This window comes from Hymenobacter sp. J193 (genome assembly GCF_024700075.1).
Lineage (GTDB): Bacteria > Bacteroidota > Bacteroidia > Cytophagales > Hymenobacteraceae > Hymenobacter.
Genome location: NZ_JAJONE010000007.1, coordinates 114,894 through 156,065 on the forward strand (window position 1 = coordinate 114,894; position 41,172 = coordinate 156,065).

Sequence of the window (41,172 nt, forward strand, 5' to 3'; positions counted from 1 at the left end):
TGCACACGCCCGCCGATGAGTTTAGCTCCGCCGCCTCGGTCCGCCAGATCAACAACCTCATCGACCAGAACCAGGCGTACCTGAACCGCGCTCCGCGTACAGCCACCCCGCATTATAACGGCGTAACGGTATGAGCCCGCACACCCTCCAGGTACGCTTGCAGCAGCTGGCTGCCTACCAGCAGGAAGCCGAAGCTGAGCTGGCGCGCCTCACGGATTTCTGGCTGACCAAGGCGGTAAACCCCGCCGGGAACTTCATTGGCCGCATGCACAGCAATGGTGAAGTAGATGCCACAGCTGGTCGGGGGGTATTCTGCAGGCCCGCATCCTGTGGTCGTTTTCGGCCGTGTACCGGCATACCGGGCAGGAACAGCACCGCGCCGCGGCCGCCCGGGCCCTAGATTACCTGTTGGCCCATTTCCTCGACCACGAGTACGGCGGCATCTACTGGTTGCTCGATGCCCAGGGCCAGCCCCTGGACACGCGCAAGCAGATCTACGCCCTGGCCTTTGCCATCTACGGGCTCAGCGAATACCACCGCGCCACGCAGTGCCCGCTGGCCCTGCAGGTAAGCCAGGAGCTGTTTCGCTGGATTGAGCAGCACAGCTTCGACCCCGGGCACGGCGGCTACTTCGAGGCCTTTGGCCGCCGGGGCGAGCCGCTGGCCGATATGCGCCTAAGTGAGAAGGACCTGCAAGCGCCCAAAACCATGAATACCCACCTACATGTGCTGGAAGCCTACGCCAACCTGTACCGCGTTTGGCCGGACGCCGGGCTGGGCGCGCAGCTGCGCGGCCTGCTTTCCACGTTTCTGCGCCACATCGTAGACATGGAAACCGGGCACCTGCGCCTGTTTTTCACCGCCGACTGGCACCCCGTAGCCGAGCTGGAATCCTACGGGCACGACATTGAGGCCGCCTGGCTGCTGCGCGAGGCCGCCGAGGTGCTGGGCGATGAGGACCTATTGACGCCGATAAACGCGGCGGGCCGGCTCCTGACCCAGGCCACGGCGGCGGCCCTGCTGCCCGACGGCAGCCTGCCCCACGAGCTGAACCGGCGCACCGGCCACCTAGATCTGCACCGCGAGTGGTGGGTGAGTGCCGAGGCGATGGTGGGATTTCTAAATGCCTATGAACTGAGCCAGGACGAGCTGATGCTGCGCCACTCGCGCCGGGCCTGGCTTTTTGCCCAGCAGCACCTGCTGGACTATGCCCAGGGGGAGTGGCACTGGGGCGTAGAGGCCGACTATCAGCCTATGACGCACCAGGACAAGGTCGGCTTCTGGAAGTGCCCTTACCACAATATGCGGGCCTGTCTGGAAGTCATTGAGCGCTGCAAAAAGGAAGCGGCCCGGCTGCACCTGCTAAAGGAATCAGTGCCCGCTTAGTGCAATCGTGTGCGGACTACCAGGAATCGATTGAGTGAATTTAAAATCGTCTTAGCTCGCTACTATAAGAGAAAAGTGGTTTATGAACGGCAATTATTTTATTGTGATAATTAATTGATAAAAAAGTATTATTTACTTGGTTAACAGGCTGATAAATTTGAGTATTATTTATAACCAAGGATTAGATAAGCCAATAAATAAAGTATCAGCTTTTGCCGCAGTTAATACTATACCCTAGATGATGATATTTTTTCTGCCTGAAGTAAATCCCACTCTTTTTAAAAACACCTGATCCTACGCATATGCGACAACACTACCCTTTCCCACACCGCAGCCCGCAACCGCGGCTGCAATGGATTTCTTGGCCAGCCGGCGCCGGGCTTGGGTGCCGCGCCTTGGCCGGCAAGCTGCTCTTGCTGCTGGTGCTGGCGTGTACCGCGACTGTTGGTACGGCCTACGCCCAGACTGGCTCGGTGAGCGGCCGCGTGCTGGACGAGAAGCAGGCGGGGATACCGGGTGCCACGGTCCTTGTGGAGGGCACCTCGCTCGGTAGCTCTACCAATGCCGATGGTACCTACACGGTGCAGAATGTGCCCGCCGGGAGCCACAACCTGGTGATTTCCTTTGTGGGGTTCAACACCCTGAAAATGGCCATAACGGTAGTAGCCGGCCAGAACCTGGCCGTGGCCGATGCGGCGCTGCTGGAAAACGCCAATCTGCTGAATGAGGCTGTGGTCATTGGCTACGGCACTGTAGCCAAGAGCGACGTAACCGGCTCGGTAGCTTCCCTGAAAGGCAGCGACCTGAACAAAACCCCGGCCTCGTCCGTGGACCAGCTGCTGCAGGGCAAGATTGCGGGCGTGCAGGTGGTGGTGCCGTCCGGGGAGCCCGGCGCAGGCGCTACGGTACGCATCCGCGGGGCCAGCTCCATCAACGGCTCCAATAGCCCGCTGCTGGTGGTGGACGGCTACCCATGGGGTGAGGCCGGCAACCTCAAGCAAATCAACCCCGATGACATCGAAAGCATTGAGGTGCTGAAAGATGCCTCGGCGGCGGCCATCTACGGCTCCCGCGGCGCCAACGGCGTGATTCTGGTGACCACCAGAAAAGGCAAGGCCGGCAAAACCCGCATCAACCTTAGCACCCTGAACACCATTTCCACCTTGCCCAGCAAGCTGGACGTGTGGTCGGACCCGGTGGACGTGGCCGTTATCGACAACGAAGCGCGGCAGAACGCGGGCCTCACGCCCCTGTTCACCGGCCAGGACTACCTGGGCACCTACTACCCCTCGGTGGCCGAGCTGCGCGGCGAGGACCCCAACAAGCCCAAGTGGCCGACCCGCACCTACTGGCCCGATGAGGTGTACCGCAACCCCTTCTCCCAGAGCTACACGCTCACGGGCAGCGGCGGCAACGAGCAAACCAAGTTCTCGGTGTCCGGCAACTACTACCGGGAAGAAGGCCTGGCCATCAAGAACTACTACGACCGGTACAACGGCCGCCTGAACCTGGAGCAGAAGCTGCTCGACAATGTGACGACCGGCGTGAACCTGATTCTGACCCACACCCAGCGCAACGGCGGGGGCTTGTCGGCTGACCGCTCCCCGGTATTCCCGATTTACAACGCCGACGGTACCTACTTTAAGATTGGCCCGCGGGATTTTGGCAACCCCATTGCCTACGCCAATGAGGTACTGAATAAAAGCAAAACCATTGATGTGCTCGGCACGCTGTTCGTGAGCTGGGATATTGCCAGCTGGCTGAATTTCCGCACCCAGGTAAGTGATAAATACGGCAACTCGGTGGGCGACGTGTACGAGCCCCGGGATATTACCGGCACCGGCTATTTATTTAATGGTTACGGCGTAATTGATAACTACAATGGCAATGAATTATTGAATGAGAATTATTTCACGTTCAATAAAAATATTGGCACCGTGCACAATTTAAATATTGTAGCCGGCTACACTACGCAAAACTTCACGGTGCGCACGTCCCGGCTTGAGGGCCGCGGGTTTATCAACGATGCCCTACGCAACGAGAGCCTGAACACGGCCAAAACCCAGTTTGCCACCAATGGCCAGACCAAATCCCTGCTGAACTCCTTTATCGGGCGGGTGAACTACTCCCTGCTCGACCGGTACCTGCTGACCTTCACCGGCCGGGCTGACGGCTCGTCCAAGTTCGGAGCCAACAACAAGTGGGCGTTTTTCCCGTCGGCGGCCCTGGGCTGGAAGCTGCACGAAGAAGGCTTCCTGCGCGACGTGTCCGCCGTGACGGAAGCCAAGCTGCGCCTGAGCTACGGCCTGACCGGCAACCAGGGCATCAGCCCCTACCAGACGCTGGACCGCCTGGGCTCGGGCCGCTACTTCACCGGCGGGGAGTTCCAGACCGGCTTCGGGCCCGGCACCTTCGGCTACGACGGCTACAACAAGATCTGGGAGGGCGTGCCCAACCCCGACCTGCGCTGGGAAACCACGTCTCAGCTGAACGCCGGCCTCGACCTGGCCTTGTTCAACCAGCGCCTGACGCTGAGCGCCGACTACTACTACAAGCGCACCAGCGACCTGCTGCGGCAAACTTACATCACCCCGTCCTCCGGCTACGACCGGCTGTGGATCAACGACGGGGAAATTGAAAACAAGGGGTTTGAGCTGGGCATGAGCACCAACATCCTGGAAGGGCCGGTGCAGTGGAGCGTGGGCGGCAACTTCACCCTCAACCGCAACAAGCTCCTGAGCATGGGCGAAGACAACTTTGTGTGGAACGGCAGCAGCATTGAGATGCTGCGCGCCCCGCTCAACGCCTTCATCGTGAACGAGCCCATCAACGTCTTCTACGGCTACAAAACCGACGGCATCATTCAGACGGTGGAGGAAGGCCAGGCCGCCGGCCTGACGGGCGACATGGCCAAGCCCGGCGAAATCAAGTACGTGGATTTGAACAGCGACGGCGTGGTGGACGACAAGGACCGCACCATCATCGGCGACCCCAACCCCAAGTTCCTCTACAGCCTCAACACCAGCGTGAGCAGCCACGGCTTCGACCTCTCGGCCCAGCTCTACGGCGTGCAGGGCAACGACGTGTTCGACTTCCGCAAGTTCTCACCCAGCGCCCAGCTCCAGCGCTGGACGCCCGACAACCCCACCAACGAGTACCCCAGCGTAAACGCCAACCGCGCCTACTACGGCTCCGACTGGTTTGTGACCAAAGGCTCGTTCCTGCGCGTGCAGAACGTGACGCTGGGCTACAACTTCAAGTCCAACTTCGTGAAGGGCATTGAAAGTCTGCGCATCTACTTCTCGGGCAACAACCTCTACAACTTCACCAAGTACCACACCGGCTTCGACCCGGAAGTGCCCGCCAACGGCCAGCAGTGGGGCTCTTACCCGCGCCCCCGCGCCTTCTCGCTGGGTGTAAACCTTGGTATCTAAGTTTCGCAACTGCCTTCCCCATGAAACTCCCCCAACAACTTTGCCTGGCCGGGGCGCTGGCTTTGCTCACGGCCTGCTCCCTGCAGGAAGAGCCCTACGGCTTCAACTCCACCGACAACTTCTACAAGACGGAGGCCGACGCCAACGCGGCGCTGATTTACGCCTACTCCATCCTGCCGGAAATTGAGTACTACTCCCGCAACTTCATCCTGGTCACGGAGCTGCCCACCGAAAACATCACCCTTAAGCCCGACGCCGGCGCCAGCAACTTCGAGTTCGACAAGCTGGCCGTGCGCGCCGACAACCCCGAGCTGACCACGGCCTGGCGCTACGCCTACATCGGGGCCAACCGCGCCAACGCCGTCATTGCCAACGTGCCCGGCATTGCGGCCATGAGCGAGGCCAACCGCAACCAGATCGTGGGCGAGGCTTACTTCCTGCGCGCCCTGCACTACTTCAACCTGGTGCGACTGTTCGGCGAGGTGCCCCTGAAAACGGAGCCCGTCACGTCCCTCGACCAGGCCAACTCCCCCAAAGCCAGCCTGCAGGACATCTACGCGCTGATTGAGGCCGACCTCAAGAAAGCCAGTGAGCTGATGGACGCCACCCGCCGCGACGGGCGGGCCAACAAAGTGGCTGCCTGGGGCTTGCTGGCCAAGGTGTACCTCACCCAGGCCTCGGGCAAAAGCACCAGCTCCCCCGGCTACGAGTTCGTGGGCAATGCCGACGCCCTGTACACCCAGGCCAAAACCTACGCCGGCAACGTGCTCAGCGGCGGGGCCGGCTACGGCCTCGACCCGGACCTGAAAGCCATTTTTGACGTGGACAAGAAGAACGGCCCCGAGCACATCTTCGCCGTGGCTACGGACCGCTCGGGCCTCTCGGAGGGCAACTTCTCCAAGCTGCCGCTGATGTTCATTCCCTACATCGACGGGGCCGTGTTCAAGCTCAACGACAGCACCAGCGTCCGCTCGGGCTACAACCATTTCGTGACGGAGCCGGCCATCTACAACAGCTTCGCCGACACCGACAAGCGCAAAACCGAGCTGATTCCCTCCAAAGTCTACATCGGCAAAAAGGAAACCACGCTCAGCATCACCGGCTACAGCCGCCCGTTCACCCGCAAATACCTTGACCCCAAGCAGGTGGGCGAGCAAACCAGCGCCAACACGCCGGTGCTGCGCTACTCCGACGTGGTGCTGCTCTTTGCCGAGGCCAGCGGCCCCACGGCCGAGGGCTACGCCGCCATCAACCAGATCCGCCAGCGGGCGGGCCTGCCCAACCTAACCGAGGGGCTGAGCCCGGCGGCCTTCCGCGCCGCCGTGCTGCAGGAGCGGGCCTGGGAGCTGGCCTTTGAGGGCAACCGCCTGTTCGACCTGCGCCGCACCCACCAGATGGAGCAGGTGCTGGTGCAGCAGTACGGCAAAACCATCCAGCCCGGCAACGCCTACTTCTACCCGATTCCGACCCGGGAAACGGACCTGAATCCCAACCTCTAATCACCCTCCACCATGCATATATCCGTAAATTTCCGGCTCTGGGCCGGTTTGCTGCCGGGCCTGCTGCTGCTGAACAGCTGCACCCAGGACCCCTTTGAAGGCGTGGAAAGCAACGAGCGCGCCATCACCAACTTCACCCTGGACAAAGGCCAGATCGGGGTGGCTGAAATTACCCGCACGCCCACCGAGGGCACCGTGACGGTGTACGTGGTGAAGGGCACCGACCTTTCCAGCGTGGTTCCCCGCATCGAAACCTCCTACAAAGCCAAAGTAGACCCTGCCTCCGGGGTGGCTACCAACTTTGCGGCCAGCAATGGCATCCGAACCTACTCCGTGACCTCCGAAACCGGCCAGGCCCGGGAGTGGAAGGTGCAGATCAAGGAGTACGAGTCGGACATGGACGGGACGTGGAAGGTGACTAACCTGCAGTTCCAGTACTTCATTGGCGAAGGGGAAAGCTGGGGCTGGAGCGGCACCAAGAAAGTGGCCGACAACATTGCCGATGCCAGCAAGGAAAACGACAACACCATCGAGTTCAAGGTAACCGGCGTGCAGCCCGACGGCAAGCTGGAAGGCACCTACGACCATAAGGCCGGCCCCGACAACGCGTACGCCGACTTCAACTTCAAGGGCACCGACTACAGCTACAAGTTCCGGCGCTTGCCCAAGGGCCAGGGCACCTGGGTGCGGGACTTCACCGACAACACCATCACCTTCAACCCCGGGCAGGCCGGCCAGACCAAAACGGCCACGCTGGAATTCAGTTTCGACAAGTCCGTGATGAAAATGCCCTTCAACGTGCAGCCCTACGACATCGACTGGAACGGCGAGGGCAACAAGATGGAGCTGGGCGGGGCCAAAACCACCTGGTACACCCTCCAGAAAATCTAGTTTTCGGTTGGGCGGGGCCGGGGGCCGCGCCCAACTTTTTTTCGACTTTCCCCGCCGGGTTCTGCTATTCTCCGGTCCTTTCTCATCTTTCAGTTCATGCATTCTGTTGTTCGCACTACGCTTCTTTTTCTGCATCTGACCCTACTGGCCAGCTGCGCGGCCCAGGCCCCGCGGGTGCTGCCCTACTTGCAGCAGATTTCCGGCCAGCAGACGCTTTCGGGCCAGCACAACAAGGAGCCCACCGCCGAGCCCACCAAGTGGACCGACTACGTGCACCGCGTGACGGGCAAGTACCCCGCGCTCTGGAGCGGGGACTTCCTGTTTGCCCAGAGCGACATCGACCACCGCTGGGACATGATCAAGGAAGCCGAGCGCCAGTACCAGCAGGGGGCCGTGGTGAACCTGATGTGGCACGCCTGCCCGCCCACCACCGGGGAGCCCTGCGGCTGGGACCCCGGCCTGCTCAACCAGCTGCTTACCGATGCCCAGTGGACGGAGCTCATTACCGACGGCACGCCTCTGAACAAGGCCTGGAAGCTGCGCATGGACGACGTGGCCCGCTACCTGCAGTACCTCAAGGACAAGAAGGTGGAGGTGCTCTTCCGCCCCCTGCACGAAATGAACCAGGGCAAGTTCTGGTGGGGCGGCCGCCCCGGCCCCAACGGCACGGCCCGCCTCTACCAGATTACCCACGACTACCTGCGCAACACCAAGGGCCTGACCAACCTCATCTGGGTCTGGGATATGCAGGACATGAGCCGGGACTTCGCCGCCTATAACCCCGGCCCCCAGTACTGGGACGTGTTTGCCTTCGACGTGTACGACCAGGGCTTCGACAAATCCTGGTACGACTACATCCTGCCCATCGTGGGCGACAAGCCCATGGCTATTGGGGAGTGCGCCAAGCTGCCCACCCCGGAAGTGCTGGCCCAGCAGCCCCGCTGGACGTTCTTTATGGCCTGGGCCGAGCTGGTGCAGGAAAACAACGCTGAGGACACCATCAAGCGCCTCTACAGCGACCCGCGCGTGCTCACTCGCGACGAACTGCCGAAACGATAGGGCTTCTAGTTGCTTGTTTCTGGTTGCTAGTTGATCAACCAGAAACAAGCAACTAGAAACCAGAAACATATTTTCATGAAAAACTGCGGTTTATTGCTGCTGACGCTGCTTGCGCTGCTGTCGGCCCGGCCGGGCTATGCCCAGGGCGTACTCCAAGGCGCGCGGCTGCTGACGGCCCCCGTGCGCCAGTACGAAAAGGCGGAGTGGGACATTACGGTGGCCGAGCAGTTTCGCAATGCCTATGACCAGCGCGAGGTGACGCTGGATCTGGTGCTGACCTCGCCCACCGGCCGGCCCGTGGTGCTGCCCTGCTACTTTGAGCGCAACGAAGGCACGGGCTCCACCTGGAAAGCGCGGTTTGCTCCCCAGGAAACCGGATCCTACGCCGGGATTTTTCGCCTGACGCGCAAGGCCGGCACCGTGGAATTGACCGTTAGCCCCTTTTCGGTCGGGGCGGGCCGCAAGCCGGGCTTTCTGCACCCCCACAACCTGTACACGTTCCGCTTCGACGACGGGACGCTGTTTCGGGGCGTGGGCGAGAACGTGGCCTGGGAGTCACGCTCGTTTGAAGACCAGAAGTTCACCTACGACTACCTGCTGCCCACCCTGGCCCAAAACGGCGCCAACTTTTTCCGCACCTGGATGTGCTACTGGAACCTGCCGCTGGAGTGGCCGAACGTCAGCTCCACCAGGCGCTACGCCAACAGCCCGGCCTACTTCCACCCCGGCGCCATCAAGCGCATGGATGAGCTGGTGAGTCTGACCGACTCGCTGAACTTGTACTTCATGCTCACCCTCGACTGGCACGGGCACCTGATGGAGCAGGGCGGCTGGAAAAACAGCCCCTACAACCAGCTGAACGGGGGCCCGGCCCGCACACCCACCGAGTTTTTCACCCTGCCCGCCGCGCGGGAGAAGTACAAGAACAAGCTGCGCTACGTGGTGGCCCGCTGGGGCTACAGCGCCAATATTGCCGCCTGGGAGTTCTTCAACGAAGTCGACAACGCTGCCTTCACCCAGCAGGACAGCGTGCTGATTCCGCACGAGGCCATTACGCTCTGGCACGGAGAGATGAGCCGCTACCTCAAGGACATTGACCCCTACCAGCACCTGGTGACCACCAGCATCTCGCACCGCGACATCCTGGGCCTGAACGCGGTGGCTTACTTCGACTTCCACCAGAAGCACATCTACAAGCACACGGAGAAGATTCCGGCCATCTACCCCAACTATATTCAGACCTACGGCAAGCCCTACGTGGTGGGCGAGTTTGGCTACCGCTGGGAAGACGCCGACCCCGCCTACAAGGACGGTTTCAACTACGACTATCGGCGCGGCCTCTGGTACGGCCTGTTCAGTGCCACGCCCATTCTGCCCATGACCTGGTGGTGGGAGCTGTTCGACGACCAGCAGATGACGCCCTACTTCCGGGGCGTGCGCGCCATCAGTGACCGGATGCTGGCCGCCGGCCAGGGCGAGTTTGAGCCCTTTACCGTGGCCGCGGGCGGCCTGCAAAGCTTCGGCATGCGCTGCGGAGACCAGTATTTCGTGTATTTGCTCAATGCCAGCCTGGCTCCCATTACCGCGGCGCCCACCCTGCCCGAGCCGGCCGGCCGGGGGCTTACGGCCCAATCCTTCGAGCCCACCAGCCGGCAGTACCAGCCCGTAAGCGGGTTGCGGCGGCAGGCGGGCACGCTCACGCTTCCCACCCTCACGCTGGCCCCCCGGCAGGAGCGCGTGCTCATCCTCACGGCCAAGCCCAGCGGCAAGACCCAGCGCCACACAGCCCGACGTCATTCTGCGCCCGTGCCACCAGCCGCCCCCGGCCCGTCGGGGCCCACTCCCAGCGGCTCAGCCGCCGTACGCTGATGGTAGCGAGTGTATCCAGGCGCTGCAACGCCTGGGAGCGAAGTGTCGGGCTGCTGGCGGGCTGGTTGCTGCTGGTGCCCGCCTACGCCCAGCAAGGCAAGCTCAACCACGGCCTGACCGCCCCCCAGGACCCGGCCACGCTGCCCCGCTCCCGCACGGCCGTGGTGATGCCCGTGCGCAAAGCCAAAGTGCCCGCGCGGGCGCTGCTGACGCCGTTAGCGGAAGATGGGTTTCAACTAAACGAGGGCTGGGAACTGGCTTCGGCCAACGATGTCAGTACCCCGGCGGCGCAGGTGAGCCGGCCGGGCCTGAATACGGGCAGCTGGTACAACGCCACTGTGCCCGGCATCGTGCTGACCACGCTGGTAGAGCAGGGCGTATACCCCGACCCGTTTTTTGGCCTGAATAACCTGGCCATTCCCGACACGCTCAGCCGCCAGGCGTGGTGGTACCGCCTGCGCTTCCGGGCGCCAAAAGGTCCGCGCGGCCGCCGGGCCTGGCTCGTATTCGAGGGCATCAACTACGCGGCCGATATCTGGCTGAACGGCCACCGGCTGGGTTCCATGAAGGGTGCTTTCCGCCGTGGCCGCTTCGACGCAACCAAGCTGCTCCGCGCCCACGGGGAAAACGTGCTGGCGGTGCGCGTGCAGCCCCCGCCGCACCCCGGCCGCCCGCACGAGGAGTCGGCCCGGAGCGGGCAGGGGCCCAACGGCGGGGTGCTGGCCCAGGATGGGCCCACGTTCATTGCCTCGGAAGGCTGGGACTGGATGCCTGGCATCCGGGACCGGAATACCGGCCTCTGGCAGCCCGTGCGCCTGCGCTTCACTGGTTCCGTTACACTGCTCGATCCGCAGGTCATTACCGACCTGCCCCTGCCCGACACGACCCGCGCCGAGCTGACCGTGCGCGCCACCCTGCACAACGTCAGCCGCCGCGCGCAGCGCGTTACGGTAACGGGCCAGCTGGAAGGCCGCTCATTCAGCCAGCACGTGACCGTGCCGGCCAGGGGTAGCCAGCAGGTAATTTTCCGCGCTGCCGACTTTGAGGCGCTACGCCTGACGAAGCCTCGGCTGTGGTGGCCCAACGGCTATGGTCGGCCCGCGATGTACATGCTGCCGCTTACAGTCACGGAGGCCAACGGTACTACGTCTGACGCGCAAGCGGTGCGCTTTGGGGTGCGGGAGCTGAGCTACGAAATGACCGTTGACATGCCCACCGAAATCGGCCAGCGGGTGGAGTTCAACCCGTTGCGGGCACAGGCCGGGCAGGTGCTGTTCGACAACGCAAGCCGCCGGCAAGTGGAGCCCGAAGTGTTCGTGGCCCGCCTGCGCCCGGGAGCCGACCAAACGGCTTTGCTGCCGGTGGCCCAACCAGCCGCCGCGCCCTACCTGGTGCTGAAGGTAAACGGGCAGCGCATTTTCTGCCGGGGCGGCAACTGGGGGATGGATGATGCGCTCAAGCGGGTGTCGCGCGACCGGCTGGAGCCGTACTTTCAGCTGCACCAGCAAGCCGGGCTGAACATGATCCGTAACTGGACCGGGGAAAGTACCGAGGAGGACTTCTACGCCCTGGCCGACGAGTACGGGCAGCTTATCTGGAACGACTTCTGGCTTTCCACCGAAGGCTATAACCTGGAGCCCACGGATAACGCCCTGTTCCTGGCCAACGCCCGCGACGTGGTGCGGCGCTTCCGCAACCACCCCAGCATTGCCCTCTGGTGCCCCCGCAACGAAGGCTACGCCCCCGCGGCCCTGGAAGACAGCCTGGCTCTGCTCGTGGCCAACGACGACGGCACCCGCTACTACCAGCCCAACTCCCGCAACCTCAACCTGCGCCCCAGCGGCCCCTGGCACTACTTCCACGACCCGGCCGACTACTTCCGCCACAACGCCCGGGGCTTCACCACCGAAATCGGCACCTTTTCCGTGCCTGGGGCAGCGGCCATCCGCCGGTTTCTGCCGCCCGAGGATGAGTGGCCCATCACCGATGCCTGGTACTACCACGACCTGCACGCCGAGCACCAGCAGCCCGCGTATCTAGCCGACGTAGCCCGGCGTTACGGCGCGCCCGCCAGCCTCGACGATTTTGCCCGGAAAGTGCAGCTGCTGAACTACGACAGTCACCGCGCCATCTTCGAGGCCTGGAACAGCCGCCTGTGGCGCAACACCAGCGGCGTGCTGCTGTGGATGAGCCACCCGGCCTGGCCCAGCATGATCTGGCAGCTGTATTCCAGCGACTACTCCACCCACGGGGCGTACTACGGGGCGCAGAAAGCCTGTGAGCCGGTGCATATCCAGCAAAACCTCGATGATGGGCAAGTAGTCATCGTCAACACGACGCTCAAGCCGCTGCAGCACGCCCGGGTGCAGTACGCCCGCTATGATGCCCAAGGCCGCCAACTGAGCACCGAAACCCGCGCAGTAGCGCTTGCCCCGGCCAACCAGCTGACGCCAGTTTTTACGCCCGCACCGCCCGCTACCTTGCCGCCGGTGTATTTGACGCGCCTGCGGCTGCTTAACGAGCAGGGGCAGGTGGTGTCGGAAAACGAGTACTGGCAGCACGTGGCCGGCGCCGACTTTCAGGTGTTTAACACCCTGCCCGCCGCGCGGCTGCAAACCCGCCTGCTGCCCGCTCCGGCCAATACGCACCCGCTGACCTACGAAGTCAGCAACCCCGGCACTGTACCCGCCGTGGCCGTAGCGCTTAGCCTGCAGACGACCCAAGGCCGACCCGTGCTGCCCGCCACTTACTCGGCCGGCTACTTTACCTTGCTGCCGGGGGAGCGGAAAACCGTGATCCTGCAAGTCAAGGATTTGCCGCCTTTACTTGGTCTGCAGCTACGCGCCGAAGCCTACAACCACTGATATGCTTTCTTCCCTGTTTCACCTTCCTTACCTACTAAGCCGCTTACTTATGGTACCCCTGCTTGGGCTTGCCGTAGCCGCACTGGCCGGCCCGGCGAAGCCCGCTGCCCCGGCGGCTAAAACCACGCAGGCGCTGACCTCGGGCTGGCGCTTTCGGCAGGTAGGCAAAGAGGCCTGGACCCCGGCCACCGTGCCGGGCTGCGTACACACCGATCTGCTGGCAGCCGGGCAGATTCCGGACCCGCTCTACCGCGACAACGAGCTGCAGCTGCAGTGGATTGGCAAGGTGGACTGGGAATACGAAACCACGTTTACCGTTACCCCCGAAACCCTGCAGCAAACCAACCTGGAGCTGGTTTTCCAGGGGCTGGACACATACGCCGACGTCACGCTCAACGAAGTAGCCGTTCTGCACACCGACAACATGTTCCGGGAGTGGCGGGCCAGCGTGAAGCCGCAGCTGCGCGTGGGCCCAAACCGCTTGCACGTCCGGTTCCGCTCCCCCCTCAACGAAGTAGCCGGCCTGCCGGCTAAGGCAGGCTTTTCGCTGTATGCCGGCAACGACGAGCAGTCTATGACGGTGGTGGGGGAAAAAGGCCCGCCGCTGAGCCCTTACACCCGCAAAGCCCCCTACCAATACGGCTGGGACTGGGGCCCGCGCCTGGTCACGTCCGGCATCTGGCAGCCCGTGCAGCTCGAAGCCTGGACGGAGGCCCGCCTCAAGAACCTGCACCTGGTGCAGCGCACCCTTACGCCCAAGCTGGCGGAGCTGACCACGGAAGTGGAATACGAAGCAGTGGCCGCTACCACCGCCACGCTGCAGCTTGAAGCCCGGGGCGCTGACGGCCAGCTCGCCCATCCCGCCATCACCCAAACCGTTTCGCTGACCCCCGGCCGCCACGTGCTGACGGTGCCGCTGCAAGTGGAAAAGCCGCAGCGCTGGTTTCCGGCCGGCTACGGGGCCCAGCCCTTGTACACGGTCACGGCGCAGCTGATCCTCAACGGACAGACCTTGGATAAGACCTCGCAGCGCATCGGGTTGCGCACCCTGGAAGTGCGCCGGCAGGCGGACCAATACGGCAAGTCGTTTGAGTTCGTGGTCAATGGCCTCCCCATCTTTGCCAAGGGTGCCAACTGGATTCCGGCTGATATTTTCCCGAACCGCGTGACGCCCGGCAAGTACCGCCAACTGCTGCAGGCCGCCAAGGACGCCAATATGAACATGGTGCGCGTGTGGGGCGGGGGCATCTACGAAAACGACGTTTTCTACGACCTCTGCGACGAGCTGGGCCTGCTGGTCTGGCAGGACTTCATGTTCGCCTGCACCTTTTACCCCGGCGACGACGCTTTCTTCAGCAACGTGCGCCAGGAAGCCACCGACCAGGTGCGCCGCCTGCGCCACCACCCGAGCCTGGCTATCTGGGTGGGCAACAACGAAAACGAGGTAGCCTGGCAGGACTGGAATATGCCCGCCATCATCGGGGCAGCGCACCAAAAGCAGGTCTGGGGCGACTACCTGCGTCTGTTCAACGACCTGCTGCCCACCGTGCTGCGCGAGCAGGACCCCAGCCGCCTGTACTGGCCCTCCAGTCCCTCGGCCAACTACGAAGATCTGGCCAGCCGCCAGCGCAACGGCGACATGCACTACTGGGCCGTTTGGGCCGGCACCGAGCCGCTTTCGGCCTACGAGCAGCAGGTGCCGCGCTTCATGAGCGAGTATGGCTTCCAGTCGTTTCCGGAGCTGAAATCCGTGCAGCAGTACGCCCAGCCCGCCGACTTCGACCTTGCCTCGCCTGTGATGCGCCAGCATCAGCGCAGCCAGGCCGGCAACCCGCGCCTGCTCGAATACCTGCGCCGCGACTTCCGGGAGCCCAGGGATTTTCCCGCGTTTCTGTACGTAAGCCAGGTGCTGCAGGCCCACGCCATCAAGCTGGCCGCCGAGCACCTGCGCCGCAACCGCCCCCGCGTCATGGGCTCACTGTACTGGCAGCTCAACGACTGCTGGGGCGGCGCCTCCTGGTCGTCCATCGACTACTACGGGCGCTGGAAAGCCCTGCAGTACTACGCCCGCCGCTTCTACGCCCCGGTGCTGGTCAGCCCCCACGAAGAAGGCGACACGGTGCGCTTCTACGTGGTATCCGACCGCACGGCCGCCGTGCCGGCCCGCCTGCAGGTGCGCCTGCTGGATTTCAACGGCAAGGTGCTGTACAAGCAAGCTCGGGCCCTGCAGATCGAGCCGTTGGCCAGCAGATCGTACCTCGATATCCCCCGCACCAAGCTCCTGCAGGGCCACGACCCTAAGCAAGTGGTGCTGAGCTGTGAGGTGCAGGGGGCGGATGGCACGATGCTCACTGCCAACACCCATTATTTCGCCCCGCCCAAGGATATGAACCTGCCGGCGGCCCGCATTGCCACCACCTGGAAGCAGCTTAGCGACAGCACCTTTCAGCTTACCCTGAAAAGTAAACAGCTGGTCCGCGACGTGAACCTGACGCTGGCGCAGGGTGACGGATTTTTTGAGGACAACTACTTCGACCTGCTGCCCGGCCAGGCCCGTCGGGTAATCTTACGCCCCGCCGCCAGCACCTCTGCGGCTGAGCTGCGGCAGCGCCTGCGCGTGCAGTCGTTGGCTGATGCATTCTAGCCTCCGGCCGCATTGTCTTCTCTTTGCCTTATGCACACGTTTTCTTTTGACAACCAAGGCTGTATGTCAAAACCTTGTTTCCTGCCAGTTGGATTTTTGTGCTCATCTAAGGTGTGGGGGTTGAGTGGCTTGTTGCTACTTGGCAGCCTGTGGCCCGGGAGATCCAACGCCCAGACATCCACGACGAACGACCTGCGTCAGCACCGGGTGCGGATAGCTTCCGGTCTGCTCGAAGGCGAAGCCGGGACGGCGGGCATCCACGTTTTTAAGGGCGTACCGTTTGCCGCCCCGCCCGTGGGCGAGTTGCGCTGGCGGGCACCACAGCCCGCCGCCAGCTGGACAGGGGTGCGACCAGCCCGTATATTTGGCTTCAAGCCCATGCAGCTGACCGTGTACGGCGACATGAATTCCCGCGCCGCCGGTATGGCTGAAGACTGCCTCTACCTGAACGTCTGGACGCCGGCGCGCAGCAGTAGGGAGCGGCTGCCGGTGCTGGTGTACTTCTACGGGGGGTGGGTACGTGGCCGGTGACGGCTCCGAGCCGCGCTACGACGGGGAGAGCATGGCCCGCCGCGGCATTGTCATGGTCACCGTCAACTACCGCCTCGGCGTGTTCGGCTTCCTGGCCCACCCCGAGCTGACACAGGAGCCCGGTGCGCAGGGCTCCGGCAACTATGGGCTGCTCGACCAGCAGGCGGCCCTGCGCTGGGTGCAGCAGAATATTGCCGCGTTTGGTGGCGACCCCGCCCGCGTGACCATCGGCGGGGAGTCGGCGGGGTCCGTGTCGGTTAGCGCTCAAATGGTGGCGCCTGGCTCGCGGGGCCTGTTTGTGCGGGCCATCGGGGAAAGCGGCTCCATGCTCAGCCAGGGCCGCAGCCCGGAGCCGCAGCCTGATGCCGAGCGCAAGGGAGCAGCCTTTGGCAGCAGCCTGGGCGCCGCCTCGCTGACGGCGCTGCGGGCCTTGCCCGCCCTGGAGTTACTGCAAGCGGCCGGACAGCCCGGTGCCCCGCGCTTCGGGCCGGTGCTCGACGGCAGTTTTCTCCCCCAAAGCCCGGCTGCCGTTTTCGCCGCCGGAAGTCAGGCCCGGGTGCCGCTGCTGGTGGGCTGGAACTCCCAGGAAGTCACCTACCATTCCCTGCTGGGTACCGATCCGCCCACGGTAGCCAGCTTTCAGCGGGCCGTGCAGCGCCTGTATGGCCCGCAGGCCGCCGAAATATTCCGCCTATACCCCGCCACCACCGATGCCGAAGCCGAGCAGGCGGCTACCGACCTGGCCTGTGACCGGTTCACCGTGTACAGCACCTGGAAGTGGGCCGACTTACACGGGCAGACCAGTAGCCAGCCGGTGTACCGCTACATCTTCGCCCGGCCCCGGCCGGCATTGGTGGCCGAGCTGAGCGACGTGACGCCTGGCCTAGCGGGTGGGCTGCTAAAAAATACGGTAGCCCCAAAGCCGGCCCTTTCACCCGCGCGTGGGGCCGTGCACGCGGCCGAAATTGAGTACGCCCTGGGCAATCTGGCGACAAATAAGGCATTTGCCTGGGAAAAAGCCGATTACCAGGTCTCAGAGCAGTTTCAGGCCTATTTAGTCAATTTCATCAAAACCGGTAACCCCAACGGCCCTCGCCTCCCGGCCTGGCCCGCCGCCAATTCTCCCAGGCAAGGTGGGCAGGTGCTGCGCCTGGACGTGCGTCCCCGCGCTGAGCCCGAGCCTCATCGGGAGCGGTACCTGTTCCTGGATCAGGTAAATCGATAAGCAAGCAACCTCGAGACATTCAACTACATGCAAGACCCATTAACCTCCAAAGAACAGCTTTTCTCTCAAGTTGAGCAGCAACTTAGCCAACAAGGGTTCATTATTGAGCGACAGGACTACACGCGGCCCTGGGGTGGCTTCTTTGTCATCGACGAAAGTCAGGCTCAGCAGTTCGCCGATACTTACTTTGATGGCCTGGCCGCGGACTCGCTGCGTATTGCCGGGAAGCTAAGCCCCAAAATTCTCGTCGTGGCACCGCACCAGCGCCTTTCGTGGCAGTATCACCACCGGCGGGCCGAAATCTGGCGCGTGGTGCAAGGGCCGGTAGGTGTGGTAACCAGCCCTACCGATGAGGAAGGCCCGCTGAACAGCTACTCAGTTGGGGAGCAGATTATTCTGAGCCAGGGCGAGCGGCACCGCCTCGTGGGACTCGCTACCTGGGGCATCCTGGCCGAAATTTGGCAGCACACCCACGCGCAGCACCCTTCCGACGAGGATGACATCGTGCGGGTACAGGATGACTTCGGGCGGTAAGCCGGCTTTGTCAGTAAAGCCATCAGGCAGCACTCAGTAGGATCATAAGACCAGTATTGTAGAACGCGACACATAACTTAGTACCGATAATCATTAATTGTCGGTACTAAGTTATTTTTGTTATTTTAGCACTAAAATCTTCTCATTACTCCTTATTTATATAGGTGCATGGAAAATTCGTCTTCACTGCCCGTCGTCGTGCCTACCCGCCACCACTCGTTGGTTGAGCTACCCCCTTCGGTCGCTCGCTACGTCGAGGCTGGCTTGCATGGGGCCGAGAATACCAAACGTGGCTATGCGGCCGACCTGCGCAGCTTCCAGGATTACTGCGAGCATCACCAGGTACCTCACTTACCGGCCGAAGTGACGACGGTGGCGGGCTACGTGTCGCAGATGGCAGACCGCGGCCTGAAGCTGGCGACCATCCGGCGGCACGTGGCGGCTATTGCCAAGCTGCACCAGTTGGCGGGTCAGCCTTCGCCCACCGGCCATGAGGCGTTGCAGGTGGTGCTCGATGGTATTGCCCGCGTCGTGGGCAAGCGGCAGCGGCAGGCGCCGGCCTTCACCGTGGCGGAGCTGAAGCAGGCTATCCGGGCAATGAATGTGACCACGCCGACCGGGCTGCGGGACCGCGCATTGCTGCTATTGGGCTTTGCGGGGGCTTTTCGCCGCTCGGAGCTGGTAGCGCTTAATGTTGAGGACGTGGAGTTGACCCGGCAGGCGTTGGTGATTCACCTGCGCCAGAGCAAGACCAACCAGTATGGCTTGGAGGAAGATAAAGCAGTATTTTACTCTCCTAGTGCGGATTTCTGCCCTGTACGGGCAGTGCAGGAATGGATTGAATACCTTGGTTGGAGTACCGGACCTTTGTTTACGCGCATGAGTCGGGGAAACAAAGACCGCCCCGCTCAACCCAGCAACCATCGGTTAACGGACCAAAGCGTAAATGATCTGGTCCAACGCCATCTTGGAGTAACGTATACTGCTCACTCTCTTCGCGCATCTTTTGTAACGATTGCCGTTGAGGCAGGCCAGTCAAACAAGGCCATCAAGAATCAGACAAAGCAAAAAACGGATGCAATGATTGAGCGGTATGCCCGCCTCGATGACGTGAAACGGTTTAATGCAGCACAACACCTGGGGTTATAGTTTACTGCTGCATTAATCTAAAAGCCTATTGGGTATTTGCCATACTTCATCTGACCTCCGCTTATCGAAGCATGACGGAAACGATATTTTTGTAATACCCCAAACGGGCTCTTAGAAGCTGTTTAAGTTAGCTTGGTGAGTCGTCGGATGTTGGCTAGGTAGAGCCAGGCGTTGGCATGCTGCGTTTTCCGTTCGTAGTCTTTGGCCAAGCGGCGGTTGTTGCCGGCCCAGGCAATGCTGCGCTCCACCACCCAGCGCTTGGTGTGGATAAAAAAACGGCCTTTGTCGGCCACTACGCCCTTGGGTACCTGCGCCAGTACACCCCGGCCCGCCAGGTGCTGGCGAAAGCAGCGGCCAAAGCCGCCGTCCACGAACACGATCTGCAGCCGGTCAAGTAGTTCGTTGTCCAGCGCCAGTGCGTCCCAGAAGCGGGCCGTGCTGGCGCCGTCGTGGCAGTGGGCGGCGACCACGCAGCAGGCGAGCAGGTTGCCCAGCGTATCCACCAGGAAAAAGCGCTTGCGGCCCTTGATGCATTTGCCCGCGTCGTAGCCCACGCAACGCGTACTGGTGGCCGTGTTTTTCACGCTTTGGCTGTCGAGGATGGCCTCGGTGGGCTGGGCATTTTTTTTGCCCGCTCCCGGGCCTCAATCGTCAAACAAGCACTGACCCGTTGCCAGCTGCCATCCGCTGTCCACTTGGTGAAATAGTAGTACACCGTCGGCCAGGGTGGAAAGTCCGCCGGCACGTCGCGCCACACGCAGCCGTTCTTGAGCACGTAGAAAATGCCGTTTACTACCGCTCGCAACGGCCACTTGCTCGTGCGCTGCACCACCAGCAACGGCGCCAGCTTTGCCCACTGACGCTCCGTTAGATCCGAACTGTAACGCTTTTGCTGCATCCCCAAAGCTACTCGCTAACTTAAACAGCTTCTTAGACGCCTTGCATAAGGAGACGCGCCGTTGTCAGCTGGCCTGCGGTGGTTTCCCGCTGCAGTTACCCGATTCTATTTCCTGGTGCTTAAAGGTTTGCAAAGCAGTTGAGCGTATGTACCCACCGGAAGCTGCTCCTGGATGAACTGCTCAGGGAAGAAAGCTGAACCGGCTGAGTGGCACTTTTAACACCGCAACCGTACGTGCAGAACTTGGGAACTGCCAGCATTTATCCTGACCCTGTTTATTGCCGCAACCACTGAAAAAGAACGGAACCACGCTGCCCGGGCAAACAGCTCTGCGGCTCACAAGAGAGACGAAGAAGATGAATCGTTTTCCGTGTTACCCTGGCGGGAATGAATCTGATTCCCCTAGCTTTACTGTGCCGAATAGCAACTCGGTTAATTTTATTGGCTTACTTGCTGTTATGTCTACTTTGCCGCTAAACTTGGTCATCAGGGAAGAGCCCTGTTTCGTTCTATTGTACCCTCTATCATCGAAGTAGCATAGCTGCTGGAAGCTTTAAACGAAAGCATTACCAGCACACTGGCGGCCGCGCTGGCTTACTCCAGCCAAACCAGCCTCCGGGCCTAGTTGCAGTTGACGACGCGCCTGCCTTCTCGGCGTTAAATGTCTAAGCTCAACCCTGAAACACTGGCACCGGGATAAATCAATACCCCGGCACAGGCCCCGCATTTCACCAGCGAATATTTCTACCGTTTCTTTCGCTTTCCTTCAGCCCATTCCTCCTATGTCTTCGCTTGATGCCTCGTTGTGGGATGATTTCCGTACGGGCAATGAACAAGCGTTTGAGCGCATTTTCCTGGGCTACTACGAGGACCTGTATGGCTACGGCATGCGGCTTAGCCGAGACGAGGAGCTGGTAAAAGATGCCATCCAAAACCTTTTTCAGCGCCTCTGGCAGCGCCGGGCGCAGCTGGGCACCGTTGCTGTGCTCAAGCCGTACTTATTTAAGGCCCTGCGCCACCAGATAGCCGACGAGCTGGCCGCCGAGCAGCGCCGCAGCAAGCTATCCGACGACTATGAAGCCGAGTTTCAGGTGCAGTACTCACCCGAAGACTTCCTGATTGCGCAGCAGCTCTCGGCCGAGCGGCAGGCGGAATTGCTACTGGCAATCAATCAACTCAACAACCGCCAGCGCGAAGCCTTGCACCTCAAGTTTTTTGATGGCTTTGCCTACGACCGGATTGCCGACATTATGGCCCTGCATCCGCAGTCGGTGCGCAACTTGGTTCACCAAGCCATTACGCGGCTGCGGCAAGCCCTTCCCCCCTTGTGCCTGGCGGGACTTTCCGGGCAGTGGCTGTTCGTGAATAAGTTGGAAATTATAAATTTATTGTTTTGCTAGTCAGTTAGTTGTAATAATTATTGGAAAAATTCCAGCGTGGCATGAGTACAAAAAGCCCCGGGGCCAGTGGTTGAGGTAAAGCAGTCAACTTTCTCCCCTCGGCTATGGATTTTACACGCTACTCAGTCGAAGATTTCGTACTCGATGAGTCGTTCCAGGAATTCGTTGCCGATGCCGACTCCGAGGCGGGTATCTTCTGGCAGGCCTGGCTTACAGAGCACCCGCAGCAGCAGGCTGCTGCCGGCGAGGCATATGCCCTGGTGCAGGCCCTGAGCCCGGCAAAACCCTACCCGGTGCCGGCTGGCTTAAAGCAACAGGAGCTGCTGCGTCTGCGCCTGCGGTTGCAGCAAGCGCCGGTGGTTCGGCCCCGGCTGCGCGTTCAGCGGCGGGCTCGTTTGCTCTGGCTCAGCACCCTCACCCTGGCCCTGCTGACAGTTGTTGGCTGGTGGCAATGGTCACGGCCTGGCACAAGCGCCGATTCCCTGGCGCGTTTCACAACGGCCAACGGCCAGCGCCGCACCATAATCCTGCCCGATAGCTCGGTGGTGACGCTGAACGCCAACTCTACCCTGACAACTGCGGGCCAGTGGGCGGCTAACTCTCCGCGCGAAGTGTGGCTCACCGGTGAAGCCTATTTCCAGGTAAGCCACCGGGCAACCCGCCTAGTCAGCGACATCCGGTCGGCTCCGGCCAACGTCAAGTTTGTCGTGCATGCCGGGGAGCTGGCTATTTCGGTGGTGGGCACTCAGTTTGATGTAAACAGCCGGCCCGGGGCCACTAAGGTGGTGCTTCGGTCGGGTAAGGTAATTGTGGACCGCCAAGCCGGTCTGACTCGCGAAAACCTGGCCATGCAGCCCGGCGACCTGGTAGAAACCTCCGATGCCCGGCCGGCCCTGACGCGGCGCCGGGTAAAGCCCGACCACTATTCGGCCTGGACCCAGGACTGGCTGCGGTTCAGGGCCACTCCGGTACGCGAAATCGTGCAGCTGCTGCGCAGTTCCTACAACCTGCGGGTAGAGGTCAGCGACCCGTCCATTCTCAGTCAGGAAATCACGGGCGACGTGCCGGCAAACTCGCTCGAAGTGCTGTTGCCGGCGCTGGCGAAAGCGCTTGATGTTCAGGTTACCAGAACCGGAAACACGGTGCGCTTTCATCCATCAAATCACTGATTTCTCAACCGTTTGTTGCCCATTTTCACCTTTTCCCACCCCCTCTTCATTTATGGCAAACTTTACTCGTTATGTATGCCAGGCGCTGCTGTTGGGCATTGTAACCAGCAGTGCTAGTCGGGCTCAGGGAGCCCTGGCCATGGCCTCGGCCCGCTCGGCTGGCTCTACGCAGGCCAGCAGCCATGCCAGCCTGGAAACACTGGAAGAATTTCTACAGGAGCTGAAAGCCACTTACAAGGTCACTTTCTTATACCGCAGTCAACTCACTGTTGGAAAGTCGCTGCCCCGGTACGATTTGACCGCGGCTTCGCTGCCCCAGGCGCTGGGCCACGCCACCAAGCATAGTGGACTGCGCTTTGAGCCGCTTGAGGGCGCTGTCTACGTTATCGTTCCGGATGGTGCCGCAAGTCAGGCCGCAGAACAGGCGCCTACTACTGCCTCCATGCCGCAATCGATTCCGGGTACAGCTCTTCCGCAGGATACCCGTGCTACCAGGTTTGCCGCAGTGGCGGACGTAACCGTATCGGGCCGCGTTACCAACAGCGCGGGCGAAGGGCTGCCGGGGGTGACTATCGTTGTGAAGGGTACCACCCAGGGACAGGCGACGAATGTCGACGGCAGCTTCTCGCTGACCGTGCCCGAGGGCAGCGTGCTGGTTTTCAGCTCCGTGGGCATGGTCAACCGTGAGGTAACCGTCACCGGTCCGGTTTCGGACATGACTATTCGCCTGGAAACCGACAGCAAAGCGCTGGGTGAGGTGGTAGTGGTGGCCTACGGCACGCAGCAGAAGGCCAACGTGACGGGCGCTATCAACACGGTGTCGGCGGCAACGCTGGAAAACCGGCCAGTGACGACGGTGGCGCAGGCCCTGCAAGGCTCGGCACCTAACCTGACTATTCAGCAAAGCAGCGCCGAACCGGGCGCCGGGCTGAATATCAACATCCGGGGGGTAGGCACCTTGGGGAATGCCTCACCGCTGATTATCGTCGACGGTATTGCCGGCTCGCTCAACGCGCTCAATCCCAACGACATTGAGAGCGTGACGGTGCTGAAAGACGCCGCCTCGGCCGCCATCTACGGCTCCCGCGGCGCCAACGGCGTATTACTGGTTACGACCAAGCAGGGCGCGCTGAACCAGAAGCCCGTGGTTAACTATAATACGCTGGTGGGCATGCAGGCCCCAAACTTTCAGCGCAAGCCGGTGAGCGGCCTGGAGTTCATGCAGCTCAAGAACGAGGCCCTGGTTAACTCCGGGCAGTCGCCTCAGTTCTCGCCCCAAACCATGCGCGACTTCGCCGCCCGCGGCGACTACGAGTGGCACCTGAACCGGGTAATCCGCGAGCAGGCCCTGCAGCAAAACCACAACCTGAGTTTGAGCGGCAGCGGGGGACAAACGCGCTACCTGCTTTCGCTGGGCTATGTGGACCAGAACAGCCTGTTCTACGGCGACAACTACGGCTTTAAGCGCCTGAACACCCGCCTCAACCTCACGACCCAGGTAACGGAGCGGCTCAAGGTGGGCGGCATCTTTACCTACGCCCACGTGGGTACCCGCGAGCATGCTTTTGACTCACAGTGGATTATCAGCGACGCGGCCCGCATCCCGCGCATCTACCCCGTGCAGGACGAGCAGGGCAACTACGTAACGCCGGCCACCTCTACCAGCAACTCGGTGAACCGCCTCGTGAATGGCGGGCTGCGCACGAATTCCAACGACAACGGCTACGCCAACCTGAACGCTGAATTTGAGATAATAAAAGGCCTGAAGCTGCGCGGCTTAGTCGGTGGCGACCTGTGGAACTACCAGATGGACGAGTTTCGGCGCAGCCTAGAGTACGTGACGCTTGACGGCTCGCCCACGGCTGGCGGCGACGGCAACAACGCGGTGCGCAACAACCACGAGCGTACGCTGCTTACCAACTACCAGGCAACGCTTAACTACGACCTGAACCTAAGCGAAAAGCACTCGGTACAGGCCCTGGCAGGCTATTCGACTGAGAATTTCAACGTAGCCCGCTCAGGTATCAGCGTGCTGAATGTGCCGGGCAACAACTTTGGGGTAGTCAGCAATGGCACGGCCTTCGCCGGCAACGGCGTGTACGGCAACAATGAGGAGTGGGCCCTGAACTCGGTGTTCGGCCGCCTCAACTACGCTTTCGCCGATAAGTACCTGCTGGAAGGAAGCTTCCGCTACGACGGCTCGTCGCGCTTTGCCAGCGAAAGCCGCTGGGGCTTCTTCCCGTCGGTTTCGGTGGGCTGGCGCCCGCTGGAGGAGAACTTCCTCGACTTTCTGCAGACCTCGGTTTCGGACCTGAAGGTGCGCGCCTCCCTGGGCCAGCTGGGCAACCAGAACATCGGCCTTTACCGCTATTTGAGCACCATCAGCCTGGCGCCGGGCATTTACTCCTTCGGCGGACAGGCGGTACCGGGCAACTTCTTCAACACTGCCAACCGCGACATCACCTGGGAAACGTCCACGATGGGCAACATCGGCCTCGACGCCGGCTTCCTGCAGAACGCGCTGACGGTTAGCGTGGACATGTTCGACAAGCGCACCAGCGACATTCTCATCGACCTGCCCGTGGCCGGCGTGTTCGGCGCGGGTGCTCCCACCCAGAACGCGGCTAGCGTGCGCAACCAGGGCTGGGAAGTCGCCCTGACGTACCGGCAGCGTACGGACCGCGGCTACAACCACAGCCTTACCCTGAATGCCGCTGACAGCCGCAACACCGTCACCAATACCCGGGGCGTAGAAACGATTCGTGGCGGCGATGCCACCAACATCATCCGCGAGGGCTTCCCGATCAATTCCTACTTTGGCTACCGCTCGGCGGGCCTCTACCAGACCCCAGAAGATGCCGCCTCGGGCCCTCAACCCGACTTCGTAGCCCCCGGCTCGGTGCGGCCCGGCGACATCCGCTACGTGGACCGCAACGGCGACGGCCGCATCAACCAGGACGACCGGTTTATTCTTGGCAACCCGTTCCCGCGCTACACCTTTGGGGCCACGTACTCAGCCGACTACAAGGGCTTTGACCTGCTGGTATTCGTGCAGGGCGTGGGCAAGCGCAGCCTCTACATCCGCGGCGAGGGCGTGGAAGCCTTCCACAACAACTGGGAAAACGTGTACACCCAGCACCTGGACCGCTGGACGCCTACCAACGCCGACGCCTCCTACCCCCGCCTGACCATTGGCACGGCTTCGACCAACAACATCCAGGGCTCCGACTACTGGCTGCGCAACGCGGCGTATGCCCGTCTCAAGAACGTGCAGCTGGGCTACTCCCTGCCTGCGACGTTAACCCAAAAAGTCGGCATTCAGCGGCTGCGGCTCTTTGCCTCGGGCCAGGATCTGTACACCATCAGCAAGCTGAAGAAAATCGGGTATGACCCCGAAGTCTCGGAGTTCAGCGAGAGCATCGGCTTCGGTGGTGGCGGCGGCAGCAGCAGCGGCCGTGTGTATCCGGCCGTGCGGGTGGTTTCCCTGGGCCTCGACGTTTCCTTCTAATTCCCTTTCCCACCTCTTCCCGATATGAACCGTAATTTTCGCTACTCGCTGCTGCTGGGATTGGGGCTGAGCATGGGCCTGTCGTCCTGCCAGGACCTGGACATAGCCCCGACCGACCGGCCCACCGACGCCACGTTCTGGACGCAGCCGGCCGACGCGGCCAACGTGCTGGCCACCGCTTACGAGAACCTTTACAACAGTGAGTACTTCTTCTTCAACGAGGTGCTGTCTGATAATGCCTTCAACGTCAGCGACGTGAATGGCTCCAACTCGCGCAACATTGCCCAGGGCGCTTACGGCACCAACCAGCAGCGCATCACCAACGAGTGGGGCTACCACTACACCGGCATTCGCAAGTCCAACGTGCTGCTGGCCCACATCGATGAAATTCCCAGCATCGACGCCGGGCTCAAGGCCCGCTACATCGGTGAGGCCCGCGCCCTGCGCGCCTTCCACTACTTTCAGCTCCTGACCTGGTACGGGGACGTGCCGCTGGTAACCACGGAAATCGGCGTGACCGAGGCCCAGCAAGTCACCCGCACCCCGCGCGCGCAGGTGCTGGACTTCGTGCTGAAAGAGCTGGATGAAGCCGCCGCGGCGCTGCCCGTGAATACAGCCTATGCCGTCGCCGACCGGGGCCGCTTCACCAAGGGAGCCGCCCTGGCCCTGAAGGCCCGGGTGCTGCTCTACGAGAGCCGCTGGGCCGAGGTAACCACCCTAACCGAGCAGCTTATGAGCGGCGCGGTGGGCACCTACAGCCTGTTTCCGAGCTACACGGGGGTATTTGCGCCCAGCAACGAGGGCAACAACGAAGTGATGCTGGACCTGCAGTACCTGGTTCCGACCCGAACGCACTCCGAGCAACGCTTGTTTATTCCGCGCACTGAGGGCAAGCTCATTACCGCCATTGCCCCCACACAGGAGCTGGTGAACGACTACATCATGGCCAATGGCCAAGCCATATCCGAGGTCGGCTCCGGCTACAGCGAGGAAACGCCCTACGCAGGGCGTGACCCCCGCTTCGGGGCTACCATCGTGCATGACGGCTACGTGTGGCGGCGGCCCGATGGGTCAACCATTACCATCCGCACCGTGCCCGGCACCGGCGACAACTCCGTGGACCGCTCCGACGCCAGCCCGACCGGCTACTACTCGGCCAAGTACTTTGACCCCACCGCTGATGCCAACCTGAACTCCGGCCTGAACCTGATTCTGATTCGCTACGCCGACGTGCTGCTCATGCACGCCGAGGCCAAGAACGAGCAGAACCAGCTGACGGCCGCCGACTGGGACCGTACCATTGGGGTACTACGACGTCGGGCCGGCTTTACGGCCGCCGGCGCCCTGAACTTCCCGGCCGGCAGCCAGGAGAGCCTGCGTTCCATTGTACGCCGCGAGCGGCGCACTGAGCTGGCGATGGAAGGCCTGCGCATCTTCGACATCCGCCGGTGGCGCACGGCCGAAACCGTTCTCACCGGCTATGTACACGGCATCAAGGCCGGTAGCTCTGGGGTAGACAACGGCTACCTGCGCGTCGATCAACGCACCTTCGACCCGTCCCGACACTACCTCTGGCCGGTGCCCCAGCGGGAGCGTGATATCAACCCCAACTTAAGTCAAAACCCGGGCTGGTAGTCCGCCCCGCTTCTTTTCTTCTTCTTTTTATCTGATTTCTTAAAAATGAAAAGGCTCACCCACCCTTTGCTGTTCCTGCTGCTGCTGGCCAGCGGTCTGCTCTCCGGCTGTAAGGACGACGATAAGGCCCTCGATGGCACTATCACGCCGGTATCGAACTTTATTGCGCCCGGCGACAATACCTTCGTGCGCCTCGACCCTGCATCCAACGCCGCCATCACGTTCGAGTGGAGCCAGGCCCGCGCCGCCGACGGCACGCTGGTGCTCTACGAAGTAATGTTCGATGAGGAAGGCGGCGACTTTTCCAGCCCGGTCTACACCAGCACATCGGGCACCAACGGCCAGGACACCAAGCTAGTGCTGACCCACGGCGACCTGAACCGCATTGCCAACCTGGCCGGCATCAAGGCGCAGGACAAAGGCAAGCTGAAATGGACCGTGAATGCCTCCAAAGGCGTGAACGTGTTGCCCGCTACGGCCTCACGCGTAATCGAGCTGGAGCGCCCAGCCGGTTTCGCCACTATTCCCGCTAACCTGTACCTGACCGGCTCGGGAACCGAGGCGGGCACTGACCTGAGCAAGGCCATGCCCTTCAAGCGTATCTCGGCGGGCGTATTTGAGCTCTATACCCGCCTGAGCCCCGGCGAAGTGAAGCTGGTTGACCAGACCACAGGTACGCCTACGGCCTACTACATGGAAGGCAACAAGCTGCGCGAGGGCGACCAGGCGACCAGCCCGGCCGCTACGCCTGCGGTGTACCGCGTTCAGCTCGACTTCAACAACTCCGCCGCGACCCTAACCGAGATTGTGTCGGTTGGCCTGTGGGTGTCTGCTGAAAACAAGGTAAAGGCTGATCTTCCCTACGTGGGCAATGGCGTTTGGAAAGCGGAGAATACGCCCATTGAGTTCTTCCAGGAAAGCTGGGGCCGCGATGAGCGCTACAAGTTTTTGCTGACCGAGAAAGACGCCGCCGGCGTGACCAGCAAACGTTACCTGGGCAGCACCAACTCCGACAATCAGCGCGCCACGGCCAGCAGCCCGGCCTCCTACTTTCACCTCGTGCCCGGCCCGGACAGCCAGTATGACTATGCCTTTAAGTTTCAGTCGGAGGCCGATGGCAAAAACGCGGATATCACCGTCATGCTTCAGCCCGACGGCCCCTACACGCACCAGGTAACTATCCGCTAAGGGGTGAGGTGAAACGCCCGTTCGGCTACCAGTGCTCATGCTGAGCGGGCGTTTCGCACTTCAACACCCAGGCTGATACCTGACTACCACTTACAATTCTGCCGCTCTCGGCAATATTTCGCTTTCCTGATGGTTTCACTTACCGCTTCCCGTATTGCCGGTGCGCTTCTGAGCCTAGTGCTGCTGTGCTCCTGCAAGGAGCCCATCGACGACGTAATCACCAAGCCCCCGACTCCGCCGGTAACGGCGGCTCCGGCCAACTGGGCCGCCCGGGCCGACTCGGCGCAGAATGCCCTGCGGCAGGGCTTTTTCACGGCGGGCCAGTACTACGCCAAAAACAACGCCGGCGACGCGGGCTTCAACTACTGGTGGCAGGCCCACGGTCTGGACGTGCTGATGGACGGCTACAAGCGCACCAGCAGCTCCGACTACCTGACCCAGGCGCAGCAGCTGCAAGCAGGTGCCAAAGCCAAAAACGGCAACACCTACCTCAACGAGTTCTACGACGACATGGAGTGGCAGGCGCTGGCCTGCCTGCGCGCCTTCCAGCTTACCGGCGACCCGGCCTATAAAGCCACTGCCAAGTTGCTCTGGGAAGACATCAAAACCGGCTGGAACGAGCAGCAGGGCGGCGGCATAGCCTGGAAGAAAACCCAGCGCGACTACAAGAACACGCCCGCCAACGCACCCGCCGCCATTCTGGCCGCCCGCCTCTACCTGCTCGACAAAAACCCGGATGACTTAGCCTGGGCCGAGAAGATCTACCAGTGGCAGAAGGCCAAGCTGGTGGACCCAGCCACCGGCCTGGTATGGGACGGCATCAACCGCACCGGCGACGGGCAGATCGATAAAAACTGGCGCTTTACTTACTGCCAGGGCGTGTACATCGGAGCGGGACAGGCCCTTTATCAGGCCACGAAAAAACCAGAATACCTGGCCGATGCTACGCGCACAGCCAACTTCGTGCTCGGCGATGCGGACATGGCGCCCGGGGGCATCCTGAAAAACGAGAATGCCGGCGACGGGGGCTTGTTCAAAGGCATTCTGGTGCGCTACCTGGCCCAGCTGGCCGTGGAGCCCGACGTGAGTGCCACCAACCGCACGAGCTACATCAACTTTCTGAAGTTCAACGGCGAGTCGTCCTGGAAACGTGGGGCCCGCCGCCCGCCGGGCCTGTTCAACACCAACTGGACCACTCTGCCCCAGGGCGCAGTGGAGTCCTCCACGCAGATGAGCGGCGTGATGCTGATGGAAGTAATGGCTGATTTACAGGCTCGCAAGCTCCTGTAGGCAGCTTGAAGAGCATTGCCCTGTAGGCCAAGACCTATAGGTGGGAGCGGACGCGGTGGGACTTGTCCGTTTATGGTGCTCCGGTTGGGGAACCGGAGCACCATTTCCTAAATGGCCTGCACCTGTCCCCGTTGGTTGGTCCGGCTGCCGGGCCGCCACGCTGAAGTTCAACTGAACCACTCGCGCACTCTCTGCGCAAACCCGCGCTTGCGCTTTACTCCTTTTAGATTCATCACATGAACCGTCGCACGTTTATCCAGAACACGGCCCTACTGGGCGCGACTGTCTGCACGAGTGGCGCCTGGGCCTTTGCCCCGCCGTCCTTCAAAACGGTGCGCCCGGCGCGCGCGGCGCGCCGCTTCAGCTCAGCCTCGGTTGAAAAAGCCATTGCCGAGTTCCGGAAAAAAGTAAAAGACCCGGAGCTGGGCTGGCTGTTCGAGAACTGCTTTCCCAATACGCTCGACACCACCGTTACCTACTCCGAGGCGGGCGGGCAGCCCGATACCTACGTCATTACCGGCGACATCGACGCCATGTGGCTGCGCGACTCCTCGGCCCAGGTGTGGCCCTATCTGCCCTTCTGCAAGCAGGACGCGCCGCTGCGCAAGCTCGTGGCCGGCGTTATCCGGCGGCAGGCGCGCTGCATCAACAAGGACCCCTACGCCAACGCTTTTTACGGCGACGATGCCAAGACCGGGGAGTGGAAAGACGACCTGACCGACATGAAGCCCGGCCTGCACGAGCGCAAGTGGGAAATTGACTCGCTCTGCTACCCCATCCGGCTGGCTTACGGCTACTGGAAAACCACCGGCGACGCCTCCCCTTCGACGCTACCTGGGCGCAGGCCCTGCAAGCCACGCTGCGCACGTTTCGGGAGCAGCAGCGCAAAACCAGCCCCGGTCCCTACCATTTCCAGCGCACCACGGCCTTTGCCACCGACGGCGTGCCGCTGAACGGCTACGGCTACCCTGTGAAGCCCGTGGGCCTGATCTGCTCCAGCTTCCGGCCCAGCGACGACGCCACGGTGTTTTCGTTTCTGATTCCGAGCAACTTCTTTGCTGTGACCAGCCTGCGGCAGGCCGCCGAAATGCTGGAGGCCCTGCAGCCCCAGCAGCGCGAAACCGCCACCGACATGCGAGCCATGGCCACCGAGGTGGAAGGTGCGCTGAAAGAGCACGCCACCGTAGAGCACCCCACTTACGGTCGCATCTACGCCTACGAAGTCAACGGCATGGGCTCAGTGAACCTGATGGACGACGCCAACGTGCCCAGCCTGCTGGCCCTGCCCTACCTGGGCGGCGTAGCCCTCACGGACCCGGTGTATCAGAACACACGCAAGTTTCTGCTCTCGGCTGACAACCCGTTTTTCTTCAAGGGTACGGCCGCCGAGGGAATTGGCGGCCCCCACGCCGGACTGGACATGATCTGGCCGCTGGGCATCACCATTCGGGGCCTCACCAGCCAGAGCCCCGAGGAAATCCGGGCCTGCGTGCAGACGCTACGCCGCAGCCACGCCGGCACGGGCTACATGCACGAGGCCTTCCATAAGGACGACTTCGGCAAATTCAGCCGCCCCTGGTTTGCCTGGGCCAACACGCTGTTCGGAGAATTTCTGTGGAAGACCTACCAGGAGTCGCCGAAGCTACTGTCCTGATTTCCTGATTTATCGCCTATTGATTGGAGCTGCAAGCCTGGCTCCCTGCCTGCGTATTGCCTTTTCCGACGGGGCTGACCTAGTCCGTAGCCGCTCGAGAAAAGGAGGTTGAGAAGGAAAAATTCACCCGTCAAAAACCCATACCATGAACCAGAAAGACGCTGCTTGCCGCTTCCGTGAACCTATCAAGGCTTCTGCCGGGCTGAAAAGGAAAACCACCCGGCTCCTGCTGCCGGCCCTGCTGCTGACCTTGCTCAGCGGCTGCCAGAAGGAGGTAGTGCCCACAAACTCCGGGGCGGCGGTGCCCGCCACGCAGGCCAGCGCCCTGGCCGTGGCCACAAAAAGCGAAGCCCTGCTGGCCTTGAGCAGCTACCACAACAAGTACTACAACCAGTACGGCACGTACGGCCCCTCCTTCAAGGCCAACTATTGGTTTGATATGGCCAAAACCAAGCGAATGGATTTCTGGACGCAGGCGGAGGCCATTGAAACTGTCATCGATGCCTACAACGTGAACCCGACCGTTGAGTACAAAAACAAAGTCCAGTACCTGTACCACGGCATGCGCGACGCCTACGGCCTGACGTGGAGCAACAACGAGTTCAACGATGACATCATCTGGGGCTCCATTATGTGCCTGCGGGCCTACGAAATCTGGAATGATGGAGGAATGCTGACCATGGCCCGGCAAAACTTCGACCTGGTATGGGCCCGGGGCTGGGACACGAACCTGGGCGGCGGCCTGTGGTGGAAAACGGACAAGCTCTCCAAGAACACCTGCGTGAATGCCCCGGCCGTGATTTGCGCCATGAAGCTGTACAAAGCCACCGGCGACGTGAGCTACCGCAACAAAGCCAAGATGATTATGGACTGGATGGTGCCCCGGTTTTACGTGGCCTCGACCGGGGAAGTGAAAGGCGCTATGAACACGTCGGGCCAAATCTACGAGGGGGCGCTGCTGTACACGCAGGGCACCTTCATTGGGGCGGCCAACGAGCTGCGGCCCTACTACAGCACCCCCGACTACCGGGCCATGGGCCTGAAAGCCATGGATTATGCCCGCACGAGCCTGTCGAAGACGCCGGGCGGCATCCTGCAGGACGAAGACGGCACGCTGGACACCCAGGGTGGGAAATCCATCTTCGCCCGGTGGGCCTGCATATTTGTAAAAGACACGGGCACGGCGGCCAACTACGGCCCCTGGCTGGACGCCAATGCCGCCCAGGCCTGGTCCATCCGCAACTCCAACGGCATCATGTGGAATCTGTGGAGCATCCGCACGTCCGACACGGAAAACCTGAACTCCTGGCGCACGAACGGCGGCGTGTCGATGATGCTCAACCTGTACCGCTTCCGGTAGGGTTTTTAATGGCCAAAGGTTAGTCAATACGCCCGCACCCCAGCAATTTCAACGCCCTGGACTGATATTTCCGGTCTTCCTTTCTCTCCCGATACTTTCTTCGTATGCCCGCTACCGCCCCTCCTGTCACTGCTGCCCGGCCCGCCTTTACCGAGCGGCGCTTCGTGCTCACGTTCGTTTTTGTGGCCTCACTGTTCCTGCTTTGGGAAGTGGCCATCACGATGGGCGACGTGCTCAACCGCCACTTCCAGAGCGTGCTGAACGTGAGCAAGGCCGACTCCGGGCTGGTGCAGTTTTCCATCTTCGGGGCCTACGCCCTGATGGGCATTCCGGCCGGGCTGTTCATGCAGCGGTTTGGGTACAAGAACGGGGTGCTGCTGGGGCTGGGCCTGTACGCGGCCGGGGCGTTTCTGTTTATTCCGGCGGCTAATGCGGGTTCCTTCCTGTTTTTTCGGGGCGCATTGTTTGTGCTGGCCTGCGGGCTGGCCACGCTCGAAACCGTGGCGCACCCGTTCATAGCCGCGCTGGGCGACCAGCGCAGCAGCGACCAGCGCATCAACTTTGCCCAGTCGTTCAATGGCCTGGGCGCCGTTATCGGGCCGGTTATCGGTGGCTACTTTATTTTGCGGGCGGGCCAGGGTGGTGCGTCCGAGGGCTTGCAGGCCGTCAAAACCCTTTATCTCATCATCGGGGCCGTTATTCTGGCGGTGGCCGTTGGCTTTGCGCTGGTGCGGGTGCCGCCCCTGCCCACCGACCCCCACGCCGCCGAGCTGGCGCCCGGGGAGGAGCCGGTGCTGGCCGCCGACACCCCCTCCCTCTTCAGCCGGCGCCACTTCCGCTGGGCCGTGGCCGCGCAGTTTTTCAACGCTGCGGCTCAGGGCGGCACCTGGGCGTTCTTCATCAACTACGGAGTGGAGAAAATGAGCCTCAGCGCCGAGCGGGCCGCGTACTTTTTCGCCTTCAGCATGGTGCTGATGATGGTGGGCCGCTTTATCGGCACGGCGCTGATGCGCGTGATTGCGCCGGCCCGGCTGCTGGCCATTGCGGCGGGGGCTAATATCGTGCTCTGCCTGATTATTGCCCAGGGCTGGGGTGCGGTATCGTTCGGGGCGCTGCTGCTGCTCAATTTCTTTTTCAGCATCATGTTCCCAACCGTCTTCAGCCTGGGCCTGAAAGACCTGGGGCCGCGTACGCAGCAAGGGTCCTCGTTCATCATCACGGGCGTGGTGGGTGCGGCGGTTTTTCCCTACCTCATGGGCCAGGTTGCCAACCATGATATTGCGGCGGCCTACTACCTGCCCATCATCTGCTACGTCGTGATTCTGCTCTTCGGTGCCAAGTACCACCAGGTGCAGCCCCGCTAACCACGCCGCCGCAGCAGTACTCCCGCAGCCTTTCCCTGGCTGGTTGCCTCCGCTTTCTCTGGTCGCCACATCATGAAACTTCTACGAATCTTCTTGCCGCTCAGCCTGGGCTGCCTGAGCTTGGGGGCTAATTACGCCGAAGCTCAGAAGCTCCGCCCCCCGGCTTATCCGCTCATCACCCACGACCCTTACTTCAGCCTCTGGTTGTTTCAGGACACGCTCAGCGCGGGCCCTACCCGGCACTGGACCGGGGAAGCGCAGCCCCTGGAAGGTGTGGTGCGCGTCGATGGCCGCTCGTACCAGCTGATGGGACAGACTGCCGCGCCGCTGCGGGCCATTATCCCTATTGCGGCCGAAACCCCTTATTCGGCCCGCTACACCTTCGAGGCCCCGGCCGCGGGCTGGGAGCAGCCGGCTTTCACTACCGGCGCCAGCTGGAAGATCGGCCCGGCCCCGTTCACCAACAACACCAGCCAGGCCGGCACGCAATGGACCAGCCGCGACGTGTGGGTGCGCCGCAGCCTGAAGCTGAGTGGGGCCCGGCCTACCGGCAAGCTCGTGCTGCTGCTTTTGCACGACGACGACGCGGAAGTGTACCTCAACGGCGTGCTGCTGCTGAAGCAGGGCGGCGCCAACGGCAGCTACGAACGGTTTGCCCTGCCCGATGCGGCCCGCGCGGCCTTGCGCCAGGGCGACAACCTGCTGGCCATGCACTGCGCCAACCCCCAGGGCGGCGCCCATCTCGACGCCGGTATCTACGCGGCGGGACCGGAGCCGACTCTGCTGCCCGCTGCCCGTCAAACCAGCGTTACGCTCACGGCCACCCAGACTTCGTATTCCTTTGAGGCTGGCCCGGTGCGGCTGACGGCCCAGTTTCTCTCGCCCCTGCTGCTGGATAAGCTGGAAACCCTGGCCCGGCCCGTCAGCTACCTCACTTTCCGGGCCCAAAGCGCCGACGGCAAGCCCCATAAGGTGCAGGTGCTGCTGGCGGCTAGTGCTTCGCTGGCTACCAACACGCCCTACCAGCGCGTGGCTACCCAGGTAGGTAAGGCCGCGACGCTGAACTGGCAGACCGTGGGCACCACCACGCAGGCCGTGCTGGGCCAGTCCGGCGACAACCATCGTATCGACTGGGGGCAGGTCTACCTGGCGGCACCCGGCGGCGCAGCGAAAGTCGGAACCGGTACGCCGCAAGCGCTGAAGGCGGCATTTACCAAAACCGGGGCCTTGCCCTCAGCTAGCCCAACTCAATCCTCATCAGGCACTCAGGCGCAGAACACCGCGCTGGCTGCGGTGTTGGATATGGGTCAGGTAAACCAGCCTGCCGAGCGCCACCTGCTGCTGGGTTACGACACGCCCTACGCCGTGCAGTACTTCGGCCAGAACCTGCGCCCGTGGTGGCGGCGCGACCCGGCCATGACCATGGCCAAGGCCCTGCAAGCTGCTGAAGCCGATTATGCCAGCATACGCCAGCAGTGCGCCGCCTTCGATAAGAAACTCTACGCCGATGCCCAGGTGGCCGGCGGCCGGGAGTACGCCGACCTCTGCCAGCTGGCTTACCGGCAAGCCGTGGCGGCTCACGCCATAGCGGCGGGGCCCAAGGGCGAGCTGCTCCTGCTCTCGAAGGAAAACTTCTCGGGCGGCTTCATCGGCACCGTGGACGTGACGTACCCCTCGGCCCCGCTGTTCCTGCTGTACAACAATGAGCTGGCCAAGGGCCTGCTGCGCTTTATCTTCGACTACAGCGAGTCGGGGCGGTGGCAGAAGGATTTTCCGGCCCACGACCTGGGTGTTTACCCCCTGGCCAACGGCCAGAAGTACGGCGAGGACATGCCGGTGGAAGAAGCGGGCAACATGCTCATTCTCACGGCAGCCGTAGTGAAGCGGGACGGCAAGCCTGATTTTGCCCGCGCCCACTGGGCCACGCTCACCAAGTGGGTGGAGTTCCTGAAACGTGACGGCTTTGACCCGACCAACCAACTGTGCACCGACGACTTTGCCGGCCACCTGGCCCGCAACGCCAACCTCTCGGCCAAAGCCATTATGGGCATTGCCTGCTATGGCCAACTGGCGCGGCAGGTGGGCGACGAAAAAACGGCCACCGAGTACACCGCCCTGGCCCGCGACTACGCCCGCCGCTGGATGCAGATAGCCGAGGACGGCAATCATTACGCCCTGACCTTTGATAAGCCCGCCGGCTCCTGGAGCCAGAAGTATAACCTGGTGTGGGACAAGCTGCTGGAGCTGAACATATTCCCCCAGGAGGTAGCACAAAAGGAGCTGGCCTTCTACCTCACCCAGCAGCAGCGCTACGGCCTGCCCCTGGACAGCCGAAAGACCTACACCAAGTCGGACTGGATACTATGGACGGCTACTCTGGCGGAGCGCGACGCAGATTTCCAGGCCCTGGTGCACCCAATCTGGCTGTACGCCAACGAAACTCCGAGCCGCGTCCCGCTCGGCGACTGGCACGAAACCACTGATGCCCGGCAGGTTGGCTTCCAGGCCCGCTCGGTCGTAGGCGGCTATTTCATCAAGCTGCTGCAAAAGCAATTCGCCAGCAAGCCTTAAATGGCGTCTACTACCCGAGGCGAACAGGGCAATTCAGCCTGGTTCTGGCAACTTTACCGCGGGATTTTCACCTGACACTTCCTTCAATTCAACCCAGTAGTCTTTTTCACCTTTGTATGCCCTCAACTGATTCCCAAAAGCAGGCCTTATTCGAGCAAGTAGCCGCGCAGCTGCAGCAACAGGGCTTCCGCATTGCCCAGCAGGACCAGACGCGGCCCTGGGGTGGCTTTTTTCGTGCTCGATGAAAGCCAGGCCCAGCAATTTGCTGATCAGTACTTCAATGGCTTGTCCATTGACGAGCTACGTATTTCGGGCAAGCTGAGCCCGAAAGTGCTGTTGGTAGCGCCGAATGCCCGCTTGTCGTGGCAGTACCACCACCGCCGGGCCGAAATCTGGCAGGTGGTGCAGGGCCCGGTAGGCGTGGCCACGAGCGACACCGATGAGCAGGGTGAAGTGAAATGCTACCCTACGGGCGAGCGGGTGGTGCTGCGGCAGGGCGAGCGTCACCGTCTGGTAGGACTTAGCGGGTGGGGCATCGTAGCCGAAATCTGGCAGCACACCGACCCAGTCTACCCATCCGATGAAGACGACATTGTGCGCGTTGAAGACGATTTCGGTCGGTAGCAACGGGCAGAAGTACCCAAGCAGACAGGGAGTATGAGCATTCATACTCCCTGTCCGTGTTTTATACCAACCTAGTTCTTGTGATGTGGCCCTAAACAGGGAAATAGGATTTGCCGCCACTGCCCATAAATGACAGCTGTGCCTTGATCCTTTGAAGCCTTGTCAAGAGGCATTAGTGAGTCAATTTTTCAATTTTTATGATCGTTTATATACAAAACAATCATTTATAGTATTTATATTGCATCATAAAGACAAACACTGGGCTAGTGCAGTGCGTTGCTCCTCTGGGGCATTAAGTACGAAGTCGTTCATTATTGGGAGAACCTATTAGCTGCAAGGGTGAACCGCTTGACAGCAACAGACTTCCCTTTTTCTCGCTTAAGCACGGCCTTTCGGCACCCCTCATATGCGCGCCTCCAACTATGATAAGTATCCCTTTGTGCCGGTAGCCGCAGGGGCCGATGCTTGCCAGACGGGGTGGTCGGCCATCACCAGTGCGTTGCGGGCCGCACTACAAGCCCTGCCAGTAGCCACCGACCAACCGCACGTGCTAGCCGTGGAATGCTACCCAGGCACCGACCTCAAGCAGCTGCTGCACGAGCTGACGCAGGCCCTGCAGCCGGCCCAATGCCTGGTAGCTGACGACCTGTATTACTCCCCAGCCGAAATCGACCGGATGGTAGCCGCCCCGCTCACCGACGACCCCGTCTTTGGCCGACTTAACGGGCTCACGGTAGCCGATTTCTTCAACCCCCAACGTCTCAAGCCGCGCAGGAAGCATTGGCCACGGCCGCTGACCAGCTGGTGGTTGTTGTGGGTACCGGGGCCACGCTCGTCTGCCCCGCTCCCACCCTGGTGGTTTACGCCGACCTGGCCCGCTGGGAAATCCAGCGGCGGCAGCGGCGCGGAGAAATTGCCAACCTGGGCAGCAGCAACTTCAGCGAAAAAGCTAGCCTCAAGTACAAGCGCGCATTTTTCGTGGACTGGCGGGCGGCCGACCGGCTCAAAAAGCAGGTGCTGCCCCGCGCCGACTTCCTGCTCGATACCAACGACCCGGCCGTGCCCAAGCTCATCAGCGGAGCCGATTTACGGGCCGGGCTGGCGGCGGCCGTGCGGCGGCCGTTTCGGGTGGTACCGTTCTTCGACCCTGGCCCTTGGGGCGGGCAGTGGATGCGCGAGGTGTGCGACCTGCCCGACGGCCCGTCCAACTACGCCTGGTGCTTTGACTGCGTGCCGGAGGAAAACAGCCTGCTGCTCGGCTTCGGTGAGGCGCGGGTTGAAATTCCGAGCATCAACCTTGTGTTTGCCCATCCGCGCGAGTTGCTGGGCGAGGCCGTGCACGGGCGCTTCGGCACGGAGTTTCCCATCCGCTTCGACTTTCTTGATACCATGGGCGGCGGCAACCTCTCGCTGCAGGTCCACCCGCTCACCGAGTACGCACAGGACAAGTTTGGCCTCGCCTACACCCAGGACGAGAGCTACTACATGCTGGCTGCCGAGCCGGAAGCGGTGGTTTACCTGGGGCTAAAGGAAAACGTTGATTTCCCAGCCTTGCTGGCGGACTTGCAGCGTGCCCAGGACGACCCGAAGGCTCCTTTTCCGGCCAGCCAGTACGTCAACGCGTTTCCGGCCCGAGCCCACGACCACTTCCTGATTCCGGCGGGCACGGTGCACTGCTCCGGGGCGGGCGGCATGGTGCTGGAAATTTCAGCCACCCCCTACATCTTCACTTTCAAGCTCTGGGACTGGGAGCGGCTGGGCCTCGACGGCCTGCCCGCCCCATCCACCTGGCGCACGGCGCGGCTAACATTCAGCCGGACCGCACCACGAGCTGGGTAACGCAGCATCTCGTCAACCAAGTAACCCCCTTGGCCAGTGGCCCCGACTGGCGTGAGGAACGCACCGGCCTGCACGAGCGAGAGTTCATTGAAACGCGCCGCCACTGGTTTACGGGGACCGTGCCGCATGATACCCACGGCGGCGTGAACGTGCTCAACCTGGTGCAGGGCATTGAAGCCATTGTCGAAAGCCCCGGTGGGGAATTCGAGCCCTTCGTGGTGCACTACGCCGAGACGTTTATTGTGCCGGCGGCCGTGGGCGCTTATACCATCCGGCCCCACGGCCCGGCAGTGGGCACTGAGTGCGCTACCCTGAAAGCCTACGTGCGCACCCGGCCCTAGCCTCCTTCGCCAGTAGAATTTCCCCCTAATCAAAACGCGTGATGACTGACTTAGTAACGCCCGAAAACCCCGCCGCGGCTCGCGCCCAGATTATCGTCGAAAAGCTGCTGCACACGGGTACCGTGGCCGTGGATGAGCTGGCCGCCCTGTTCGGCGTATCGGTGGCGACGGTGCGCCGCGACTTAGTGGAGCTGGAGCAGCGCGGACGGCTGCGGCGCACCCACGGCGGTGCCGTGCCCGTCGAGCCGCTGCTGTACGAGCCGTTTCGCTACGATTCGAGCTTTCATGAGCAGATAGGACCGCAACCTGGCCGAGAAGCGTCGCATCGGCCTTGCCGCCGCTGCCCTCATCCAGCCCGGCGAAACCATTTCCCTGACTGCTGGTACCACCACTACCCAGGTGACGCGCAGCCTGCGGCCAGGCGCCAATGTGACCGTCGTCACCAACACCGTGAACGTGGCCATGGAGCTCCAGCCACCGCAGCGACGCATGCGGGTGTTTGTGACAGGGGGCTTCCTGACGGGCGGCTGGTTTTCGCTCGTAGGACCCGCCACGGCGCAGGCGCTAAGCCAGTTTTATGTCGATAAGGTATTTATCGGCGTCAACGGTATTGATGCCGAACGGGGCCTGACCTCGCTGCACCCAGGAAGCCGCCGTGATTCAGGTGATGCTGCGCCAGGCCAAGCGCCGCATCGTGGTGGCCGACCACACCAAGCTCGGCGTGGTGGCTGCCTCCCTTATCTGCCCCACCGTCGAAGTCCACCAGCTCATCACTGACACCGGCGCCACCGAAGCGCAGCTGGCTCCTTTCCGGCAGCTCGGCATTGAGGTGCTGCTGGCCTAAAAGCAGGATTCATACCGCCGCCATCCGGTGGTCTACTCGGGTGGAATGGCAGGTTGAGGCAAAAAAGGCAGTACCGTCCTCAGGAGAGCCGCCCGGGCTTTGATGCTACTGCCAGCCGCATTTCACTTCTAATTCCTTCACTCGTCATGCCTTCTTTCCGCGCCCCCGGCCCGCTGTTTCGTGAACCTGCTGGCTCGCCTACCGCTACTGCTCTCACCCCAGGCGGCAGCCCGCGCTACGTGTACCTGATTGCGACGGTGGCGGCCTTGGGAGGCCTGCTGTTTGGCTTCGACACGGCCATCATCAACGGGGCTCTGATTTTTCTGAAGAAGGACTTCAACCTCAGTGACGCCGAAACGGAATGGGCGGCCAGCAGCATCCTGTTTGGGGCGGTGATTGGGG

At 61.9% G+C, this 41,172-nt stretch carries 30 protein-coding genes and 4 pseudogenes (1 of these 34 cut by a window edge); 30 read left to right on the forward strand and 4 right to left on the reverse strand.

Annotation, left to right across the window (positions count from 1 at the left end; genetic code table 11):
• Positions 1 to 134, forward strand: partial view of a glycosidase gene (locus LRS06_RS25135; protein WP_257873890.1) — the final stretch only. 1,090 nt of this gene lie to the left of the window's left edge; 134 of the gene's 1,224 nt are visible here — the last part of the coding sequence; the start codon falls outside the window, past its left edge; the stop codon is at positions 132 to 134.
• On the opposite strand, the gene LRS06_RS25140 is transcribed toward LRS06_RS25135, so the two are convergent.
• Complete coding sequence (locus tag LRS06_RS25140) at positions 113 to 271, reverse strand: hypothetical protein (RefSeq protein ID WP_257873891.1); 159 nt, start codon at positions 269 to 271, stop codon at positions 113 to 115. The two genes, LRS06_RS25135 and LRS06_RS25140, sit on opposite strands and share 22 nt — an antisense overlap.
• Positions 272 to 345: 74 nt before the next feature.
• On the opposite strand from LRS06_RS25140, the gene LRS06_RS25145 reads away from it, so the two are divergent.
• The 12 genes from LRS06_RS25145 to LRS06_RS25200 all read left to right on the forward strand — a co-directional run bounded on the left by LRS06_RS25145 (position 346) and on the right by LRS06_RS25200 (position 19,085).
• Entirely contained in the window at positions 346 to 1,386 is a 1,041-nt protein-coding gene (locus tag LRS06_RS25145) for an AGE family epimerase/isomerase (protein ID WP_257873892.1), read from the forward strand.
• A gap of 302 nt (positions 1,387 to 1,688) precedes the next feature.
• Positions 1,689 to 4,820 carry a TonB-dependent receptor gene (locus LRS06_RS25150; protein WP_257873893.1) on the forward strand — a complete coding sequence of 1,044 codons (3,132 nt, stop codon included), beginning with the start codon at positions 1,689 to 1,691 and terminating at the stop codon, positions 4,818 to 4,820.
• A 20-nt stretch (positions 4,821 to 4,840) separates the two neighbouring features.
• Entirely contained in the window at positions 4,841 to 6,319 is a 1,479-nt protein-coding gene (locus LRS06_RS25155; RefSeq protein ID WP_257873894.1) for a RagB/SusD family nutrient uptake outer membrane protein, read from the forward strand.
• Between the two features lie 12 nt (positions 6,320 to 6,331).
• Positions 6,332 to 7,210 (forward strand): hypothetical protein, encoded by an 879-nt coding sequence (locus LRS06_RS25160; RefSeq protein ID WP_257873895.1) that lies wholly within the window; start codon positions 6,332 to 6,334, stop codon positions 7,208 to 7,210.
• Positions 7,211 to 7,306: 96 nt separating this feature from the next.
• Positions 7,307 to 8,269, forward strand: coding sequence for a glycoside hydrolase family 26 protein (locus LRS06_RS25165; protein WP_257873896.1), 963 nt, complete (start codon positions 7,307 to 7,309; stop codon positions 8,267 to 8,269).
• Positions 8,270 to 8,344: 75 nt separating this feature from the next.
• Positions 8,345 to 10,138 (forward strand): DUF5060 domain-containing protein, encoded by a 1,794-nt coding sequence (locus LRS06_RS25170; protein ID WP_257873969.1) that lies wholly within the window; start codon positions 8,345 to 8,347, stop codon positions 10,136 to 10,138.
• Positions 10,138 to 13,002: a sugar-binding domain-containing protein gene (locus LRS06_RS25175; RefSeq protein WP_257873898.1), complete on the forward strand. Its 2,865-nt coding sequence runs from the start codon at positions 10,138 to 10,140 to the stop codon at positions 13,000 to 13,002. The genes LRS06_RS25170 and LRS06_RS25175 overlap by 1 nt, the downstream gene beginning before the upstream one ends.
• A 49-nt stretch (positions 13,003 to 13,051) precedes the next feature.
• A complete protein-coding gene (locus LRS06_RS25180; protein ID WP_257873899.1) occupies positions 13,052 to 15,646 on the forward strand; it encodes a glycoside hydrolase family 2 protein in 2,595 nt (864 codons plus the stop codon).
• Positions 15,647 to 15,742: 96 nt separating this feature from the next.
• Positions 15,743 to 16,177, forward strand: a complete 435-nt coding sequence (locus tag LRS06_RS25185; protein ID WP_257873900.1) for a carboxylesterase family protein — start codon at positions 15,743 to 15,745, stop codon at positions 16,175 to 16,177.
• Positions 16,167 to 17,402 carry a carboxylesterase/lipase family protein gene (locus LRS06_RS25190; protein ID WP_257873901.1) on the forward strand — a complete coding sequence of 412 codons (1,236 nt, stop codon included), beginning with the start codon at positions 16,167 to 16,169 and terminating at the stop codon, positions 17,400 to 17,402. The genes LRS06_RS25185 and LRS06_RS25190 overlap by 11 nt, the downstream gene beginning before the upstream one ends.
• A gap of 27 nt (positions 17,403 to 17,429) precedes the next feature.
• On the forward strand, positions 17,430 to 17,936 hold the full coding sequence (locus LRS06_RS25195; protein WP_257873902.1) for a phosphoheptose isomerase: 507 nt from the start codon (positions 17,430 to 17,432) through the stop codon (positions 17,934 to 17,936).
• 168 nt (positions 17,937 to 18,104) lie between these two features.
• The gene (locus tag LRS06_RS25200; RefSeq protein WP_257873903.1) at positions 18,105 to 19,085 is read left to right on the forward strand and encodes a tyrosine-type recombinase/integrase; all 981 of its coding nucleotides are present in this window, start codon (positions 18,105 to 18,107) and stop codon (positions 19,083 to 19,085) included.
• A 122-nt stretch (positions 19,086 to 19,207) separates the two neighbouring features.
• On the opposite strand, the gene LRS06_RS25205 is transcribed toward LRS06_RS25200, so the two are convergent.
• A complete protein-coding gene (locus LRS06_RS25205) occupies positions 19,208 to 19,669 on the reverse strand; it encodes a transposase (RefSeq protein WP_257869901.1) in 462 nt (153 codons plus the stop codon).
• Positions 19,666 to 19,983: a transposase gene (locus tag LRS06_RS25210; protein ID WP_257869900.1), complete on the reverse strand. Its 318-nt coding sequence runs from the start codon at positions 19,981 to 19,983 to the stop codon at positions 19,666 to 19,668. Before LRS06_RS25210 ends, LRS06_RS25205 begins: the two co-directional genes overlap by 4 nt.
• A 782-nt stretch (positions 19,984 to 20,765) precedes the next feature.
• Here LRS06_RS25210 and LRS06_RS25215 point away from each other — a divergent pair.
• The 11 genes and pseudogenes from LRS06_RS25215 (at position 20,766) to LRS06_RS25265 (ending at position 37,746) form a co-directional block, all read left to right on the forward strand.
• Positions 20,766 to 21,383, forward strand: coding sequence for an RNA polymerase sigma factor (locus LRS06_RS25215; RefSeq protein ID WP_257873904.1), 618 nt, complete (start codon positions 20,766 to 20,768; stop codon positions 21,381 to 21,383).
• 104 nt (positions 21,384 to 21,487) lie between these two features.
• Positions 21,488 to 22,552: a FecR family protein gene (locus LRS06_RS25220; protein ID WP_257873905.1), complete on the forward strand. Its 1,065-nt coding sequence runs from the start codon at positions 21,488 to 21,490 to the stop codon at positions 22,550 to 22,552.
• A gap of 52 nt (positions 22,553 to 22,604) precedes the next feature.
• Positions 22,605 to 26,060, forward strand: coding sequence for a TonB-dependent receptor (locus LRS06_RS25225; protein WP_257873970.1), 3,456 nt, complete (start codon positions 22,605 to 22,607; stop codon positions 26,058 to 26,060).
• A gap of 24 nt (positions 26,061 to 26,084) precedes the next feature.
• Positions 26,085 to 27,695, forward strand: a complete 1,611-nt coding sequence (locus LRS06_RS25230) for a RagB/SusD family nutrient uptake outer membrane protein (protein ID WP_257873906.1) — start codon at positions 26,085 to 26,087, stop codon at positions 27,693 to 27,695.
• 45 nt (positions 27,696 to 27,740) lie between these two features.
• Positions 27,741 to 28,883 (forward strand): SusE domain-containing protein, encoded by a 1,143-nt coding sequence (locus tag LRS06_RS25235; RefSeq protein ID WP_257873907.1) that lies wholly within the window; start codon positions 27,741 to 27,743, stop codon positions 28,881 to 28,883.
• Between the two features lie 129 nt (positions 28,884 to 29,012).
• A complete protein-coding gene (locus LRS06_RS25240) occupies positions 29,013 to 30,173 on the forward strand; it encodes a glycoside hydrolase family 76 protein (RefSeq protein WP_257873908.1) in 1,161 nt (386 codons plus the stop codon).
• A 236-nt stretch (positions 30,174 to 30,409) separates the two neighbouring features.
• Positions 30,410 to 31,827: pseudogene (locus tag LRS06_RS25245) on the forward strand (glycoside hydrolase family 125 protein).
• Positions 31,828 to 31,972: 145 nt separating this feature from the next.
• On the forward strand, positions 31,973 to 33,187 hold the full coding sequence (locus tag LRS06_RS25250; RefSeq protein WP_257873910.1) for a glycoside hydrolase family 76 protein: 1,215 nt from the start codon (positions 31,973 to 31,975) through the stop codon (positions 33,185 to 33,187).
• Positions 33,188 to 33,291: 104 nt separating this feature from the next.
• On the forward strand, positions 33,292 to 34,551 hold the full coding sequence (fucP, locus tag LRS06_RS25255; RefSeq protein ID WP_257873971.1) for an L-fucose:H+ symporter permease: 1,260 nt from the start codon (positions 33,292 to 33,294) through the stop codon (positions 34,549 to 34,551).
• A 72-nt stretch (positions 34,552 to 34,623) separates the two neighbouring features.
• Positions 34,624 to 37,122, forward strand: coding sequence for a glutaminase family protein (locus tag LRS06_RS25260; protein WP_257873912.1), 2,499 nt, complete (start codon positions 34,624 to 34,626; stop codon positions 37,120 to 37,122).
• 116 nt (positions 37,123 to 37,238) lie between these two features.
• A pseudogene (locus LRS06_RS25265) lies at positions 37,239 to 37,746 on the forward strand (phosphoheptose isomerase).
• A 550-nt stretch (positions 37,747 to 38,296) separates the two neighbouring features.
• Here the strand turns inward: LRS06_RS25265 and LRS06_RS25270 are convergent.
• Positions 38,297 to 38,527, reverse strand: coding sequence for a hypothetical protein (locus LRS06_RS25270; RefSeq protein WP_257873972.1), 231 nt, complete (start codon positions 38,525 to 38,527; stop codon positions 38,297 to 38,299).
• On the opposite strand from LRS06_RS25270, the gene LRS06_RS25275 reads away from it, so the two are divergent.
• The 6 genes and pseudogenes from LRS06_RS25275 to LRS06_RS25290 form a co-directional block, all read left to right on the forward strand.
• Positions 38,527 to 39,585 (forward strand): class I mannose-6-phosphate isomerase, encoded by a 1,059-nt coding sequence (locus LRS06_RS25275; protein WP_257873973.1) that lies wholly within the window; start codon positions 38,527 to 38,529, stop codon positions 39,583 to 39,585. The two genes, LRS06_RS25270 and LRS06_RS25275, sit on opposite strands and share 1 nt — an antisense overlap.
• Positions 39,586 to 39,614: 29 nt before the next feature.
• Positions 39,615 to 39,926: a hypothetical protein gene (locus LRS06_RS25280; protein ID WP_257873974.1), complete on the forward strand. Its 312-nt coding sequence runs from the start codon at positions 39,615 to 39,617 to the stop codon at positions 39,924 to 39,926.
• 41 nt (positions 39,927 to 39,967) lie between these two features.
• Positions 39,968 to 40,105, forward strand: a pseudogene (locus LRS06_RS25720) (DeoR family transcriptional regulator); the annotation flags it as partial.
• A gap of 127 nt (positions 40,106 to 40,232) precedes the next feature.
• A pseudogene (locus tag LRS06_RS25725) lies at positions 40,233 to 40,550 on the forward strand (hypothetical protein); the annotation flags it as partial.
• Positions 40,551 to 40,581: 31 nt separating this feature from the next.
• Positions 40,582 to 40,770: a hypothetical protein gene (locus LRS06_RS25285; protein WP_257873975.1), complete on the forward strand. Its 189-nt coding sequence runs from the start codon at positions 40,582 to 40,584 to the stop codon at positions 40,768 to 40,770.
• A gap of 146 nt (positions 40,771 to 40,916) precedes the next feature.
• A partial coding sequence (locus LRS06_RS25290; RefSeq protein WP_257873976.1) for an MFS transporter occupies positions 40,917 to 41,172 on the forward strand: 256 nt, incomplete at its 3' end.

Excerpts from the sequence above, each read along its gene's own strand:
- LRS06_RS25170 (WP_257873969.1), top strand. The coding sequence starts at position 8,345 with ATGAAAAACTGCGGTTTATTGCTGCTGACGCTGCTTGCGCTGCTGTCG.
- LRS06_RS25175 (WP_257873898.1), top strand. The coding sequence starts at position 10,138 with ATGGTAGCGAGTGTATCCAGGCGCTGCAACGCCTGGGAGCGAAGTGTC.
- LRS06_RS25220 (WP_257873905.1), top strand. The coding sequence starts at position 21,488 with ATGGATTTTACACGCTACTCAGTCGAAGATTTCGTACTCGATGAGTCG.
- LRS06_RS25270 (WP_257873972.1), bottom strand. The coding sequence starts at position 38,527 with ATGCTTCCTGCGCGGCTTGAGACGTTGGGGGTTGAAGAAATCGGCTAC.
- LRS06_RS25165 (WP_257873896.1), top strand. The coding sequence starts at position 7,307 with ATGCATTCTGTTGTTCGCACTACGCTTCTTTTTCTGCATCTGACCCTA.
- LRS06_RS25215 (WP_257873904.1), top strand. The coding sequence starts at position 20,766 with ATGTCTTCGCTTGATGCCTCGTTGTGGGATGATTTCCGTACGGGCAAT.
- LRS06_RS25225 (WP_257873970.1), top strand. The coding sequence starts at position 22,605 with ATGGCAAACTTTACTCGTTATGTATGCCAGGCGCTGCTGTTGGGCATT.
- LRS06_RS25150 (WP_257873893.1), top strand. The coding sequence starts at position 1,689 with ATGCGACAACACTACCCTTTCCCACACCGCAGCCCGCAACCGCGGCTG.
- LRS06_RS25180 (WP_257873899.1), top strand. The coding sequence starts at position 13,052 with ATGGTACCCCTGCTTGGGCTTGCCGTAGCCGCACTGGCCGGCCCGGCG.
- LRS06_RS25210 (WP_257869900.1), bottom strand. The coding sequence starts at position 19,983 with ATGCAGCAAAAGCGTTACAGTTCGGATCTAACGGAGCGTCAGTGGGCA.
- LRS06_RS25260 (WP_257873912.1), top strand. The coding sequence starts at position 34,624 with ATGAAACTTCTACGAATCTTCTTGCCGCTCAGCCTGGGCTGCCTGAGC.
- LRS06_RS25200 (WP_257873903.1), top strand. The coding sequence starts at position 18,105 with ATGGAAAATTCGTCTTCACTGCCCGTCGTCGTGCCTACCCGCCACCAC.
- LRS06_RS25250 (WP_257873910.1), top strand. The coding sequence starts at position 31,973 with ATGAACCAGAAAGACGCTGCTTGCCGCTTCCGTGAACCTATCAAGGCT.
- LRS06_RS25230 (WP_257873906.1), top strand. The coding sequence starts at position 26,085 with ATGAACCGTAATTTTCGCTACTCGCTGCTGCTGGGATTGGGGCTGAGC.
- LRS06_RS25195 (WP_257873902.1), top strand. The coding sequence starts at position 17,430 with ATGCAAGACCCATTAACCTCCAAAGAACAGCTTTTCTCTCAAGTTGAG.
- LRS06_RS25155 (WP_257873894.1), top strand. The coding sequence starts at position 4,841 with ATGAAACTCCCCCAACAACTTTGCCTGGCCGGGGCGCTGGCTTTGCTC.
- LRS06_RS25235 (WP_257873907.1), top strand. The coding sequence starts at position 27,741 with ATGAAAAGGCTCACCCACCCTTTGCTGTTCCTGCTGCTGCTGGCCAGC.
- fucP (WP_257873971.1), top strand. The coding sequence starts at position 33,292 with ATGCCCGCTACCGCCCCTCCTGTCACTGCTGCCCGGCCCGCCTTTACC.
- LRS06_RS25160 (WP_257873895.1), top strand. The coding sequence starts at position 6,332 with ATGCATATATCCGTAAATTTCCGGCTCTGGGCCGGTTTGCTGCCGGGC.
- LRS06_RS25240 (WP_257873908.1), top strand. The coding sequence starts at position 29,013 with ATGGTTTCACTTACCGCTTCCCGTATTGCCGGTGCGCTTCTGAGCCTA.